Here is a 49,138-nt window from a genome sequence, read left to right on the forward strand (position 1 = left end):
GTCGCTTGCCTCGATATCGCGTGACTGGCGTCACGCAAGACAAGCGCCCACATCAATTACCTGATCGATTGTTAAAGAGCGCCCCTACTAGAGAAGTCTTTCGACTTCTGCCTTTCGAACCCAAGTGCTTGTCAGCGCTTGCTTTCTTGGCCGCCGTAAGGAGTGGCGTATTTTAAGGATCCGGGCTTCGATGTCAACGTCTTTTTTGTCGAATCCTGCCGCGAACCCTGGAAGACACCGTGAAGCCCAACCGCTTGCTTCGCTGCCTAACGATGCTTGATTTATTCAATCGAATCAATCGTTTGGCTTGTCTCCCCGCTGCTGTCGAGAGCCTGTCTCGTCGCCAGCGGATGCGTACTTTACGGACCCCGGCCCAACTTGGCAAGCCCTGGCGACAAAAAAAGTGAGATCGATAACAAACGCCTGTCAGGATGTACCCAAAGCTTGCTGCTGGCAGCCCTGCCAGCAGCGCTTCAGTCCTGACGCAACAGCACAACGAGCTGTCTTGGCCCATGCACTCCATAGACCAGCGTCTGCTCGATATCGGCAGTCTTGCTCGGCCCCGATACCAATAGTGCATTGGTAGGCATGCCGTCGGACCAGCGCTCGGCGCGCAGCATATCGAAGAAGGTGTCGTGGATGCTGCCGGCATCCAGTACGGCAATATGGATCGGCGGCACCAGGCTCAACCGCCGAGGCTCATCCGGTGTCGGCCAGAGAAACAGGCTGCCGGTCTCGGCGATCGCGCCCAGCGTCGAGGTCAGTCCGGCATCCACCGTTTCGAACTGTTCACGGCTCCAGTCCTCGATGTCGCGGTCGGCATCCACCAGTTCGATCTCGGCACCGTCAAGCGTGGCGCGAGCTTCGACCGCGACATCGTGCGCTTTCCCGAGCGCCAGCGTGCGGATACCTTTCTCCCGCAGCACTTGCCCCAGCGCCACCGTCCACGCCTGGCGAGAAGTGTGTATGACCTCGCCATGGACCGCAGAAATCATATGTTCGAAACGCTGCAGCCGCTCCGATTGGCTCCAGCCGCGTCCGGTCATCACCGAGAAGTCACTCTCCGGGACCGGCAATTCACCATCCAGACGCTGACGCAAGCGGTTGAGAATATCGTCGCGTGCACTCATACACTCGGCTCCTGCTTGCGGCGCGCCTTGATCATGGCGTGCAGAGTCCTGCCGGCCGGCTTGGGGGCGGCCCTATAGTCGGTCCAGGGCGGTAGCCGATCGGGCGACAATGCCTTGAAGCGCCCGGCGATCCCCGTGCCCGCCCGCCAGGCGGCCGGGTGGGTCGCCAGCCACTGCCAACCCTTCCAGGCAGCCACCTCCTTGGCGTCGCGCTTGACCCCGGCGCCAGGCACGTTGCCGCGCCCTTCGCCGACCGCCTCCTTGCGTAGGCGCACCAGCAAGTCCGGAATCGGAATCTTGACCGGGCAGGCTTCACCGCAGGCGCCGCAGAGACTGGAAGCGCTGGGCAGATCACGGGTCGCATCGAGCCCCAGCAGATGCGGCATCAGAATCTTGCCGATCGGCCCCGGATATGTCGTGCCGTAGGTGTGGCCGCCAACGCGGGTATAGACCGGGCAGTGATTCATGCAGGCGCCGCAGCGGATACAGCGCAGCGTGTCGAGCAATTCATCGTCCTGGTAGATACGCGAACGGCCGTTATCGACCAACACCAGATGCACCTCACGCGGACCGTCATGTTCGTCCGGCTTGCGCGGCCCCGAGATCATGTTGAAGTAGGTGGTGACCGGCTGCCCGGTGGCGGAGCGCGTCAACAGAGCATAGAGCGGCGCCACGTCCTGCAGATGCTCGACCACTTTCTCGATCCCGGTGACGGCAATGTGCATCGGCGGCACCGTCGTGGTGAGCCGACCGTTGCCCTCGTTCTCGACTAGACACAAAGTGCCGGTTTCGGCGACAGCAAAATTGACCCCCGACAGGCCGACATCGGCCGCCATGAAACGCTCGCGCAATTGCGCCCTCGCCGCGGCAGTCAACGCATCGGCATCCAGCGTGCGCTCGATCCCCGTCTTGTCGTGCATCAATTCGGCGATCTCGCCGGTGTTCTTGTGGATCGCCGGCATGATGATGTGCGACGGCGTCTCCTGGGCCATCTGCACCAGGTACTCACCCAGGTCCGACTCCAGCGCCTCGATGCCGGCCTCTTCCAGATGCGCGTTCAGATGCATCTCTTCGGAGACCATCGACTTGCCCTTGATCATGCGCTTGGCGCCGCGAGCCTCGCACAGCTCGCGAATGATCCGGCATGCCTGCTCGCCATCCTCCGCCCAGTGAACCTGAATGCCATTGGCCTGGCAGTTGCGCTCCAGCCGTTCCAGCAAATCCGGTAACTTGGCCAATGCCCGCAGGCGCACGTTGGCACCCAGTTGTCGCAGTGTCTCGAGATCCCATTCGGCAAAAGCATCCCGGCGCTTGGTCATCAGACCATCCATGGCCGTGCGGAAGTTGTTCCGAATCTGTGGATTGGTCAGCGCATCGTGGGCCTGGGCATGAAAGTGGCGCGGGTCGAAGGTCTGCACAGCGGGCGCCGCCGAGCCGCCCTGAGCGCTGTCGGCCGGCCGTTGCGGCTGGGTGAGCTGATTCATGCCGTTCGCCTCCACAGATAGCTGGCGATGTGCTCGCCGCGCAATTGGCGATGCTCATGCTGCTGATAGCCGTCGATGTTCATCAGACAACCACAGTCGGAGGTGACGAAGTGTTCCGCCTCGGCGGCTTCCAGCGCCTGCGCCTTGTCCGCCACCATCGCCCCGGAGATCTCCGGGTGGCGTACCGCGAAGGTACCGCCGAAGCCACAGCATTCGGCGGCGCGCGCCTGCTCGACCAAGGTCACGTTGGCCAGTTGACCGAGCAGCTTCGGCCCGGTTTCCGCCAGCCCCATCTCGCGCCGTGCGCTGCACGACGTATGCATGGCGACGCGTTGCGGCTCGCCTTTGTCCGCCAGCCGCACGTGACAGACATGGATCAGGAACTCCGTCAGCTCGAACACCCGCGAGGCCACATCCCTTGCCTGAGCCTCCCGGTTACAACCGGCGAACAGCTGCGGATAGTGCGTGCGCATCATGCCGCCACACGAGCCGGAAGGGACGACGATCGGCCACGGGCCGGGAAACAGATCGAGCTGGGCGCCGGCCACCGTACGCGCCTCATCGTGATAACCGGAAGTATAGGCGGGCTGGCCGCAGCAGGTCTGGTTCTCGGGAAAAAGGACTTCGATGCCTTCACGTTCCAACAAATGCAGCGCGTCCATCCCCGCATCGGGAAAGAACACGTCGATCAGGCAGGTGCCGAAGAGGTAGACCTTCTCCGGCTTGGCGGGATAGAGCTTCACGGCTGTCATGTCACGGTTCCATGGTCGCTGGCGCCTCGGGGCGATCGGATTACATACCGACCGCTAAATTGGTTTTACCAATTGACAATTCATTGTTCAGCCATTATTGCCATTACGTTCCGGCGGTCAAATCGAAAGGCCCCAAATGGCTCTCTTTTGCCTTGAACTTTAGTTGCACTCATAGACTGCCCTGAGTTGATGAAGCAGAGACTGGCAACACACGTTCCCGCACGGCATTATTGGTAAAACCAATTTCATGCCGAGCCCCAGGAGCAGAGCCTTGGTTTACTCTTCCGTTCGCCAGCCCCGACTGGCCGATGTCCTTACCGAACGCCTGGAAGCGATGATCCTCGAAGGCAGCCTCAAGCCCGGCCATAAACTGCCGGCCGAGCGCGAGTTGGCGGAACGCTTCGGTGTCTCGCGCCCTTCCCTGCGCGAAGCGATCCAGAAACTCTCCGCCAGGGGACTGCTGACCAGCCGTCAGGGAGGCGGCACTTATGTCAGCGCACGGCTCAACGACAGTTACAACGACCCGATGCTGGAAATGCTGTCGCGCCACGACGAGTTTCACCTCGACGTGCTCGAATTTCGCGATGCGATGGAAGGAATCACCGCCTATCACGCGGCGATGCGAGCCACGCCGGCGGACAAGGAGATGCTGCAGCGTCGTTTCCGGGAGCTGGATGCCAGCTACAACGATCCCGCATTGCAGAGCGACCCGCTGCGCGAGGCCAAGGCAGATGCCGCCTTCCATCTGGCGATTGCCGAGGCAGCCCACAACGTACTCATGCTGCACACCATACGCGGCTTGTTTCATCTACTGGAGAAGAGCATCGTCGCCAGCCTGGCGCATCTGTTCGAGCGCCCCAATGCGAGAGCGCTATTGATGGCGCAACATCGCGCCATGCTGGAAGCGATCCTCGAAGGGCGCGCCGAAGAGGCCCGGTCAATGGCGCATGAACATCTCGATTACGTCAAGGCGGGATTGATGGAAATGCAGCGCGCCGAATCACGTGCCCAGCGCGCCGAACGGCGCTCGCAGCTGCTGGCCGACAGCAGCCGCAAGAGCTGATCACTCCCCGCTCATGTGCCGATCCTTCAACTTGACGTAGTTGGCTGCCGAGTAGGCGAAAAACTCGCGCTCCGCGGGTTTCAGCTCGCGTAATGCCTTGGCCGGGTTACCGGCATAGACATAGCCGCTGGCAAGCGCCTTGCCCGGCGGCACCAGCGTGCCGGCGGCGATGATCACCTCGCGCTCGACCACCGCGCCATCCAGCACCACGGCGCCCATGCCGATCAGCACTCGATCGCCGATCGTGCAGCCATGCAGCGTCGCCTGATGGCCGATGGTGACCTCGTCGCCGACCACCAGCGGAAAGCCGCCTGGATTGTAGTCGCTGGCATGGGTGCAATGGAGCACGCAGCCGTCCTGCACGCTGGTACGTGCGCCGATACGGATGCGGTGAACGTCGCCGCGAATCACCGCCATCGGCCATACCGAACAGTCATCGCCGAGGGCGACATCGCCTAGCACCACGCTGGTGTCGTCGATGAACACCCGTTCACCGAGGCTGGGACTGATGCCCTGAAAAGCCCGAATCGTCACGTTTCATTCCTCCGTTGATGATTCGCTCACAACAGCCCCGACAATAGCACGACGGCCGTCAGCGGAATCGACACAAAGCGCACCAATATCTGCCACAGACGAAACCCCGCAGGCGAACCGCCGAACGCCGACGCCGCGGCTTCGACAGGCATTCGCCAGGCGGCGAATATCGCGATCAATAGCCCGCCGACAGGCAGAAAGATATCCGGCGGAATCGTGGACACCAGCGCAAAGAAGTTCATCTCGCCGATCCAGTGCACCTCCGCCAGGGTCGAGAAAGACAACACCGAGAGCAGGCCGACGCCCCACACCAGCGCGCCGACCAAGGCCGCCGCACGTCCCCGCCGCCAGCCGGCAGCGACCAGCATCGCCACCATCGGTTCGGCCAGATTGATCGACGAAGTCCAGGTCGCCACCAGCAGCAACAAGAAAAAGGCCCCAAGCCAGACCTGGCCGCCCGGCAGTTCGCTGAAGGCGATGGGCAGCGTCACGAACATCAGGCCAGGCCCCTCGGTCGGGTCCATGCCATGGGTGAAGACGACCGAGAAGATGGCGATACCGGAGAGCAGCGCCACCGCGATGTCGAGCAACGCCACCGCGAACACTGCCCGCGGCAGGCTCTGATCGTCGGGCATGTAGGCGCCATAGGCCATCAACGCACAGGCGCCCACCGCCAGCGTGAAGAAAGCATGCCCCATGGCGTTGAGCACGACACTCCAATCGATCGCCGCCAGATTGGGCGTGAACAGCCAGCGCATCGCCTCGCCGAAACCCGCGGTGGTGACGGCGTAACCGCCCAGTACCAACAGGATCAGGTAGAGCAATGGCATCATCACGTTGTTGAGCTTTTCCAGCCCGTTGGCGACGCCCGCGGCCACCACCGACATGGTCAGCAGCATGAACAGCGTGTGGTTGAAGGTCATGCGCAGCGGGTCGGCGAGGAAAGCATCGAAACTGGCGCCGATCTGTTGTGGCGAGCGGTCGACGAAACTGCCGTTGACGGCGTCGACCAGATATTCGATCGACCACCCGGAGACGACGGAATAGAACGACAGAATGAAGAACACCGTGACGGCACCGAACAGCCCGACCCAGCGCCAGCGGGGGCTGACGCTGGCTTCGGCCGCCAGATAGGCCAATGCCTGCATCGGACTGCGCCGCCCCGCGCGCCCGATCATGATTTCGGCCATCATCATCGGCAGCCCCAGCAACAATACGAAGACGATGTAGAGCAGCAGAAAAGCCGAGCCGCCGTTCTCTCCGGTCATGTAGGGGAAGCGCCAGATGTTGCCCAGCCCGACCGCCGCCCCGGTCACCGCCAGTATGAAGGCACGCCGGGACTGCCAGCGCTCCAGGGTTTCGTTCATCGTCTCGGGGCCTCTGTTCGAACGGGCATCGCCATGGGATGGCAAAACGCGCAGAGCCTATCAGGGCGTCGGCGAGTCGCCAATCCTGACGGGCGTGGCACATTGAAAGCAGCGCCGTCCCACCCCATGTAGAATGGCATCGATTATCCGTCCGAGGTGACCATGCCGAACAATCCGCTGCTAGAACACCATGTCCTGCCGCCGTTCGAGGCGATTCGCCCCGAACACGTCGTGCCGGCCATCGAAAAGATCATCGCCGACAATCGGCAAGCCATCGAAGCCTTGGCGCAGCAGCAGGACGTCACCTGGGAAACGTTGGCGGCGCCGCTGGAAGCGCTCGACGACCGCCTATCCCAAGCCTGGTCGCCGGTCTCGCATCTCAACTCGACGATGAACAACGAGGCGCTGCGCGAGGCGTATCAACGCTGCCTGGCGCTGCTCTCCGAATACAGCACCTGGGTCGGCCAGAACACCGCACTGTTCGAGGCGTTCGAACGGCTCCAGCGGAGCGAGGCGTTCGCCACGCTCGACGAATCTCAACGCAAGGCGATCGACAATACCTTGCGCGACTTCCGCCTGGCGGGCGTCGATCTGCCGGCCGACAAGAAGCAACGCTATGGCGAGATCCAGGCGCGGCTTTCCGAACTCGGCAACACCTTTTCCAATCAATTGCTCGACGCCACCCAGGCCTGGCACAAGTCGATCGACGATGCCGAACGCCTCGCCGGATTGCCCGATAGCGCGCTGGAAACGCTGCAAGCCTACGCCGAAGCCAAGGGCGAAACCGGTTATCGCATCACCCTGGACGTACCGAGTTTCCTGCCGGTGATGACCTTCGCCGAAGACCGCGAGCTGCGTCGCGAGGTCTATACCGCCTACGTCACCCGCGCCTCCGACCAAGGGCCCAACGCCGGGCAGCACGACAACGCGCCGATCATCGAAGAGACCCTCGCACTGCGTCACGAACTCGCCCAGTTGCTCGGCTTCGACACCTATGCCGACTACTCGCTGGCGACCAAGATGGCCGAATCGCCGCAGCAGGTACTCGGTTTCCTCGACGACCTGGCCAAGCGTGCGCACCCCCAGGCGCAGCGCGACTTCAACGAACTTCAGGCCTACGCCCGCGAAACGCTGGGACTCGAAACGCTCCAGCCCTGGGATATCGGTTTCGCCAGCGAGAAACTGCGCCAGGCCCGCTACGACATCTCCCAGGAGCAATTGCGCCCCTACTTCCCCGCGCCGCGCGCCGTCGACGGCCTGTTCCGCGTCACCCAGAAACTCTACGGCGTGACCATGGCGGAGAATCCGGAAGCGCCGCGCTATCACCCGGACGTGCGTTACTTCGACGTGCTCGATGGCGACCGGCCGATCGCCGGCTTCTATCTCGACCTGTATGCCCGCGAAGGCAAGCGTGGCGGTGCCTGGATGGACGTCTGCCGCACGCGTCGCCAGCGCGAGGACGGCGAGCTGCAGTTGCCGGTGGCCTATCTGACCTGCAACTTCACCCCGCCGGTGGGCGGCAAGCCGGCGCTGCTGACCCACGACGAAGTGCTGACACTGTTCCACGAATTCGGCCACGGCCTGCACCACATGTTAACCCGGCAGACCGTTGCCGACGTCTCCGGCATCAGCGGCGTGGCCTGGGACGCGGTGGAGCTGCCGAGCCAGTTCATGGAGAACTTCTGCTGGGAGCGCGAGGGCCTCGACCTGATCGCCGGCCACGTCGATACCGGCGACAAGTTGCCCGACGAACTGCTGGAGAAGCTGCAGGCGGCGCGCAATTTCCAGTCGGCGATGCAGATGGTGCGCCAGCTGGAATTCTCGCTGTTCGATTTCCGCCTGCACTACGAATACAGCACACCTTCGGCCAGCGACGTCCAGGCACTGCTCGATGACGTCCGGGCCCAGGTGTCGGTGGTGCCGACGGCCGGCTTCAACCGCTTCCAGAACGGCTTCGCGCACATCTTCGCCGGTGGCTACGCGGCGGGTTACTACAGCTACAAGTGGGCCGAGGTGCTCTCCGCCGATGCCTACAGCGCGTTCGAGGAAGCCGGTATCTTCGACCCGGCGACCGGTCGACGCTTCCGCGAGGAAATTCTCGAACGTGGCGGCTCACGCGACGCCGCCGAGCTGTTCCAAGCGTTCCGCGGTCGCGAACCCAGCATCGAGCCGCTGCTGCGTCACTCGGGCATCGAACCCCAGAGCATCGAAACCCAGAATGCCATCTAAGTAGATGCGGCCCGTACAGTCGAGCGAGCGTTGGGGACCCAGCGCCCGCTCGCCAACGATTTTTGAGGTACCTCATGAACCAAACGCCGAAACGTTTCATTGCCGGCGCAATCTGCCCACGCTGCGCGGCCATGGACCGTATTCGTACCTGGGAGCAGAACGGTATCCGTTATCGCGACTGCGTCAGCTGCGATTTCTTCGAGCAGTTGCCGGTGGAGGATGAACCCCCACGCGAACTGCCGACCCGCGTCAACCAGCCCCGCGACAATCAGCAGCCCGCCAGCCAGGAGATCACGCCAGTACGCATTCTCGATCCCGGCCGCCGTCATTGAGCGGCCGGCACTTGAAATCCGTTCAAGCCGCCGCGTCGGCAATACGCGTCACCAGACGCACCAGGTCATCGTCGTGCCAATCCGGCACGCTCCCGAGCTTAGGATCCATCGCCTTGCCCGGCCGCGCGATGAATGCGGTACGCAGCCCGGCGGCATGGGCGCCGATCAGATCCCAACCATGGGCGGCGATCATCACCAGCTCGCCGGCCGGCACACCCCAGTGGTCTGCCACTTGCCGGTATGGCTCGGCGGACGGCTTGTAACGCGCGACACTCTCCACGCTCAAGATGACATCGAAATAACCGTCCAGCCCTGCGTGCCCCAGCTGCTGATGGGCCGCCTTGAGAGCGCTATTGGTCAATGCCGTCAGCCGGTGTCCCGCCTCGCGCAACCGGGCCAGCGCCGCTGCGGCATCGGCGTGTGCGGGCATGGTGAGCATGCCTTCGACCAGCGTCTGTTCGTCGTCCGGCGAGATGTCGACGCCATGCTTGGCGCCGAGCTGGCGCAGTGCGCTCTGGGCGAGTGCCGCGAAGGGTTCGAAACGCTCGATCAGGTTGGCCGTCATCCAGCCTTCCTGCAGCGTGAGAAACCACTCCGAACGCAGCGCCTCGCTGCCGAACAACCGCCGGAACAGCGGATTCAGGGAGCCTGTGTCGAGCAGCGTTTCGTTGACGTCGAATACCAGATGCATCGCGACCTCCGTGGCCGATGGGTAGGCCATTCAGTATAGAAAGCGCACCCTGCCTCGCGCGTCCATCGTCACGCTAACGCCAGAGCGACAGGCTCTGATCCAGCAACTGGCGCAGTACCGCCAGCGACGGCAGCCAGCTCAGCAGATGCGTCGAGGCCAGCAGCAGCATCAATGATCCGCCGGGGGCGTGCCAGTCGATCGGCTTGAGTGCGGTACCGAACGAGCGCTTGAGACGCGCCCCGGTGAGGTCGACGCTGTACAGTTCGTCCAGCGTCAAGTGGATGAGAAATCCCAGCGTCAGCGCCAGGCCATGTATCCACGCCAGCCGCTCCGGCTGATCCAGCAAGGTGAAGCTGATGGCGGTCGTCGACAGCCCACTGATGGCCGCGGCCAACAGGGAATGCCAGAGTCCCCGATGAACGGTAAAACGGGCAAACAGCGCACTGGCGACATAGCGGACGCCAAGATAGAGGCCACCACAAACGGCGAACAGACCGGCCGGCGTCAAACGCTGCTGAAGAATCAGAACGGCCAGCACGATGGCCGCCACTGCCAGGATATGAAAGATCAAACGCACCGCCTGGGAGTGGTCGGCATCGATATCCGGCAGGATGCCGCCGAACGCCACCAGAGCGGCCACCGCCAGCGCCTGCCACCCGCTCCACAGCGACACCTGCCAACCGGCTTGCGCGGCCAGCCCTCCGCCGAGACTCGCTACGCCAAAGTGCGTTCGGAAATTAGCCATCGACGCGGGCGCCCCATAACTGGATAAATCATCAGATTATGGCGTGTCTGGCGCTGCGTAAACAATAGCTTACGGCAATCAAATTTCCGTTCTGGCCATATCGAGAACGCCGACAACGATGGACGAGGCAGAAAAACGGCCCTGCCAATGGCAGAGCCGCGATAGGCGAACATCCGGGGGAGCGTCAGCTGGCACTGCCACTCTCGATGACGCCGCAGGCGACTCGGCCACCGCCTCCACCCAGATCGGGCTCGTCGGAGTAATTGTCGCCGCCTTCATGCACCATCAGCGCATGTCCCGCCAGATCGTCTTCCGACAACCGCGGCGCCAGTACCGGCGTGGTGGCATTGCCGTCGGCATCCACCATCAGCGCCGGCAGATCGCCGAGGTGCCCCTCGTCGCTGTACGGGCCCTGGTGAGTCCCCGTCTCTTCCGGGTCGAAATGGCCACCTGCCGCACCGGCCGGCGTCACCTCGCCATCGCTTTCGCTGGGCTCGCAGCTGGCGTTGACGTGCAGGTGAAAGCCATGGATGCCGGCATTCAGGCCCGAGAGGTCCGGGGTCAGCAGCAGCCCGTAGTCGGTATCCTCGGCCGTGACGCTGCCGATGCTCTCGCCGACGCCGTCGGCGGAAACGCTGTGCATCTCTACCGTGGTGTCCGCCTGTGCCAATCCCGTCATGGCCAGCGCCATACCCGCGCCAAGCCCCAGTAAATCGTTGCGTCGCATCTCACCCTCCTTGCGTGAATACTCCTTACGTGAAGGTCATGCCTTCAACGTAGACAAAGAGCACGACAGACGCGAGCCTGGCTCAGAATCTGTTTACGACCTCGCGAGCTAGAGCCAAACGAGGCGAAAACGCTTGAGAAAAGGACCGGGCTCGCGTACGAGTTTACATGGGGTTAAATGAGCATTCCGAAAGCGTTTTCAACGACGTTTGGCCGACGCGCAGCAGATCGTAAACGGGTTCTCAGCGCAAGTTGTCGAGAATACGCAGCACCGGTATGGACTGGTTGAGCGTGTAGAAGTGCAACCCCGGCGCGCCGCCATCGAGCAGGCGCTGACACAGGCGCGAGACGACCTCGGTGCCGAACGCCTGGATGCTCTCGCTATCGTCGCCGAAGGCCTCGAGCTGCTTGCGGATCCAGCGCGGGATGTCGGCACCGCAAGCGTCGGAAAAGCGCGCCAGCTTGGTGTAGTTGGTGATGGGCATGATGCCGGGCACGATCGGCGTATCGACGCCCATGGCCCGGACCCGCTCGACGAAATGGAAGTAGGCGTCGGCATTGAAGAAGTATTGGGTGATGGCGAGATCGGCTCCGGCCTTGACCTTGCGCACGAAATTTTCCAGGTCGCGCTCGAAGCTCGGCGCCTGGGGATGCGCCTCGGGATAGGCCGCCACCGCGATTTCGAAGTGATCGCCGGTCTCGGCACGGATGAACTCGACCAATTCGTTGGCATGGCGCAACTCGCCAGCACCGCCCATGCCCGAAGGCAGGTCGCCGCGCAGCGCGACCAGGCTGTCGATCCCCTTGTCGCGGTAGGTGTGCAGCAGCTCACGCAACGAGGCCTTGTCGCTACCGATACAGGAGAGATGCGGCGCGGTGGTCGTGCCGCTGCGGCGCACGGCTTCGACCGTGTCGAAGGTGCGCGCCTGGGTCGAACCACCGGCACCATAGGTCACCGAAAAGAATCGCGGCTGGCGCGCCGCCAGGGCATCACGCACCGCTCCGAGCTTCTCCCGCCCGAGGTCGGTATTGGGAGGAAAGAATTCGAAGCTGATGCCCAGTGGTGGCTGCGTGTTCATTGGCGCGCTCTTCTAACGGTAGAGATTAAACGGACAGGGGATTTTGCCTTTCGGTGCCAGCAACAGCCAATGAAACTTTCCGTCCACCCTCATGAGACACCTTCATGTATCTTCGAACTTTCCGTGAATGATGACTCAGGGATGCAGGGCCGCCGCGTGGCAATCGCCGCCGGTGAGACAGTCCTGCGTCTCCACCTGCAGGGTCGCGTGTTGGATGTCGAAGCGCTCCTGCAACAGGCGATAGGCGCGTTCGATCACCTTGTCGTGAAGATCCGGACGCTCGATCACCAGATGCGCGCTCAACAGCGGGTCCTGTGGCGTCAGCCCCCAGACATGCATGTCATGCAGGCTCTTGACTCCCTCGACCTCGCTCAACGTCTGACGGATCTGGGCCACGTCGATGCCTTCCGGCGTTCCTTCGAGCAGGGTGTGGGCCGAACGTCGCAGGATCTTCCAGGCCGCGCGCAGGATCAAGGCGGCGGCCAGCATCGACAGCAGTGGATCGATCGGCGTCCAGCCGCTGAGCATGATCACCACCGAAGCCGCGATGGCCGCGACCGAACCCAGCAGATCCCCCATGACATGCATGAGCGCCCCGCGCAGGTTGAGGTTCTCCCGGTCGCCGCCGTGCAGGATCTTGAACACCATCAGGTTGACCAACAGACCCAGCACCGCAATGATCATCATCGGCCCGGCGAGCACCGCCACCGGCTGGGCGAAGCGCTGGATGGCGGCGATGAATATCCATACCGCGATGCCCAGCAGCGTCAACCCGTTGATGAACGCCGCCAGTACCTGGAAGCGTTGATAGCCGAAGGTGCGCAGCTTGTCCGGCGCCTTGTCTCCCATGACGAAGGCGCACAATGCCAGCCCCAGCGAGAAGCTGTCGCTGAACATATGTCCGGCATCCGCCAGCAGCGCCAATGATCCGGAGAGCCAGCCACCGACCGCCTCCGCCAACATGAACCCGGCGGTCAGAAACATCGCCAGCTTGACCCGCCTGGCACTGTCAGCCGTTACCGTCGGCACGTGATCGTGATCATGACGATGCGCATGGTCATGCGGGTGATCGTGGTGAACGTGATCGTGTGAGGCCATGAGACCCATCCTGACGAGAACGTGAGACTGCATGATAGCGCACACCCTTGGCGCTATTGTATTACACGCCAGCGGCGGACATCCGCGTCATTGAACGGTCTCCCTTTGGCGTGGCAAAGGCCAGGCCTACGGCAATCCGCGACTTCAATCGCCCCGTCCCGGCCGCTGTCGCCAGAGGTCCCATGCGATGCCCGTGGCGATGCCGCCCCCAATGCCCCAACCCCATTCACCCGTCGTCATCCAGACGACGAGACCGACGACGATACCGATCAGTGAACCTTGCATAAGACGATCATCACTTCCATTGCGCAGATGCCACATAAGAGTGGACCATCCTAACGCATGGGCAGGATGAACAAAGGGATGGACATCGAATGGCGGGTTAGAAAGGAGTGCTCACTTCCGCGGTCCTTCGCGATAAATGCCACCTGGCTAAGTGAGCGCCTTCAACAGTGAACCGAGAGCTCCTTATATCCAAGATAAAAATGGTTATCGTTGCATCATTTTTACTGATAGAGTTAACTATATTTTATTAATCAATCACTTACAATGAGATAACGATCCAAGAGACGCGTGTAATTTTTTGCAATGAAAAATAGATATCGAGAATCGCGACAAGGAAGCGAGCAGGTCACGCCTCAAGGCCTAACCAGCCAAGTAAACTGACCACAAACACGAGCTTGGAAAGAGGAAATGGCGGAAGAGAGTGGGAGTCGAACCCACCAGGGACCGCTGGCAGCCCCTACAGGAGTTGAAGTCCTGGCGTCCCACCGGGGAACGATTCTCTTCCATAATCAATGACAAATGGTCGCTATCGACAACCAACGTCGCAATCACTCAAATAGCATATCCTCTCGGAGCACCTTGTGGCTATCGCCGACCCGTCGAGTAAAACCTATGCGGTCGAAAAACTCTAGGATGGCAACGGCCAGCTTGCGGCCGCAGCCAACCCGGTCGCGGAATGCCGCAGCCGTGACGCCCTCCGCCGCCAGGGCATCCAGCTCGCGAATCCACGCGGCCAATTGCGCTACGGCAGGCGTGAGAAAGAAGTGATCGTGACGCAGTTGATAGACCTTACCCAGCAGTGCGCAGTTACGCAGCAGCTCGCGCACTTCTGCCTCCGGCCATGCGAGCATGTGGGCAATGTCACGCACTCGCGGCGGCTCAAAGGGTGAGGCCGCGAGCAACGGCCGCACCTGCTGCCAGCGAGCGGTCTCCTCGTTGGAAAGCGTCGCATGATGTGAAGCTAGTGCCACGAAAGGGCCGCGTTGGACGATCTCGCCATTGCGCTTCCAGCGCTCCAGCAACGGCCGGAACAGCTCCGGAGGCAGGCTCGGCGCACTCATGCGTCGTAGCCGGTCGATCTCCGCTCCACGCATGCTCGGTTCGGACGCGTGAATCTCCGCTAATCGAGCGAGGACGTACCGATAGCGCGCCTGCAGATAGTCGTCGGGGAAAGCATGGCGCACACTGCTGCCAGCCACCACCTGCCAGCCGGCACGCTCGGCGGATGCCGCGACCTCATCCGGGGCGAGATCGAGATTGGCGGCGAGTGCGTCGAGATCGACGCCGCGATCCGCGCCCAGTGCCGGCCAGAGTCGATCCGGTGAGGTCGGCGCCGCCGAGTCCGGCAGTATCCCTTGCAGCGCGCGCAGCCAGACGAGCCGCTCCGCTCGCCGCGCGCCACGCCGGGGCGGCGTGACGTCGAGCACCCTAGCACCGGCCAGCGTGCGGCTGGCGCCGTGATCGCGCACGACGATGGCGTCACCATGCGCCGGCTGCAACGGCGACTCGAGCACCAATTGGGCCAGCATGGTTTCGCCAGGGCGCAGCGATTCTCCTTCCAGTAACGAGACCCGGCCGGTGACATGGGCGCTGGCATGGTGCAGGTGCACCGGGGTCCATTGGGCTAGCGGCGGCGCTTCCGGCAACAGGTGCAGCGATACGTCCAGGCGCTGACGGTCGGCGATCGGTGAATGCTCGCCCACGACCCAGTCGCCACGTGTCACACGGCCGCGCTCGATGTCGCTGCCACTCAGGTTGATGGCACAGCGCTCGCCGTAGCCCGCGCGCTCGGTTTCGCGGTTCTGCGTACGCAAGCCGCGCACACGCGCCGTCAGCAATGACGGCAGTAGCTGCACGCTGTCGCCGAGATGGACCACGCCACCGCGCACGGTACCGGTAACGACCACGCCGGCCCCCGACTTGACGAAGACGCGGTCGACGGCGAGGCGAAAACCACCTGCGTCCGCCCGTGTTGGTTGATTCGCTGCTGCCGTCCAGAGCGTCCGCTGCAGCGGCGCGATGCCTTCGCCGCTGACACTGGAGAGTGGGAAGATCGGCGCACCGGCGAACGGCGTCTCGCCGAGCCAGGCGTCGACCTCGGCACGCACTGCGTCGGCTCGCGACGGCTCGACCCGGTCGATCTTGGTCAGGGCGACCCAGGCACGGGTCACGCCGAGCAGCTCGAGAATACGTGTGTGTTCCCGGGTCTGCGGCATGATGCCATCGTCCGCCGCCACCACCAGCAGCATCGCCTCGATACCGGCGGCACCGGAGAGCATGTTGGCAATGAAGCGCTCGTGGCCCGGCACATCGATGAATCCGAGTGTGGCGTCGGGAAAATCTGCTGGTGGATCGGGATACGCATAGCCGGCCTCGATGGTCAGGCCACGCGCCTGCTCCTCCTTCAAGCGATCGGTCGCCACGCCGGTCAGGGCCTGGATCAAAGCCGTCTTGCCGTGGTCGACGTGGCCGGCGGTGCCGACGATCATGCAGCCTCCCGCCAGTACGTCGGCAACTGCTCGAGCTGATCCAGAAAAGCCTGCTCCTCGGCCGTCGTGTCAAGACAGCGCAGGTCGAGCCAGAGCGCGCCTTCGTGAACGCGCCCGATCATCGGCCGAGGCAGGCGGCGCAGCGCGCGTTCCAGACGCGCCAGCTCGCGACCACGAGAAACCGTCAGCACCATTGCCTCGCTGTCCAACCGATCCACCGGCAGCGAACCGCTGCCCAACTGACTGCGACAGGGCCGAACGTCGACCTCGGCGATGCCATCGAGCGTACGACGCACGATGGGCAGCAGGCGCTCGGCCTGGGCGGCAATCTCCATCACGGGCCGGGTCAGCATGGAAAGCGTCGGCAGGTCGCGCTCAGGGGTCTCGCTGTCACGGTAGGTCCTGAGTGTCGCTTCCAGCGCAGCGAGCGTGAGCTTGTCACAGCGTAGCGCGCGTTTCAGCGGGTGCGACTTGAGCTTGGCGATCAGCTCGCGCCGGCCGACCACGATACCCGCCTGGGGCCCACCGAGCAGTTTGTCGCCACTGAAGGTGACCAGATCGGCACCGGCGGCGATCGCCTCTGCCGGACGCGCTTCGTGCGGCAGCCCGAGCGCGCGAAAGTCGGTCAGCGCGCCGCTGCCCAGATCGATCATGAAGGGAATGCCGTGGGCGTGGGCGATATCGGCCAGCTCGGCCTCGGGCACGCTGCTGGTGAAGCCTTCGACGTGATAGTTCGAGGCATGCGCCTTGACGATCAGCCCGCTTTCCTCGCCCAGCGCCTGTTGGAAATCCCGCGCGTGGGTGCGGTTGGTGGCGCCGACCTCGATCAGTCGGCAACCGGCGGTGGTCATCACGTCCGGCATGCGAAAAGCGCCACCGATCTCGATCATCTCGCCCCGCGAGATAATCGCCTCGCGCCCGGCTCCCAGTGCCGTCAGCGCCAGCAGCACGGCGGCGGCGTTGTTGTTGACCACCGTCGCCGCCTCGGCGCCGGTCAGCTCGACGAGCAGACCCTCTACCAGCCGGTCGCGATCGCCGCGGCGCCCGGCGGCGAGATCGTACTCCAGCGCGACCGGATGGCGCGCGGCCTCGACGACCGCCTCGATCGCGCTCTCGCTCAGTGGTGAACGCCCCAGGTTGGTGTGGATCACCGTCCCTGTCAGATTGAAGACTGGGCGAGTATTGAGCCGCCGGCGGGCTTCGACGACCCCGCGGATCGCGGCGACCAGCGTCTCCTCATTCGGTCGTTCAGTCGCACCGGCGCCGAGCCGGGCGCGCCACGTGGCCAGCGTCTCGCGAATCGCACGAGTCAACGCGCGTTCGCCGACGCGCTGGCGCAGGTCGTCGAGGTGGGGGTGATCGAGCAACGTGGCGACCGCCGGAAGCTGGCGGCGCAGGTCATCGGGTATGGCAGTGATTTCCGACATCAGCAGTTTGCAGGGCTACGGGTGAAGTCTCGATTTAATCGTCGCCGGCGTGCCGAGGCAAGCCCGGTAGCTCTTTTCCGGACGCCCCGACCTCGGCACCTGTCCTTATGCATGCTTCGGTCCAACACCCAGACACGCGGCGTCGGCCGGGTCGCCTTTCACGACCCAGATGCCGTTCGTCAGGCCGGGCTGCCCAGCACCAGCAACGGATTGAAGGTGCGCCGCGCCAGTTCGCGGTCGGCGATCATCATGTCCAGTGCCAGACTGGCGAGATCGTCGGCTAGTGGATCGGCGCCCTGCTCCCACTCGCGCTGTGCCACCTTGAGATAGCTCGAGCAGTGACCACAGGTTTCGGCCTGCACCGGCAGCACCCGTTTGCCGGCCTCGTCTTCCAGCGTGATGTAGTCCAGCGTCTGGCTGTCGCCGCACTGCGGACAACGCGCACGTTCGGCGTACCATTCGGTGGCACAGAGTCCGCAGTGCAGATAGCGCACCCGGGAGCGCGCCATGCCGATCTGGATCACGCTGGCAACCGGCGGCGCTCCGCAGCAGGGACAGAGCGCACGCACGGCTTCCTTCGGCCGCCCTGGAGCGTGAGTCAGGGTGCGCGCCTGTCGTGTCCAGGCCACCTGCAGTGCAGCACCGACCAGCGGCGCCATCGCGGTTGCCTCGGCCGTCAGTGCCTCGCCGCTCAGCAGGGCGGCAGCGATCTTCGCCCGCTCTTCGTATGCCGCCGCCTTAAGTGACTCGAACCATTCCCGCTGCGTGTCCGGCACGTCGTCGTCGAGATCGGCGACCAGGACATCGAGATCCTGTGGCCACGACATGTCGCGCCACAGCCCGTCGACCGAGAGCGGCGGGATATCGTGGGCGATCGCTAGATCCGCGGTATCGGTCAGGCTCGGCCGCGCCTGCTGCAGCACGCGATGCTGAGCCTCGACCACCCGCGCCATGAAGTGGAGGTAGCCCCCCAGCGCCGGCACCCGCTCGGCGAGCCGATACAGTCGCTGCGCACGTTCGGCGAACAGCTTGCGCCCCGGCAACACCACCATCGGCGGCGCTCCGGGCGATTGCGGCGCCTGGCCGAAGGCGTGCCCGGCGGAAGTAGTGGTGTCACGGCTGCTCACGACGCTGCGCCTCCTCTTGTTCGCGTGCCCAGAGACTATGATGGTGTCGCGCCCAGGCCCGCGTCACCCAGCCGCGCGTCATCGAGCGAATCGAGCCCTTGACCCAGATCGCGGCATAGACGTGGACAATGATGGTGACGATGGCAACGAACGCCGCCACCGCATGAAGCAAGCTGGCGAAGCGGATCAACGGAATCGGAAAGTAGCCGGCGAACCACGGCCGCCACATGATCACGCCGCTGATCAACAGCAGGGCGATCGAGGCGATCAACGCCCAGTAGACCAGTTTCTGCCCGGGATTGTACTTGCCGATCTTGGGCAGTTTCTCGTCGCGATTGTTGAGTACGTCATCGATCTGGCGCATCCACTGCACGTCATTGCGATCGAACAGGTTACGGCGCACATGACGCGCCGCCATGGCATAGAACAGAAGCACCAGCACCACGCCGAGAAACGGGTGCAGGATACGCGCCCATACCGGCCCACCGAGCGTATGGCTGAAAAAGAAGAACGCCGGGTGGAAGAATGCCAGTCCGGAAAGGGCCAGCAACACGAACATCAACGCCATGCTCCAGTGATTGGCGCGATCCAGCGGCGAGTAGCGGATCAATCGGTTGCGTGACACCTTCATCGCTCATCTCCTCGCGGACGCTCGCCCGCGCTATCGCCTGCGTCGTGCCCACGCTCGTTGCGCTGCGTGGCGTCGTAGCCGAGCGCATGCGGTGGTGTTTCCTCATGCGCGTCCGGTTGTTCCTCGGGTTCCTCCTTCGGCCCCTTGGTCATGTAGTGAATTACGCCGGCAAACGCCGTGATACCGATGATTGCCGACATGATCGGCTTGGTCGCGCCTTTCCATGCATCGACCAGCGGCGATATGCGCGGATCCTTGGGCAGCCCGCTGTAGCGGTTGGGATCGTCGGCATGGTGCAGCACGTACATCACGTGTGTGCCGCCGACCCCCGCCGGATCGTAGATGCCCGCATCGCGAAAACCGAGTTCCTTGAGATCGCCGACCCGCTTCTCCGCTCGCGCCAGCATGTCCGCCTTGGTGCCGAATTCGATGCAGTTGGTCGGGCAGGTCTTGACGCAGGCGGGTTCGAGCCCGGCATTGACCCGATCGGAACAGAGCGTGCACTTGTAGGATTTCTGGTCCTTGGGCGAAATCCGCGGAATGTCGAACGGGCAGCCGGTGATGCAATAGCCGCAGCCGATGCAGTGGTTGGAGTCGAAATCGACGATGCCGTTGGCGTACTGCACGATCGCTCCCGGCGCCGGGCACGCCTCCAGACAGCCGGGTTCGGCACAGTGCATGCAGCCGTCCTTGCGAATCAGCCACTCCAGCCCGCCGTTGGTGTCTTCATACTCGCTGAAGCGCATCACGGTCCACGATTCGGGGGTCAGATCGGTAGGATTGTCATAGGTGCCGTGGCACTCACCGACCTCGTCGCGCAGATCGTTCCACTCCATGCACGCCACCTGGCATGCCTTGCAGCCGATGCACTTGGAGACATCGATCAGCTTGGCCACTTCATCGACGTGGCTGCGCACCTGCGGCGGCGCCGTCGTGGTCGCGGAGCGGGCGATGATGTTCTGGGAATTGTCCATATTCGAACTCTCCTACGCCTTCTCGACGCGCACGGTGAACGACTTGTACTCCGGTGTCTGGGTGTTGGCGTCGCCGACGAAGGGCGTCAGCGCATTGATTAGATATCCCTTCCTGGCCGCGCCGGTAAAACCCCAGTGCAACGGAATCCCTACGTGGTGAACCTGGCGATCACCGATCCGCATCGGTCGCATGCGCTTGGTCACCACCGCCACTGCACGGATCGAACCGCGATTGGACGACACCTTGACCCAGTCCCCGGCGGCCACGCCGATCTCCTCGGCCAGTGCCTCACCAATTTCGACAAACTGCTGTGGCTGCACGATGGCGTTGAGTTCGGCGTGCTTGGTCCAGAAGTGAAAATGCTCGGTCAGCCGATAGGTCGTCGCCGCGTGAGGAAAATCCTCTGGCTTGCCCAACGCCTCGCGATCGGCATCGAAGATGCGCGCAGCCGGGTTGTTGCGCGCCTGCTCCTTGCCCGGATGCAGCAAGTTCTGTGGCACCGGTGACTCGAACGGCTCGTAGTGCTCAGGGAACGGACCGTCGACCATGCTTTGCCCGGCGAATAGATGGCCGACGCCCTCCGGCTGCATGATGAACGGCATCTGCCCCTGAGATGGCGGCGAGTTGGTCGGGAAGTCGGGCACGTCGGCGCCGACCCAGGCACCTTGCTCGCCGTCCCACCAGATGAACGCCTTGTTCGTCCCCCAGGGTCGCCCCTGCAGGTCGGCGCTGGCTCGGTTGTAGAGGATGCGCCGATTCATTGGCCATGCCCAAGCCCAGCCGAGCGTATTACCGGTGCCGTAGGGGTCGGCGTTGTCGCGGCGCGCCATCATGTTGCCGTCTTCGGTCCAGCAGCCGGTGAAGATCCAGCAACCCGCCGCCGTCTTGCCGTCGGCGGTAAGCTCGGCGAAACCGGCGAGTTGCTCGCCGGCACGACGGGTCACGTTGCCGTCGGCATCGACGAGATCCTCGAGTGCCCGGCCATTGTACTCACGCGCCAATTCCTGAGGCGACGGCTCGGCGGGAATCTTGTAGTCCCAGGTCAGGTTAAGAATCGGCGCCGGAAAGACACCACCCTCCTGTTGATAGAGCTGCTTCAACTTGAGAAACAGTTCCCCCATGATGGCCGTATCAGGGCGGGAATCTCCCGGCGGCGGCGCCGCAGCCCAGTGCCACTGCAGCCAGCGCGCACTATTGACGATGGAGCCCTCGTCCTCGGCAAAGCAGCAGGTTGGCAGACGGAACACTTCGGTGTCGATCTGACTCGGGTCGACATCGTTGTATTCGCCGTAGTTCTTCCAGAACTCGCTGGTCTCGGTATTGAGCGGATCCATCACCACGAGATACTTGAGCGATGACAGCGCTCGAGTCACCTTGGCCCGGTCGGGGAACGAGGCCAGCGGATTGAATCCCTGGCAGAAGTAGCCGGTCAGTTCGCCACGTGACATGCGATCGAAGGTATCGAGCACGTCATAGAGCGGTCGCTCCAGCTTGGGCAGCCAGTCGAAGCACCAGTCGTTCTGCTGCGTGGCCGCGTTACCAAACCAGGATTTCATCAGGCTGACGTGGAAATTCTCGTAGTTCTTCCAGTAGGAAACCTGCCCCTCGATGGTCGGCTGCTTGACACGCTTGTCGATGTAGGCGCGATACTCCTGCTCCGTGGCATTGGCCAGGGTCATGTAACCTGGCAGCAACTGGGACAGTAGCCCGAGATCGGTCAGCCCCTGGATATTGGAGTGACCGCGCAGTGCATTGACGCCACCGCCGGGCATGCCCATGTTGCCGAGCAGCAACTGCACCATGGCTGCAGTACGAATGATCTGCGAGCCGATCGAATGCTGGGTCCAGCCGAGCGCGTAGAGGATCGTCATGGTGCGATCCGGCACTGCCGTGGCAGCGATCTTTTTCCAGATACGCTGGATGTTGTCCACCTGAATCCCGGTGATGCTCGACACCATGTCCGGCGTGTAGCGCGAATAGTGTGCGCGCAGCAGCTGATAGACGCAGCGCGGATCCTGCAAGGATTCGTCACGACGCACGAAGCCATCGTCGCCCATCGCGTACATCCAAGACCGCTTGTCGTAGCTGCGGGTAGAGGCGTCGTAACCAGAGAACAGACCGTCCTCGAAACCGTAATCATCGCGCACGATCAAGGCGGCGTCGGTGTAGTTGAGCACGTACTCGCGCTGAATCTGGTCGGTCTCGATCAGATAGCTGATCAGCCCGCCCAGGAACGCGATATCGGTGCCGGTGCGAATGAACGCCTTGTCCTGAGCGACAGCGCCGGTCCGCGTGAAACGCGGATCGATCGTGATCAACTCGGCCTTGTTGTGTTCAATGGCTTCGGTCACCCAGCGGAAGCCCACGGGATGCGCCTCGGCGGAGTTGCCGCCCATCGAAAGAATCAGATTGGCATTGCGGATGTCGACCCAGTGATTGGTCATGGCACCGCGACCGAATGTTGGGGCAAGACCTGCCACCGTCGGTCCGTGTCAGACGCGTGCCTGGTTGTCGAATGCCACCATGCCGAGGCTTCTCACCACCTTGTGCGTGATATAGCCCGCTTCGTTGGATGAGCCGGACGCCGCCAGAAAGCCCGTGGTCGTCCAGTGGTTGACCGTCTGCCCTTGGGCATTGCGCTGGACGAAGTTGGCGTCGCGATCCTCTTTCATGTGACGCGCGATACGATTCAACGCCTCATCCCAACTGATGCGCTGCCATTCGTCACTGCCCGCTTCACGTACCTGGGGATACTCGAGGCGCCCCTTGCTGTGAACGAAATCCAGAAGCCCGGCTCCCTTTGGACAGAGCGAACCTCGAGAAACCGGATGATCCGGATCGCCCTCGATATGGAAGACGTTCTGTTCGACGTTCTTTGCCCCATCACCCTTGCTGTAGATCAGGATGCCGCAGCCCACCGAACAATAGGTGCAAGTGTTGCGAGTCTCTTTGGCGTGGGTCAGCTTGAATTGGCGAATCGAAGCCTCGGCGGGTTCGGGCGCGAAGCCCATCATCGCCAGACTCGAACTCGCCAATCCCGCCCCGCCCAGTTTGAAAAACTGGCGCCGCGTGACATTGATGGCCATATGTCGTCCTCATCGGTCTTGATTGGCACCTCTGTTCCCACTGGGTGCTTGCTATTCCTTATAGCAAACGCAAGCCGATACTGTCATCGTTACCGACTAGACAAATCATCACATACGACCAAAGTCGTAGCACTAAAAACGCAAGAAGCCCATTCGCCGATCTCGGCGAATGGGCATCGACTATGCAGCCAGATACCGACCGGTATCACGTCACCTTGGCGGGCGTCGCCTCCGACTTCGTCTTGGCCAGCAGGAACAGCACCACGGTAATGACCGCGCCGACGATGTCGCTGACCAAGCCCGGGAAGATCAGCGCCAGCGCCCCGACGGCCGCCAGCAGGCGCCAGAACGGATTGAGCGGTCGGCGCAGATAGCCTTCCACCGCTACCGCCAGCAGCAGCACACCGATCACACCGGTGACGATCACCCACAGCGTGCCCCACAGCGTCGCGTCGATCATCAGCATGCTGTGGGCGAACACGAACATGTAGGGCACCACGAAGCCGGCGATGGCAAGTTTCATCGCCTGGAAGCCGGTCGCATTGGGCGAGCCGCCGCTGATGCCCGCACCGGCATAGGCGGCCAGCGCCACCGGCGGCGTCAGGTTGGCGAACAGACCGAAGTAGAACACGAACATGTGGGCGACGAAGATCGCGGTGTCGTTGCTGCCCGCCAGTTCGCGGAACATCGGCAGGTTGAGCAGAATCGGCGCCGCCATGGTGCTGGTGATGATGTAGGTCGGAATGCTCGGCAACCCCATTCCCAGCACGATCGACGCGATCATGGTCAATACCAGCGTGACCAGCAGTTGGATCATCGGGATCGGGACCTGCTGACCCAGCGTCACCACGGCGTCTGCCGCCTCCAGCGCGATACCGGTGAGCGTGGCGATGCCGACGATGATGCCCACCGCACCGCACGCCACCGCCACCGGAATGGCGTTGCGCACACCGTCGTGCATGGCGTCGCGACAGTCGGCGATATCCATCTTCTCGGCCACCATGCCGAGCCTGGCGCGGATCGCATTGATCACCACCGGTATGGCAATGATCAAGAACAGCATCCAGCGGCTGGCCGGGAAATTGGGCAGCGCATTACCGTGGAACAGCGCCCGCAGTTGTGGCTCGAAGATCAGCAGTACGAGGATCACGCTGAGCCCGACGGTGACCCGGCGGGTACCGCAGATCAGCACGGTAGCGGCGATCGACCAGAAGGCAGCGAAAAACGGGGCGCGGCCATCGAACAGCAGCCACAGCAGCACCGCCATCGGCACCAGCAAATGGCCGCGCTTGAGCATGACTTCCTTGAATGGCGTCAGTTGCGAGCGTGGGATGCCTTCCAGGCCATTGCGCATGGCACGCAGATGCACCTGAAACAGCACCCCGAGATAGTAGAGCAGGGCCGGAATGATGCCGGCCAGGATCACCTGGGTGTAGGGTACCGACAGCACCTCGGCCATGATGAACGCCGCCGCACCCATGATCGGCGGCAGAATCTGCCCACCGACACTGGCCGAGGCTTCGACCGCGCCAGCGAAGTTGGCCTTGTAACCGGTCTTTTTCATCAGCGGGATGGTAAAGGCGCCGGTGGTCACCACGTTGGCGATGGCCGAGCCGTTGATCGAGCCCAGGAAACCGCTGGCGATGACCGCCACCTTGGCCGGACCGCCCCGAGTGTGGCCGGCGATCGACAGCGCCAGATCGTTGAACAGCTGGCCGAGGCCGGACTTGCCGAGAAAGGCACCGAACAGGATGAACAGAATGATGTAGCTGGCCGAGACACCGATCGCCGTGCCCAGCAGTCCTTCGGTGATGAATACCAGGTGCGAGACGATCTGGCGGCAGGTGGCGAGGATGATGGTCTCGTTCAGCTGCGGATAGAACGACAGCTTGGCGTAGAAACCGTAGATCAAGAACAGCGCCGCGAGGATCGTCAGCCCCCAGCCGGTGACACGTCGCGTCGCGTCCAGCACGAGCAGGATGGCAATGAAGCCGACGATCATGTCGGTCTGGTTGATCCGTCCGGCGGAGGCGATCACCCGGTCCGAGACCACCAGCATGTAGACACCGATGCCGAATGCCACCAAGGCAACCAGCGCATCGCCCCATGGCACCCGGTCCCGCGCGCCCTTGCGGGTCAGCGGATAGAGAATGAAGGCCAATCCCAGCAGGGTGTAGAGGTGGATGCTGCGCTGGGCGACATCCACCAGCGGTCCGGAGAAAGAAGTGTAAAGATGAAACAACGCCAGCAGCACGCTGACGAGGGTGACGAACTTGACCACCGCGGCGGGCAGTGAATCCCGCACCAGACTTTCGCGGTCGAATTTTTCCAGCGCTTCCTTGACCGACGGATCCTCGGGAGCATCGGCGGAAAGTGTCACTTTTGGTTCGGACATACTAGTTTCCTACATTCAGCGAAACGCCAAGAACCCGTTTACGATATGCTGCGCGTCGGCCAAACGTCGTTAAAAACGCTTTCGGAACACTCATTTAACCCTATGTAAACTCGTACGCGAGCCCGGTCCTTTCCTTTCCTTAAGCGTTTTCGCCTAGTTTGGTTCTAGCTCGCGAGATCGTAAACAGATTCTAAGACAACCAAGGTCTGATCAGTGCCGGCAACGCTCGCCACAGCGGCGCCTTTTCCACGGCAAATTCCAGTATCGGTGGTGGATCACCGTGGGAGAGCACAGTGACATGGCCGGCGAAGATCATGCGGTAGTGCTCTTCCACTGCCGCCTGTACCGCGAGCGGATCGACGATACGATCGATACCGGTCATCACCACCCAGCCGTTGTCGAGATGGGTCTCCTTGCCGGCATGGGAAGGCACGCCCGCCCCGAAGGTCTTGAAGCGGGTGCCGGTGATCTCGATCGCGCCGGTGTCGGTGACCTTGAACCACTCTTCCCAGTCTTCCTTCTCGACTGAATGCATCCAGCGCAGGGTGAACGTCGTTCCCTCCCAGCCCGGAAACGCGAACCGCCACTGCTCCCCGTCGCGCACCACCAGCCAGGGTAGCGGATACGCAACGGTGGCGATCCCAAGGATCGCCACCGTTGCCGCTATCAACCAGGTTTTACGTGTCATGACGGACTAGGCCTAGACACGCCGCCCATCCACTCGAAACCGAGGGAGTTCAGTGCTGGGATTCGCTACTGCCGCTGGTACCGCTATCCCCGGTGGCTTCGACATTATCTTCCGGCGTTTCGGCGCTGGTCTGCTTGGCCCGATCGGCCTCGGCGCCGTCCGACTCGGTGGTCGCTGCCTGTTCGTTGGAAGCCTTGGAAGCCGTAGCCTCGCTGACGTCGGCCTCGTCGCCCGCGTTGCCTGCATTGGACGACAGCGTCTCATAGTAGGCCTTGGCTCCGGGATGCAGCGGCACCACCAGGTTCTGGTCCATGCTATCGGGGTCGAACTGCTTGAGCGCGCCGACGGAAACATTGCCGGATTCCAGATAGTCGTGGAAGCGCTTGGCCAGATCCTCGGCGACATCGTCGCGCATGTCGCTGCCGACGATCATGATGTTGCGGATCGCCACGGTATCGACGGCATCGCCCAGATTGTAACGCTCGGGCGCGCCGGCCGGGATCTCGTAGTTTTCGTAGTACGGATACTTCTCGAGCAGCGTGGAGGCGACATCGCCATCCACCGGGACGAAGGTCACGTCGGTGCTCTGCATCAGGCCGGTGATACTGGAGTTGGGCACGCCGGAGGTGAAGAAGGCCGCATCCAGGTTGCCGTTGCCCATCTCGGTCACGCTATCGGCGTAGCCGGTATGACTGACCTGGGCCAGATCGTCGTAACTCAGGCCGGCGGACTCCAGTACCTTGGCCGCGCTCTGCTCGACCCCGGAACCGACCTTGCCGACGCCAACGCGCTTGCCGGCCAGGTCGGCAATGCTGTGGATGCCGCTGTCGGCCGTGGCGACGACCTGGACCACGTTGGGGTACATGCCGGCGATGGTCCTGATGTCGGCGGGCTGGCCGTCGAACTGGTTCTGCCCTTTGACCGCATCGTAGCCCACGTCGCTCATCACGATGGCGACCTGATTGAGGCCGTCGGTAATGTTGTTGATGTTCTGCACGGACGCACCGGTAGAGACCACCTGCACACCGTCGACCAGATCGCTTTGCTCGAAGACGCTCTTCAGCGCGCCGCCGATCGGGTAGTAGCTGCCACCGGTACCGCCGGTACCAAAGATCAGATTGACCGGCTCGCCATTGGCGGCGCTATCGTCATCACCGCTGTTGCCGGAGGACGCAGTGCTCTGAGTATCGCTTGCGGCTCCGCCGGACGAGGACTCCGTCTGCGTGGGGGCGCTCTCACTCTGCTGGGACGATGACTGCGACTGACTGTCGTTACTGGCCTGGTCGTCGCCGTCGTCTCCGCATCCCACCAATAGCGCACCGGAAAGCCCCAAGGCGGCGAACAACATCCCTATACGTAGCCTCATGTATCACCCCGTCGGTTGAACAAGTAATAAGAACTGGTCATAGAGTAAGTAACGGTCGTCCCCGATACCATGCCGAAGCCAGCAACTATAACTAAAGTCTAAGCATTTTCATCTATCTATCCGCGACAGGCTACTGTCTCTGCTGCCCCAACGGCCATTGCATTGCAGGCGAGTTCGAGCTGGCGCAGCTTCACTCGTGCTGCGAGCGTGGTTCGCTCTCGTTGTCCGCTGAATTGCCCACGAGGGCCGTGATTACCCTGCCGATCGTCAGGCCCTGCGCCAGGATCGAGAACAGCACGATGATATAGGTGATCATCACCAACGCGTTGCGGTATTCGCTTTCCGGCAGCCCCAACGCCAGCGCCACCGAGATGCCGCCGCGCAGCCCGCCCCAGGTCAGCACCCGGGTCGTGCCGCGGCGATAGTCGATCCAGTGCTTGAGTGCCAGCAGCGGCAGGCCGATGGTCGCCAGGCGCGCCACCAGGATGACGACGATCAGCGGCACCGCGACGACCAGATACGACCACTCGAAGGGAATCAGCAGCAGTTCGAGGCCGATCAGCACGAACAGCACCGCGTTGAGAATCTCGTCGATCAGTTCCCAGAAGCCGTCGACGTAGCGCCGCGTCGTCTCCGACATGGCATGTTCGCGGCCGCGGTTGCCGATGAACAGCCCAGCAATCACCATCGCGATCGGCCCCGAGACGTGGAGATGGGTCGCCAGGGTATAACCGCCCAGCACCAGCGCCAGGCTGACCAGCACTTCGATCTGGTACTGGTCGATGCTCTTCATCATCAGGTAGGCGACGTAGCCGGTGACCAGGCCGAGCAGGATGCCGCCGCCCGCCTCCTCGAGAAACAGCATGCCCGAGTGGGCGAAGGTCAGTTGCTCGCCGGCGGTGGCCGCGCCCAGCAGCAGCGTGAACACCACCACCGCCACGCCGTCGTTGAACAGCGACTCGCCGACGATCTTGATCTCCATGTCCTCCGGCGCGCCGGCGCTGCGCATGATGCCGAGCACGGCGATCGGGTCGGTCGGCGAGATCAGCGCGCCGAATACCAGACAGTAGAGATAGGGGGTCTCGAGATGGAAGGTGGCAAACAGCCACCAGGCGGCGCTACCGATTGCCAGGGTCGAGACAACCACGCCGACGGTGGCAAGGAAGCTGATCGAATAGCGATAGTACCTGAGCTTGGCGAAATCGACGTGCAGCGCACCGGCAAAAAGCAGAAACGACAGCATGCCATCCATCAGCAGCGCATTGAAATTGATCTGCCCAAGCCACGCCTCGGCCCAGTCGGTGATCATGTCGAAGCCAATGTGGTTGAGCGCGATCAGCGCCAGCGACAGTAGCAGCGCGATGAACATCACGCCGATGGTTGCCGGCAGTTTGACGAAACGGTAGTTGAGCCACGCCAGCAGCGCGGTAACGGTGATGAATATGGCTGCGATTTCCAGCATGGCGTCCCTTCCTATCGGAGTTGTTCCTACGAATGGCGCCACCGTCAGGCCCGATTCAAACCCGCTGACGGCTGATGGCGCGGCGTCCTGCGTGCGCTATTTACGATAGCGCATGGCGAAGCCATCCTTCCGTACTGTCGCCATGACATGGCTAGAGCGTGCTGAGCACAGACGTAAAAAAGCGGGCCCGGTAAACCGGACCCGCCGTCTCATTTCTGCAAGCCTATCCTCACTGTCCAGCAGCGGACCTGAGCGCCTCGGCCTTGTCGGTCTTCTCCCACGGGAAAGCGGTAAAGGTCTCGGTCTGCTGTTCGCCGCTGACATCGGTCCAGGCGTAGCTGTGCTCGAACGGCTCGCGACCGAAGTGACCGTAGGCCGCGGTGAGCTGATACATGGGGTGGAGCAGGTCGAGCATGCGCGTGATCGCGTAGGGGCGCAGGTCGAAGTGCTCGCGCACCAGTTCGATGATCTTGTCGTCCGACACCTTGCCGGTGCCGAAGGTGTTGATCGACACCGAGGTCGGCTCGGCGACGCCGATCGCGTAGGAGACCTGGATCTCGCACATGTCGGCCAGCCCGGCGGCGACGATGTTCTTGGCCACGTAGCGGCCGGCGTAGGCGGCGCTGCGGTCGACCTTGGACGGGTCCTTGCCGGAGAAGGCGCCGCCGCCGTGGCGGGCCATGCCGCCGTAGGTGTCGACGATGATCTTGCGCCCGGTCAGGCCGCAGTCGCCGACCGGACCGCCGATCAAGAACTTGCCGGTCGGATTGATGTGGAACCTGGTCGATTCGGTGATCCACTCGGCCGGCAGCACGTCACGGATGACCAGTTCCTCGACGGCGTGACGCAGCTCCTCCTGGGAGATGCTCTCGTCGTGCTGGGTCGACAGCACCACCGCATCGACGGCGACGGGCTTGCCGTCGTCGCCGTAGCGGAAGGTGACCTGGCTCTTGGCATCCGGACGCAGCCAGGAGAGCGTGCCGTTCTTGCGCAGCTCGGACTGGCGCTCGACCAGGCGATGGGCATAGTGAATCGGCGCCGGCATGTAGGACGGCGTCTCGTTAGTGGCGTAGCCGAACATCAGGCCCTGGTCGCCGGCGCCCTGGTCCTCGGGCTTGCTGCGATCGACGCCCTGGGCGATATCGACGCTCTGCTTGCCGATCAGGTTGATCACCCCGCAGGTCTCGCCATCGAAGCCGACATCGGAAGAGGTGTAGCCAATCTCCAGAATCACCTTGCGCACCAGCTCTTCCAGATCCACCCAGGCGGTGGTCGAAATCTCGCCGGCAACGATCGCCACGCCGGTCTTGACCAGCGTTTCGCAGGCCACGCGCGCCTGCTTGTCGCGGGCGATGATGGCGTCAAGAACGGCATCGGAGATTTGATCGGCGATCTTGTCCGGATGGCCTTCGGAGACGGATTCGGAGGTAAACAGAGAGTATTCGCTCATGGCGTACGGAGATCCCTTCGTTCACTGGTTGCGGCTCGCAGTCACGACCCGCCTTGGCTGGACATTCAGCGCCGTCGGACGGCAGCAAACGGCGCATGACGTCCCCAGGGCCTAGTCCCGAGCGCACCGGGACAGGGGTCAAAAGTCTACACACTGAATCGCTAGCTGCCTATGCTTTGCCACCTAAGCCGTCGATTGACCAGCGCTATCGTGGGCCGTCGCGCCATGCACCATCTCGATCAGTCGTTCGATACCCGCCGTGGCATGCTCCCGCTGCCAGGCGTTGCGACCGAAGATCACGCCGCGGGCACCGTTGTCGATCGCGCCACGGGTAAAGCGTGCCAGTGCCTCGTCGTCGTTCATCGCCGCTCCGCCCAGCACCAGCACGGGAACCGGGCAGCTCTCCACCAGCATGCGCATGTCCTCGGCCTCGCCGGTGAACTGCGCCTTGATCAGATCGGCGCCCAGTTCGGCGGCGATTCGCGATACCCGGGCGATGCGTGCGGCATCGAGCCGATCGCCCTCGCGGCTGCCCCACACCACCGCCTCGACGATCAACGGCAATCCGATCACCTCGCACTGGCGCGCGGTCTCGGCAACGACACGCAGGTTGTCCGCCTCGCGCCGGGGGTCGTCGTAACCCGAGATCAGGCACATCACCACGGCGTCGGCACCCAGCGCCTGCGCCTCGGCGGGCGTGGCGATCATGCGATGATGCTCCTCGCCGGCCAAGGCGAAATCCCCGACCATGGGATAATCGATGCGCAGCACCGCCCTCGGCGCTTCGCTGTGGGCGAACAGCTCCCGGTACTGCTTGAGCAGGCCGGGCGACAGCAGCACCGCTTCCGGCCCGGCTTCGATGATCGCCGCCACGGTTCGCCGCGCATCGATGGCATGCTCGACCGGCCCCGCCAACAGGGTGCGATCGAAGGCGACCATGCAACTCAAGCCGGTATCGCGGCGAAACAGACGTCCAGTGCGCAAATGGCTCGAGGTCAGGGCGTGCGTCATGAGGCGGCCTCCGCATCGGTGGTTTGAGCCTGGGTCGCTGGCGCCAGCGAGACGCCGTGTCGCGTGGCAATCTGTCGCGTCGCCGCGACCTCCTGGCGGCGGCGCGCTTCCGTCCATCCCAGGGCCCCTGCGCAAAGGCTCGCGACCTCGTCTATCACCGCCGCATCGAGGCGCGCGGAGAGTGCGATCGGCAAGCGCCGGAAGAGCACGTCGGCCAGATGTTCGACGCGCTCGTGGCGACAGACGAAGTCGATCTCGCCGACCCGATAGTCGTCGAGGGACTTCAGCCGCCGCTGGCCTTCGGCGGCTTCCTCGCAGTGACGCGCCACCATCTCGCCACGGCTGCCGTAGCGCTCCAGCAAGGCGATCGCACGCCGGCGGTCACCCAGGCACAGCACCGTCACCCGCTCAAGCCACGCCTCGCGCGCGGCCATGTCGCGGGGATAGTCGCGCCCCCCGCCGATCGCCAGTTGCCGGGTATCGATCGCGCGCCGACGCCCGAGCCGGGCCAGCAGTTCGTCGCTCACCTCTTCGGCGAAGCCGCGGAAAGTGGTCCACTTGCCGCCGACCAGCGACAACACCGGCCAGCCGTGGATGCGATCCTCGACGATGGCGTGATCGCGGCTGATCTGGCCGGGATCGGTGACATCACTGCACGGCAACGGACGCACGCCGCTGTAGCGATAGCGCACCTGCCCGGGCTCGATCGGTACCTCGGGGAACAGGTAGCGCACTGCTTCGAGCATGTAGTCGCGCTCGTCATCGTCGCATACCGCCTGATCCGGATCGGTACAGCGAATGTCCGTCGCCCCGACCAGTACGTGATCCATGAACGGATAGATCAGACAGATGCGCCCGTCCGGGGTGCCGAAGTAGATCATGCGGCCGTCGAGCTGGCGCCGCAGTGCGGGCGCATCGACGATCAAATGTCCGCCCTTGGTACCGCCGATATGCTGCGTCCCGAGCCCCAACAGCCGGTTGATCCCGTCGATCCAGGCTCCGCCGGCATTGACGATGACCTGCGGGCGCACGTTGAAACACCGCCCGCTCTCGTCCTCGAAGCTCACGCTATCGCCGTCGGCCCCGGTCAATGTCACGTGGTTGAGCGCCATCGCCCCGCGATGGGCACGGCAGCCGTCGTCGATCAGCTCGTAGCCGAGGCGTTCGGCCTGAGTGATGGCGGCATCGTAATAGGTATGCAGCGCGCGCACGTCGCGGCGAATGCCCGGCAGCGACCGGTGCACCTTGCGTCCGAACATCACCGAATGGCGCGGCATGCTGCGAAACTGGCGGCCGAAGAAGTCGTAGAGCGTCAGCCCCAGCTCGCTGATCAGAATGCCGCGGTCGTCGAGCTTGGCCGGGCGACCGAAGAAACGCTGGATCGACGGCCAGATCCCGCCCAACCAGCTATGGGTCGGCATCGCCGTGCGCAGTGGATGGACCACGTGAGGGGCGTTGCGCAGCAGCAGATTGCGTTCGCGGGTCGACTGCGCCACCAGACGGAACTCGCCGCTTTCCAGATACTTGAGCCCGCCATGGATCAGTCGCGACGGCGCGGCGCTGGCGCCGGCGCAGAAGTCCTGCTTGTCGACGATCAACACGTCGACGCCCTGTAGCGCCAGATCCCGGAACAGCCCGGCACCATTGATGCCGGCGCCGACGATCAGCACCGAAACCGCCGGATCGGCGGACAGCCGTTCCAGCGTCTGCGAGCGGTTCAAAGGCGGCATGGTGCTCATCGCGCGGCTCCCGTCGAAGCGGCGACAGCGGGCGCCGAGGACAACGCCGCGTCAGCCGCGGGCTCGTCGGCATCCAGCTCCGACCACAATGGACGCAGGCATTCGACCAGCCGCTGATAGCGTGCGAAGCCTTGCTGACATGCGGCCTGACGCCCGGGGTCCGGCACATAACGGTGATCGACCTCGCACAGCCCCGTCGTCGCCTCGATCGTGGGGAAGACGCCGGCCGCCACGCCGGCGCAGATGGCCGCGCCCCAGGCGGCGGCTTCCCGGATTCGCGACGTCTCCAGCGGCAGCCCCAGAGCGTCGGCGAACAGTTGGGCCAGGCGCGGCGAATGGCTGCCGCCACCGGTGATCCGCACCCGCTCGATGGCAAACGCCGAGGCCAGCGCGTCGACATGCACCCGGTGGTTGAAGACCACCCCTTCGAGGATCGCCCGCAGCACATGGCCGCGGCCGTGCCAGCCCTGCAGGCCGAACAGCCCGGCACTGGCCGGCTCGTCGTAGGGCGAACCGTAGAGAAACGGATGGTAGACCAGCCGCGACGGGCTGGCGAAAGCCTCCGCCAGCGCCGCCTCCATCTCGGCGAGAAAAGCGCCGGTACCGCCATCGTCCGCCCTGCCCCATTGGCGGTGGAACCATTCGAGATTGCTCGACGACGCCGGGGAGATCGCCATGTTGAGCCATTGCCCGGGGCGCAGCCCGTTGCGGGTGGCCCAGCGCGGATCGGGATGCGGAGCGTTCGAGAACACTTCGTTGATGCTGAATGTCCCGGCGGCGATGGTCAGGCTGTCGGCACCGACATTGCCCAGTCCCACCGCGCTGGCGGTGACATCGTGCAGCCCGGTGGCCACCGGAGTGCCGGCCGTCAATCCGGTTTCCCGCGCGGCCTCTTGCGTGACCTGGCCGGCAATCTGGTCAGGCATGCGCACTTCCGGCAGCGCCGCGAAGGCAGCTTCTATGCCGAGCATCGCCAGTCCCTCGCGACTGTAGCGCTGCGTGCGCACGTCGGTATAGCCGGTGCTGGCCTCGGTGAAGTCGGTGGCGACCGCCCCCGTCAGCTTGAGACGCAGCCAGTCCTTGCAGGTCAACACATGACCGAGAGCACTGAAACGCTCGGGCTGGCACGCCTGCAGCCACGCCAGCAGGGCCACCGGCGAGAAGGCGAACGGCACCTGGCCGATCCGCTCGAGCGCCTGTTCGCGCACACCTTCCCGGCACCAGCGCTCGACGATGCCGGCGGCGCGGCTGTCCAACGAGGTGATTGCCGCTCCCAACGGCTCGCCGTGTCGATCGACCGGATAGAGCCCGTCGCCATGGCCGGTGACGCCGACCGCCAGGATATCGCCGCCGTCGAGCCCGGCTGCGTCCAGGGCGCCGCGGATCGCCCTGGCGGCGCTGGCCCAGGCGGCATTCATGTCGCGCTCGACCCAATGCGCCCGAGGGTGTTCGAGCCTGGATGAATCACGCGCGACCCCGGCCACGCGCCCCCAGGTATCGAAGATCACTGCCTTGGTGGCGCTGGAACCGCCATCGAGCCCCAGCAGAAAACCGCGTGACATGGCTGCCTCCCATTGGCGGCGTCCGCCCGCTGTGGCAGACGCCTTCACAGCCATTTCTAACACCATGTTGTTATATTTCCGCGTTAGACATTGGTTTTAACTTCTCAATAACTTTTATTTAATTTATTTATTTTCAAAAACTTAAAAAGAAGAAATCTATCAGTCTCTTTCTCGCGACCAAAGTCATACGGAAAATTATCACGCCAGGGTGTTATGAATAGGAAAACTTCATATCGTCGGAGTTACCATGTCGACCCAGCCCTCCTCCACTCTCACTCTAGCCTTGCCTCACGACATGCAGGCAGTGGTCTGTCGCGGCCCCGGCGACTACCGCCTCGAGCGCGTGCCGACGCCCCGCCCCGGGCCACGGGAGCTGATTCTCAGAATCCAGGCCTGCGGTATCTGTTCGAGCGATCTCAAGTGCCGCGACGGCGCCGCCATGTACTGGGGTGACGGCGAGCGCTTCCCTCCCTGGGTCAAGCCACCGATGATCGTCGGCCATGAATTCGCCGGCGAAGTCGTCACCCTCGGCGAAGGCGCGGACGCGCATTTCGGCGTGTCGCTCGGCGACCGCGTGGTACCGGAGCAGATTCTGCCCTGCCAGCAGTGCTTCTACTGCAAGCGCGGTCACTACTGGATGTGCGAGGTCCACAACATCTTCGGCTTCCAGGGCGGCGTTGCCGATGGCGGCATGGCGGAGTATCTGCGGGTGCCGGCGAATGCCGTGCTGCACCCGGTCGATCCGCGCCTCTCCGTCGAGGACGCCGCCTTCCTCGAGCCGCTGGCCTGCGGCATCCATGCCGTCAACCGCGCCGACATCCAGTTCGACGACAGCGTGGTGATCGCCGGTGGCGGGCCGATCGGTCTGGCGATGGTCCAGCTCGCCAGACTCAAGACACCCAAACAGCTGATCCTGGTCGACACCCACGACGACCGTCTGGCCCTGGCCCGTGACTACGGCGCCGATCATGGCTTCAATCCGCATCGCGACGATATCGCCAAGGAGATCCGTGCGCTCACCGGCGGCTACGGCTGCGACGTCTACATCGACGCCACCGGCTCGTCGAGTGGCGTGATTCAGGGACTGGAAGCCCTGCGCAAGCTGGGTCGCTTCGTCGAGTTCAGCGTATTCAAGGAACCCACCACCGTCGACTGGTCGACCATCGGCGATCGCAAGGAGCTGGACGTGCGCGGCTCGCATCTCTCGCCGCACACCTATCCGGTGGCGATCGACCTGCTGGCCCGCGGCCTGGTGACGACACGCGGCATCGTCACCCACCACGTGCCGCTTCACGAGTTCGAACGCGGCTTCGAGATCGCCGCCCGGCGGGATTCGATCAAGGTCGTGCTGACCACCAGCGAGGCCTGAGGGAGAGCGCAGCCGAGTCGTCGCGTCGAGGTAGACTACGCGCCTCATCTTTCTCACACGTCACGGGAGAGCCATGACCTCGCTCGAGATCACCACGCCCCGCATCAAGGGCGCGCCGGCGCGTCGCCAGGCGATGCTGGACCATATCATTCAGGCCGGCTCGGCCCAGGTCGATGAATTGGCCGCACGCTTCGGCGTCAGCCGCATGACCGTGCACCGCGATCTCGATGCCCTCGCCGACCAGGGCATGGTCAACAAGCAGCATGGCGGCGTCACTACCCGCTCCTCCAGCGTGTTCGAGAGCAATTTCGCGCTGCGCTCACATATCGCCACGCGCGAGAAACAGGCCCTGGCCCGTGCCGCGCTGGAACGGATCTCCCCCGGCGAGGCGGTGATGCTCGACGACTCCACCACCGCAGCCCAGCTAGCCTCGCTGCTGCCGACCCGCGAGCCGCTGACGGTGATCACCAACGGCCTGGAAAGCATCGATCGCCTCAAGTCCGCCAGCGGCGTCAAGCTGATCACCCTCGGCGGCGATTACCAGCCCCGCTTCAATGCCACCTTCGGCCTGCTGTGCGAGCAGACCATCGCCAGCCTGCGCGCCAATGTGGCGATTCTCTCCGCCTCGGCGATCCTCGGCACCACCGCCTACGTCCAGGACCCGGCGGTGACCCAGATCAAGCGCGCCCTGATGGCGGCGGTGGAGCGGCGGATTCTGCTGGTGCATAGCGCCAAGTTCGGCAGCGGCGCGCTGCACCGGCTGGCCGATTTGAGCGAATTCGAGCTGATCCTGGTCGATACCGGGCTCGACGCGGTACATCGCCGGGCGCTGGACGAGGCCGGGATCGACTATCTGCTGGTCAAGGTCTAGCGGCGATGTCGTCCATTCGCAAATCCACGGACAAAGCGGGGCGGCATCGCGGCCGATGCCGAATCACCGCTCCCCGGAGCGCTCAAGCCACCAGGAATAGAGCATGCCCGCGAGTATCAAGGCGATGGCAAACACGTAGATGCCTATCGAGATGCCGCTGCCGAACAGGATGCTCCAGTCGCCACCGGAAATGGCCATGGCGCGCCGCAGGTTGAACTCCATCTGCCCACCCAGAAGCAGCCCCAGCACCACCGGTACCGTGGGAATCTCCAGTTTGCGCAGGACATAGCCCAGGACACCGAATGCCAGCATGACGTACAAGTCGAACGCGCTGTTGTTGAGCGAGTAAACGCCCACGAACGCCACCAGCATCACCACCGGCATCAACAGCCATGTCGGCGCCCGCAACACGCGCGCGAACAGGCCGACCAACGGCACATTCAGTATCAGCAGCATGATGTTGCCGATGAACAGTGCCGCCACCAGCCCCCATACCATGTCGGGTTGTTGATCGAACAGCAGCGGCCCCGGCGTGATGTTCATCGACAATAGCAGTGCCAGCAGAATGGCCGTGGTGCCGCTGCCCGGAATGCCCAGCGACAGCATGGGAATCAGCGCACCGCCGGCGGCGGCGTTGTTGCCGGCCTCGGGAGCCGCCACGCCACGCGGATCGCCGTTGCCGAAATCGCCTTTGCGTCCCAGCCAGCGTTTCTCCAGCGTATAGGCCAGGAAGCTCCCCAAGGAGGCGCCGGCCCCCGGCAGGACACCGGCGATGAAACCGATCAGCGAGCCCCGCGCGATGGTCGGCGCGCATTGCCGGGCGCGTTTCATGCCGGGCACGGCCGATCCCAGCTGCTGTCCGACCGGATTGCTCCGGCGGGTATCCTCGAGAAATACCAGGCATTCCGAGATGGCGAACAGTCCGACCAGGGCCGCGATGAAGTCGACGCCGTCATAGAGCTCGTACCAGCCAAACGTATAACGCGAGATGCCGCTTGCCGGATCGAGCCCCACCGTTCCCAGCAGCAACCCCAGGCAGGCGGCGATGAAGCTCTTGGTATAGCTGCCACTGGTCACGCCGCCGATGGTGGCGAATGCCAGCATGAACAGCGCGAAATACTCGGCGGGGCCAAAACGGATGGCGAATCCCACCAGCAGGGGGGCAAACAGCGTCAGGCCGATCGTGGCGATGGTCGCACCGACGAACGATGCCACGGCTGACAGCCCCAGCGCCTCTCCGCCACGCCCCTTGAGCGCCATCGGGTAGCCGTCGAGCGTGGTCATCATCGCCGGCTCGTCACCGGGGATGTTGAGCACGATCGAACTGATGCGGCCACCGTACATGGTGCCGTAATAGACGCTGACCAGCAGGATCAGCGCTGCCGTGGGCGACAGGCCGAAGTTGAAGGCGAGCGGGATCAGCAGCGCCACGCCATTGACCGGCCCCAGCCCCGGCAAGGCGCCGATCAGGGTGCCGATGGTGCAACCGACGAGCGCCAGGAACAGATTCTGGGGCTCGATGGCCACTGCGAACCCCTGGATGAGAAAGGCGAGGATATCCATGGAGGCCGCTCCTCAGTCGCTGAGCATGGGGATGTCGGGCAGTGGAATGCCCAGGGCGAACTCGAACAGCAGGTAGAGAACGATCGTCAATACCGCCCCGCTGATCAACGCCTGTCGCCATGAGGCATCGAACAACCGGATCAACAGCACGCTGCAAAGCAGCGTCGACGGCAAAAAGCCCCATGGCTCGAGGAACCCGGCATAGCCACCCAGCAGCACCAACAGGCCCAATTGACGCAGCAGGACCGCGCCCTTGGGCCAGCGCTGGTTGATGCCGGGCCGGCACAACAGATAGATCGACAACACGCCCAGCGGCACGCATACCAGGCGGGGAAACACCCCCGGCCCCACCGGTTGCAGAAAACCGGTGACGAACGTATGCGAATACCACCAGGCCGCCAGTGCCAGCACAGCCAGCACGGCACCGGCGATGCGATCGCCCAGTGCCGGAGGCTGCGACGGTTTCTCGGATTCCTGGGATATCACTGGATAACCCCGATCTCCCGGGAAATGCTTTCGACCTGCTCGGCCGTGTCACGCACGAATCCGGTGAACTCATCGCCACCGCGCCACAGCGGCACCAGCCCGTTGTGTTCGGCGACCTGTTTCCATTCCGGCGAGTCGTAGAGCGACTTCAGCGTATCGACCATCGACTGATAGTCGGCATCCGATACCTCGCCGCCGGTATAGAAGCCACGCCAGTTGTAGCCGGTCACGTCGTAGCCCTGGGAAACCGCCGTCGGCAGATCGTCGAAGGGCGGCGCCAGCGGCTCGTCGGCCAGCACGGCGAGCACCCGCACGTCTCCCGACTGAATGAAGCCGGCGATCTCGCCCAGATCGGTGGACACGGCGTCCACGTGGCCACCCATCATCTGGGTCACGGCGGGGCCGCCGCCATCGAACTGCACCCAGCGCACGCCGCCGATCTGATCGCTCGACAAGCCGGCGGCCTTGGCCAGCATCAAGGCACGAATATGGTCCCAACCGCCGATACCGCTGGAACCGGCCATGACCACCGAGGAAGGATCGTCGACCAGCGCTTCGAGCAAGTCGTCGAGGGTCTGGTATGGGCTGTCGTCGTCCACCAGTACCACGCCCACGTCGGTGCCCAGCATGCCCAGCCAGCGCATGGTGTCGACATCGCCCGGATAGCGCCCCTGCGCGATCTGGGTGATCCCCACGGTGCTGGTCGCCACGATCAGATCGCTATCGTCGGCGCGTTTGCCGGCAACGTTGGAGAATGCCACCGCCCCGACACCGCCAGGCATGTTGACGACCTGCACGGGGCTGTCGACCAGGCCGAGATCATGCAGCAGCTTGCCTACCGAGCGGCAGGTGAAGTCCCAGCCGCCACCGGGGTCCGCCGGCGCGAGGCAGGAACTGATGGGCAATGCCTGGCTCGGCAGGCTGACGGTCAGGCCGAGCCCCAGCAGGGCCGCGGCGGCAAGGGTGTTCAGGGGACGTTGCAAGATGGCCATGTCGTGTTCCTTGTATCGTTGTCGTGTCGTTATCGCTGGCATGTCGAGAGATCAAATGACGCCCTCGTCGTGAAGTACCTGTATTTCCGCCTCGCCGACGCCCAATTGGGTCAGTATCTCGCGGGTGTGCTCGCCCAGGCCCGGCACATGGCGGTAGACCGCCGCCGGCGCTTCGCTCATCTTCACCGGGAAACCGGTCGTCGGAATCCGGCCGTGCGCGCCCTGGTCGAGTTCCAGCCGCATCTGCTGGGCCCGGACCTGCGGGTCGTCGAAGGTCTCGCGCAGATCGTGGACCCGCCCGCACGGCACCCCCGCGCGGTTCAAGTGTTCGATCCACTCCGCGACGCTGCGCTGGCCGATCACGGCGTCGAGACAGTCGCGCAACGCTTCGCGGTGGATCATGCGCTGGCGGTTGGTGGCGAAGCGCGCGTCCGCCAGAAGATCCAGCCGATCCAGCGCTCGCAGCAGGCGCTCGACCATGGCGTCGTTGCTGGGCGCGATCGCCACATCGCCGTCGCTGGCCTTGAACAAGCCATAGGGATAGAGCATGGGATGGTCGTTGCCGGTACGCTCGGGAATCCGCCCCGTGGCGAAATATTCCGCCGCGAGGTAGCCCATCATGCCGATCAAGCCATTGGTCAAGGAGGTTTCGACGATCTCGCCCCGCCCGGTACGTTCGCGACGCACCAATGCCGCGCATAGGCCAAAGGCCAGGTTCTGGCTGGCGATCATGTCGCTGAGCGGGGGCGCGGCACGCATGGGTTCGCCATCGGCCGTACCGTTGACGCTCATGAAGCCGCTCATGGCCTGGGCGATGAAGTCGTAGGCCGGACGGTCGCGATAGGGCCCCTGGGAGCCGAAGCCGTTGATCCGGCCGACCACGAGTCCGGGAAAGCGTTCGCGCAATGTGGCGTCGTCCAGGCCCATCTTGGCCAGCACGCCGGGACGGAAGTTCTCCACCAGCACGTCGGCGTCTTCCAATAGCCGCCACAGGATCGCCTTGCCGCGCTCGCTGCGCAGATCCAGCGCCAACGACCGCTTGTTGCGATTGAACTGGGCGAAGTACCAGCTGAACCCTTCGATGATGTTGCCTTGGGTGCGCACCACGTCGCCGCGGCGTGGCGGCTCGATCTTGATGACGTCGGCGCCGTGGTCGCCCAGCATCTGGGTACAGAAGGGGCCGGAGATCACGCGTGTCAGGTCGATCACGCGAATGCCGTCGAGCGATCCGGCGGCAGGAAAGTTCAACTCCGCCATGCTCATCCTCTGGCCGTGGCGACGGCGGCATGGTCGCTGAGCGTCAGCCGGGGCCCGGCCTTGGAGACCTGAGCCGGCAGCGACCGCCCCATCAGCTGCGTGGCGAGTTGGGCAGCCTCAATCAGCCTGGCCAGGTCGATACCGGTATCGATGCCCATTTCCGTGAGCAGATACACCAGATCCTCGCTGGCGACGTTGCCCGTGGCCCCCGGCGCGAAGGGGCACCCTCCCAGGCCACCGATGGAACTCTCGTAGCGGGCGACACCCAGCGACAGCCCCTGCATCACGTTGACCAGGCCGATACCGCGGGTATTGTGAAAATGCAGCGTCGGCGACAGCGTGGGCGCGACTTCGCGCAGATGGAGGATACGCTCGCTCACCAGCGGCGGCGTCGCCATCCCGGTCGTATCGCCGAGCGACACGTGACGCGCGCCGAGATCGACGAAGGCCCGAGCGATATCCCCGACCACGCGAACGTCGACATCGCCTTCGAAAGGACAGCCGAAGGCCGTGGCGATGGCTCCCCGCAACTCGATGCCGCTGCCTTCCAGCAAGCGCGCGATATCCGCGAACCCCGCCAGTGACGTGGCGATGTCGCGATTGACGTTCTTGGCGTTGTGGGTCTGCGATGCCGACACGAACAGCACCACCGCATCCACGCCCGCTTCCAGCGCACGCTGGGCACCGCGAAGGTTGGGCACCAGCGCCGTCCAACGCACGCCCTGGATGTCACGCAGGGCCGCCACCAGCTCTGCGGCGTCGGCCAGCGCGGGAACCGCCCGCGGGCTGACGAACGACGTCAGCTCGAACTCCCGGACACCCGCTGCCACCAGGGCGCGCACCAGGGCAGCCTTATCCTGCGTGCCCAGCAGTGTCGGCTCATTCTGCAGACCGTCGCGGAGGCCGACTTCGGTAACGAGCACCCGTTCGGGCATGGTCTGTTGCGGATTCATGGCGGGGCAACCTCGTAAGGCCGTGTAACGGTTGGTCGCCCGAGCCTACTCTCGACACACCGCACCGCAAAACGCGACTTTGGTCGCCATGCCCGGTACAGCGCGCACGCGAAGGCAAGCCGCCCGCTACGCTGCCGGGGGCTTGCGTCATCGTTCACTGCTGCAATACGAACGCCGAAGTGTACTTGTCGACGTTGTCCGAGGTGATCAGCATGCAGTCGAACAGATGCTTTTCACCTTGCAGGCCGGTCTCCCCGGTAGTGATGAACTTGTCGGCCATCTGCACCGCGGCCTTGGAGAAGATCGCCACCGGCTGCAGCACGGTGTAGGCCAGTTCGCCGGACTTGACCGCATCGACCGCATCGGGTGAGCCGTCGAAGCCGCCAACCACCACGTCATCGAGCTTGCCGGCTTCCTTCAGCGCGGCGATCGCCCCCAGCGCCATCTCGTCGTTGCCGCTGATCACGCCCTGGATATCGGGGTGGGCCTGCAGCAGGCTCTGCATCTTGTTGTAGCCCTGGGTACGATCCCAGTTGGCGACGTCTTCGCCGACCTTGTTGAGATCCGGATACTGGCTCAGCACGGTCTCGAAACCGTTGGAGCGCGTCGCGGCGTTGTTGTCCGACGGAGCGCCCTTGAGTTCGACGTAGTTGGCCGAATCCCCCACCGCCTGAACCCACTGTTGCGCACCCAGCGCGGCGCCTTGAGCGTTGTTGGAAACCAGTTGCGCCTTGGCCAGCCCCTGCTGATTGATCTCGGCATTGACCAGGAATACCGGAATACCGGCATCGACCGCCTTGCGCACCGCGCCTACCGAGCCGTCGGCGTTGGCCGGGTCGAGAATGATCGCCTTGGCCTGGTTGGTGATCGCGGTGTCGATCTGGCGACTCTCGGCATTGGTGTCGCCCTTGTGGGCGCTGACGTTGGCCTCGTAGCCCAGCTCCTCGGCGGTCTCGCGGGCGATCTTGCCCTCGGTGAACCAGTAGGGATTGGAGGTATCGTTGACGATGATCGAGATCAGCCCCTTGTCCTGCGCCATGGCACTCCCGGCGAGTAGCGGCGCGCTCACGGCGAGGGCTGCGATCAGCAGGCGTTTTCCTGTCTTGAACATGATGGACCACCCTTCTTTTGCGATTGTAAGGATTAAGATTGTGTTGCCGGCTTGCCGGCTGGGCTTTTCCCGCCGACCGTGGCGTGCTCCACAGAAGTGGTGGTCGACGATGGAGAAGAGGGAGTCGCGGGTGCCTTGGCCGCGCGTTTCTTGCGTCCGCCGTACTGGATGCTGTTGAGCAGCACCGCCAGCACGATCACCGCACCGGTGAAGACGGTCTGCCAGTAGGAGGAGACGCCGATGATCACCAGGCCATCGGAGAGGAAACCGATCACGAAGGCGCCCAACAGCGTGCCGCGCACGGTGCCACGTCCGCCGGTCAGCGCCGCGCCGCCGATCACCACCCCGGCGATCGCGGTCAGTTCGTAGGTGTTGCCGGCGGTCGGCCCGGCCGAGGTGAGCTGGGAAGAGAGCACCAACCCGGCGATGGCGGCGCAGATGCCGGAGAGCACGTAGACCGAAACCTGCACGCGCTTGACCGGCACCCCGGAGAGTTCGGCCGCCCGCGCGTTGCCGCCGGTGGAATAGACCCAGCGCCCGAACGGCGTGCGCGACAGCGCGAGAATCGCGAGGATCGCCACGGCGGCGAGAATCAGCACCCCGACCGGCACCCCGAACAGGCGATTGAAGCCGAGCCAGTCGAAGCCGGTGTTGCCGAGTTCCGGGCGGCCGCCGAGGTTGTTGTAAGTCAGGCCGTCGGTCATCAGCAGCGCGACGCCACGGGCGACATACAAAAGCCCCAGGGTGGCGACGAAGGCCGGCACCTTGAAATAGGCGATCAGCACGCCGTTGATGGCACCGACGAAGGCCCCCAGCGCGCAGGTCAGGACCACCACCACCCATACCGGCGGGTAGAGCGTGACGCCGAACATGTCGAAGGTGACGCCCTGCATCAGGAACCCGGCGACCACGCCGGCCAGCCCCAGGGTCGAACCGACCGAGAGATCGATGCCACCGGTGAGGATCACCAGCAGCATGCCGATCGACAGCAGTCCGAAGATCGCCACGTGGGAGGACATGGTCAAAAAGTTGTTGGTCGTGAAATAGACCGGCGACAGCGTCGAGAAGATCACGATGATCGCGATCAGCGCGAAGAAGGCACGACCTTCGAGCAGGATGCGCGCGAGGTCGAAGCCGCCGCCGCGGCGCACTGGCGCTTGGCTATGCTTGGACATGCTGAGGACTCCTGTGGCGCAAGACAAAAAACGGGCGCAAGACGAAAGCGGCTCAAGCGACCACGGCTTCGCCCGAGGCCGCCATGATCTGTTCCTTGGAAACATCGGCGCCGAACTCCGCGGCGATGCGCCCACGGCTCATCACCACGATGCGATGGGCGATGCTCAGGCACTCGCCGACCTCGGAAGTGGAGAAGATCACCGCCAGCCCCTGGCTGGCCGCGCCTTCCGCCAACAACCGGAACACTTCGGCCTTGGCGCCGATGTCGATGCCGCGACTCGGCTCGTCGAGCAGCACCACGCGCGGGTGGGTGGCCAGCATCTTGCCGATCACCACCTTCTGCTGGTTGCCGCCGGAGAGCGAACCGATCTCGGCCCTGGCGCCATCGGTCTTGATGTGCACGTTGGCGATCGACTCCTCGACGACGCCGCGCTCGCGCCGGCCGGAGGTGAGCAGGCCCCTGGTGAACGCCTTGATGCTGGCCAGCGACAGGTTCTCGCCCACCGACAGGGTCTGCACCAGACCGTCGCGCTGACGGTCCTCCGGCACCAGCACCAACCCCTTGTCGATACGCTCGGCGATGCTCAACTGCGAGATATCCTCGCCCTCCAGCATCACCCGGCCGCCGCTCAGCGGCACGCGCCCGGCGACGCACTCCAGCAGTTCGGTACGCCCCGCGCCCATCAGCCCGTAGATGCAGACGATCTCGCCGGCCCGCACCTCGAGCGACAGATGATCGACCACCGAGCGCTCCGGCACCGAGACATCGGCCACGCTGACGTCATCGAGCGCCAGCGCCACCTCGCCCATGGCGTGACCTGTCGGCGGCGAGCCGAGATCGAAGTTCTCCCCCACCATGTTGCGCACGATCCACTCGAGATCGATCTCCGCACGCTTGGCGTAGGCGGTCATCACGCCGTCTCGCAGCACCACGGCATGGTCGGTGATGGTCAGCGCCTCTTCGAGATGGTGAGAGATGTAGACGATCGAGACACCGCGACTCTTCAAGTCACGGATCACACGGAACAGCACCTCCACTTCGGAAGCGGAGAGCGCCGAGGTCGGCTCGTCCATGATCAGGATGCGCGAATTGACCGACAGCGCGCGGGCGATCTCGACGATCTGCTGCTGGCCGAGGCGCAGATCCTCCACCAAGGTGAGCGGATCGATCGACTCGTCGAGCTCCGCCATCAGCGCGCGGGTCTGACGCGCCTCTTCGGCATAGTCGATACCGGTCATCCCTTTCAGCTCACGGCCCATGAAGATGTTGTCGCGGACGCTGAGGTTGGGCGCCAGGCTCAGCTCCTGGTGAATGATCGAAATCCCCAGGCGCTGGGCATCGGTGGTCGAGGCGAAGCGTACCGGCTCGCCCTCGAGCAGGATCTCGCCGGAGGTCGGCTGAATGACGCCGGAGAGGATCTTCATCAGCGTCGACTTGCCGGCGCCGTTCTCGCCGAACAGCGTGGTCACCTGGCCCCGATAGACATCGAAGTTGACCGTCTTCAGTGCATGCACGTTACCGAACGACTTGGCGACATCCCGCGCCGACAGCACGATATCGTCATCCTGGCAAGCGTCCGGCAGCGGCGTCTCGATGGTGGAAAGCGAGGGCGATGGGCTCATTGCACTTCCATCCTCACCGGCGTCACCAGCCAGTTCTTGGGATTGATCAGCTTGAATACGCCGGTCACCGTAACGGTCTTGCCGCTCAGGTCGGCGGTATCGATGTCCGCCAGCACAGCGGCCTTCATCGCATCGTTGATCGAGGCGCCGGCGTTCTGGTATTCGATCTGGTTGGTGAACTCACCGAACGAAATCTCGCCGGTGGCATCACGCAGGTCGGTGCCGTTGATTGCCGGACCGGTCTGCAGGCGCACGCTGATCTCGTCCGGCACACCCTCGACAGCGATGGTGTAGATCCCGGCACGGGCCTCGCCGGCGACGCCGGTGAAGGTCACCGGCACCACCGGCCCGAAGCTATCGCCGACACCGTATTTCTGGCCTGCCGCCATCGAATCCTCCAGCACGGCCGGCGCCAGTTCACTGGCATCCACCGCGCGTTTCTCGACGCTGGCCTGAATGTCCGGGAAATGCTCGGCGCCATAGGTATCGGCCGAAAAGCCACCGGCGAGCTCCGCCTCGGTACCGATCTCGACCACCGTGGTATCCCAGGCCATGGCACCCAGCAGCACGACGACACAAGCGCCGATGATCAGGCGCCCCTTGAGCTTGCTGGACACTGCCGGCCGGCTGGCGACGGTTGCACTCATGAAATGGCCCTCTGTGACAGACTTGCCAGCACCCCGCCGCCTAATGGCATGACGGGGCACACCGGATCAGGGAATCAGCACGATCTTCAGCGACTTGGAGCCGCTCTTCATCAGCTCGAAGCCTTTCTCGTACTTCTCCAGCGGCAGCTTGTGGGTCACCACGCCCTCGGTCGGGAAATCGCCGTTGCGGATGCCCTCGATCACCAGCGGATAGCAGTACGGCCCCAGGTGCGAGCCGAGCACGTCCAGCTCCTTGCGGTCGGAGATGATGCTCCAGTCGACGCTGACCGGATCCTTGAACACGCTGAACTCGACGAAGCGGCCCAGCTTGCGGATCATCGACAGCCCCTGCTCCACCGACTTCGGATGCCCTGTGGCCTCGATGTAGACATCGCAGCCGTAACCGCCGGTCATCTCCTTGATGATCGAGACCACGTCGTCGCGCTGGGGATTGAGCGTCATGTCAGCGCCGAACTTCCTGGCCAGTTCCAGGCGGTCGTCGAACAGGTCGAGCACGATCAGTTTCTCGGCGCCCGCCTTCTTGGCCGCGCCGACCATGCCCAGGCCCAGGGTGCCGGCGCCGGAGAGCACCACCACGTCGCCAAGCTCGATCTGCGCCCGCTGAACCGCATGCAGCGAGCAGGCATACGGCTCGATCAGGATCGCCTTCTCCAGCGGCAACTCCTCGGGAACGTGGTAGTTGATCGCCTCCTTGGTGAACTTCATGTACTCGGCCATGCCGCCGTTGACGTTGTTCTGGAAGCCGTAGAGGTCGTGCTTCTCGCACATCCAGTACTGACCGCGGTTGCAGAAGCGGCACTGCCAGCACGGCACGATCTGCTCGGAGATCACGCGATCGCCGACGGCGAAGCCTTCGACCTCGGCGCCAACCTTGACCACCCGGCCGATGAACTCGTGCCCCGGAATCATCGGTGCCTTGATGTAGGCGGGCTGGAACTCGTCGCCCCAGAAACTCGGCGCGCCGTCGTAGGACTTGATATCCCCGGCGCAGATGCCGCACCCCTCGACCTTGACCAGGATTTCCTTGTCGTCGATCTCGGGGACCGGCACCTCTTCGAAACGATAGTCACCGGGTGCATAGGCGACCACGGCCTTCATGGTCTTGGGAATGTCACCGCTGGCGGCGGCGGTTTGGGCAGTTGTTGCGGTGGACTCGGCCATGATGATCTCCCGTGCACAAACACATGATCAATATTCGGTCATATGTTTTTAGCTCAGGCAGTAAAACAACATCAATACATACGGAGCCACAGCCCCCTAAGACTTTAGACAAACTTCTTTTTAACCCGTTGATTTTTATTGGCTTAAAAAACCATTCAACGAGTGTATACGACTAAAGTTATTAGGTTGTCCGCTCAAATTCGTAACGTTAAAGCCACGCCATAAGCATAACAAAATGAGCGAACAAAGATCATATGTTCAAAAGCACTTTCTCGCGCACGCACCCGATTCATGGAAACAAACGACGACGGCGCGGCTCTGGGCCGCGCCGTCGATATCTCGAAGGCTTTTACGGTTTCATCGAAAATCGTTCAGATTATCGCGCGTGATGAGATCGACGCCGGTATCCATGTAATCCGGCGCAGCAACACCCAGCGCCTGCTGCCATAGCGCTTGAACGGTCCAATACCCCTGCGCCTCGGGCCGATTGGCCACGGTCGAGTCGGCAACCCCCTCATCGACCAGTTGCAGCATCTCCGGCAGTCGCTCAAGACCGACCAATTTGACCTCGCCCACCAAACCATTCTCCTTCAGCGCCTGACCGATACCGATCGGCCCCGAGGCTTCCGAAACCACCCAGCCATCCAGATCGGGATGCGCCTGCATGATGGTTGCCGCCTGGTTCTGCGCCTGGACGATACTGTCGTTATTGATCCCGGTGGCGACGACTTCGATGCCGGGATACGCGTCGAACACTTCCCGGTGGCAACGCACGCGAATGGCATGGTTGGGCGCCGTTGGCGTGCCCATCATGATCGCGACCTGCCCCTTTTCATCGAGCAGTTCCACCAACCGTCGCGAGGCGATCTGTGCCTGTTCGCAGAAATCATTGCCGACACTGCCGACGGCCAATCCCTCCGGTGCCGGCGAGTCGAAGATCACCACCTTGATTCCCTGATCCAGCGCCTCTTGGGAATCGCTGATC

The 49,138-nt window shown here is 63.7% G+C and carries 40 protein-coding genes and 1 tRNA gene; 5 read left to right on the top strand and 36 right to left on the bottom strand.

Going from position 1 to position 49,138, the window contains the following annotated elements; all coding sequences use genetic code 11:
- Positions 1-473: 473 nt before the first annotated feature.
- Genes DOM57_RS18115 through DOM57_RS18125 form a run of 3 tightly spaced genes read right to left on the bottom strand, consistent with a single transcriptional unit; the run spans position 474 to position 3,366 of the window.
- A complete protein-coding gene (locus DOM57_RS18115) occupies positions 474-1,130 on the bottom strand; it encodes a LutC/YkgG family protein (protein ID WP_110650591.1) in 657 nt (218 codons plus the stop codon).
- Positions 1,127-2,614 carry a LutB/LldF family L-lactate oxidation iron-sulfur protein gene (locus DOM57_RS18120; RefSeq protein WP_110650592.1) on the bottom strand — a complete coding sequence of 496 codons (1,488 nt, stop codon included), beginning with the start codon at positions 2,612-2,614 and terminating at the stop codon, positions 1,127-1,129. Before DOM57_RS18120 ends, DOM57_RS18115 begins: the two co-directional genes overlap by 4 nt.
- Positions 2,611-3,366: a (Fe-S)-binding protein gene (locus DOM57_RS18125; RefSeq protein WP_110650593.1), complete on the bottom strand. Its 756-nt coding sequence runs from the start codon at positions 3,364-3,366 to the stop codon at positions 2,611-2,613. The genes DOM57_RS18120 and DOM57_RS18125 overlap by 4 nt, the downstream gene beginning before the upstream one ends.
- A gap of 271 nt (positions 3,367-3,637) precedes the next feature.
- On the opposite strand from DOM57_RS18125, the gene DOM57_RS18130 reads away from it, so the two are divergent.
- Positions 3,638-4,429: a GntR family transcriptional regulator gene (locus DOM57_RS18130; RefSeq protein WP_110650594.1), complete on the top strand. Its 792-nt coding sequence runs from the start codon at positions 3,638-3,640 to the stop codon at positions 4,427-4,429.
- On the opposite strand, the gene DOM57_RS18135 is transcribed toward DOM57_RS18130, so the two are convergent.
- On the bottom strand, positions 4,430-4,963 hold the full coding sequence (locus tag DOM57_RS18135) for a gamma carbonic anhydrase family protein (protein ID WP_110650595.1): 534 nt from the start codon (positions 4,961-4,963) through the stop codon (positions 4,430-4,432).
- Between the two features lie 26 nt (positions 4,964-4,989).
- Entirely contained in the window at positions 4,990-6,330 is a 1,341-nt protein-coding gene (locus tag DOM57_RS18140) for a sodium-dependent transporter (RefSeq protein ID WP_110650596.1), read from the bottom strand.
- Positions 6,331-6,492: 162 nt separating this feature from the next.
- Between DOM57_RS18140 and prlC the strand changes: the two genes are divergently transcribed.
- Positions 6,493-8,559, top strand: coding sequence for an oligopeptidase A (prlC, locus tag DOM57_RS18145; protein WP_110650597.1), 2,067 nt, complete (start codon positions 6,493-6,495; stop codon positions 8,557-8,559).
- A 74-nt stretch (positions 8,560-8,633) separates the two neighbouring features.
- The gene (locus tag DOM57_RS18150; RefSeq protein WP_110650598.1) at positions 8,634-8,891 is read left to right on the top strand and encodes a YheV family putative zinc ribbon protein; all 258 of its coding nucleotides are present in this window, start codon (positions 8,634-8,636) and stop codon (positions 8,889-8,891) included.
- 22 nt (positions 8,892-8,913) lie between these two features.
- Here the strand turns inward: DOM57_RS18150 and DOM57_RS18155 are convergent, their stop codons facing one another.
- The 20 genes from DOM57_RS18155 to DOM57_RS18250 all read right to left on the bottom strand — a co-directional run bounded on the left by DOM57_RS18155 (position 8,914) and on the right by DOM57_RS18250 (position 34,923).
- On the bottom strand, positions 8,914-9,582 hold the full coding sequence (locus DOM57_RS18155; protein ID WP_162619592.1) for a haloacid dehalogenase type II: 669 nt from the start codon (positions 9,580-9,582) through the stop codon (positions 8,914-8,916).
- Between the two features lie 73 nt (positions 9,583-9,655).
- The gene (locus tag DOM57_RS18160) at positions 9,656-10,327 is read right to left on the bottom strand and encodes a metal-dependent hydrolase (protein WP_110650600.1); all 672 of its coding nucleotides are present in this window, start codon (positions 10,325-10,327) and stop codon (positions 9,656-9,658) included.
- Between the two features lie 184 nt (positions 10,328-10,511).
- Positions 10,512-11,054, bottom strand: a complete 543-nt coding sequence (gene sodC / locus DOM57_RS18165) for a superoxide dismutase family protein (RefSeq protein ID WP_110650601.1) — start codon at positions 11,052-11,054, stop codon at positions 10,512-10,514.
- A gap of 241 nt (positions 11,055-11,295) precedes the next feature.
- Entirely contained in the window at positions 11,296-12,132 is an 837-nt protein-coding gene (gene metF, locus DOM57_RS18170) for a methylenetetrahydrofolate reductase [NAD(P)H] (RefSeq protein ID WP_110650602.1), read from the bottom strand.
- Positions 12,133-12,267: 135 nt separating this feature from the next.
- Complete coding sequence (locus DOM57_RS18175) at positions 12,268-13,230, bottom strand: cation diffusion facilitator family transporter (protein ID WP_239496312.1); 963 nt, start codon at positions 13,228-13,230, stop codon at positions 12,268-12,270.
- Positions 13,231-13,924: 694 nt separating this feature from the next.
- Positions 13,925-14,020, bottom strand: a tRNA-Sec gene (locus DOM57_RS21870).
- Between the two features lie 43 nt (positions 14,021-14,063).
- Positions 14,064-16,004, bottom strand: a complete 1,941-nt coding sequence (gene selB, locus DOM57_RS18180; RefSeq protein WP_110650604.1) for a selenocysteine-specific translation elongation factor — start codon at positions 16,002-16,004, stop codon at positions 14,064-14,066.
- The gene (selA, locus tag DOM57_RS18185) at positions 16,001-17,431 is read right to left on the bottom strand and encodes an L-seryl-tRNA(Sec) selenium transferase (protein WP_110650605.1); all 1,431 of its coding nucleotides are present in this window, start codon (positions 17,429-17,431) and stop codon (positions 16,001-16,003) included. The genes selB and selA overlap by 4 nt, the downstream gene beginning before the upstream one ends.
- Before the next feature lie 179 nt (positions 17,432-17,610).
- A complete protein-coding gene (gene fdhE / locus DOM57_RS18190) occupies positions 17,611-18,558 on the bottom strand; it encodes a formate dehydrogenase accessory protein FdhE (protein WP_204353029.1) in 948 nt (315 codons plus the stop codon).
- A complete protein-coding gene (locus tag DOM57_RS18195) occupies positions 18,545-19,189 on the bottom strand; it encodes a formate dehydrogenase subunit gamma (protein ID WP_110650606.1) in 645 nt (214 codons plus the stop codon). Before DOM57_RS18195 ends, fdhE begins: the two co-directional genes overlap by 14 nt.
- The gene (gene fdxH, locus DOM57_RS18200) at positions 19,186-20,163 is read right to left on the bottom strand and encodes a formate dehydrogenase subunit beta (RefSeq protein ID WP_110650607.1); all 978 of its coding nucleotides are present in this window, start codon (positions 20,161-20,163) and stop codon (positions 19,186-19,188) included. Before fdxH ends, DOM57_RS18195 begins: the two co-directional genes overlap by 4 nt.
- Positions 20,164-20,175: 12 nt before the next feature.
- Positions 20,176-23,250: a formate dehydrogenase-N subunit alpha gene (fdnG, locus tag DOM57_RS18205; RefSeq protein ID WP_476707495.1), complete on the bottom strand. Its 3,075-nt coding sequence runs from the start codon at positions 23,248-23,250 to the stop codon at positions 20,176-20,178.
- 205 nt (positions 23,251-23,455) lie between these two features.
- Complete coding sequence (locus DOM57_RS18215; RefSeq protein WP_110650609.1) at positions 23,456-25,645, bottom strand: TRAP transporter permease; 2,190 nt, start codon at positions 25,643-25,645, stop codon at positions 23,456-23,458.
- A gap of 190 nt (positions 25,646-25,835) precedes the next feature.
- Positions 25,836-26,333, bottom strand: a complete 498-nt coding sequence (locus DOM57_RS18220; protein ID WP_110650610.1) for a DUF1850 domain-containing protein — start codon at positions 26,331-26,333, stop codon at positions 25,836-25,838.
- A 49-nt stretch (positions 26,334-26,382) separates the two neighbouring features.
- Positions 26,383-27,699, bottom strand: coding sequence for a TAXI family TRAP transporter solute-binding subunit (locus DOM57_RS18225; protein ID WP_110650611.1), 1,317 nt, complete (start codon positions 27,697-27,699; stop codon positions 26,383-26,385).
- 190 nt (positions 27,700-27,889) lie between these two features.
- A complete protein-coding gene (locus DOM57_RS18230) occupies positions 27,890-29,161 on the bottom strand; it encodes a cation:proton antiporter (protein ID WP_110650612.1) in 1,272 nt (423 codons plus the stop codon).
- A 229-nt stretch (positions 29,162-29,390) separates the two neighbouring features.
- A complete protein-coding gene (gene metK / locus DOM57_RS18235) occupies positions 29,391-30,611 on the bottom strand; it encodes a methionine adenosyltransferase (protein WP_110650613.1) in 1,221 nt (406 codons plus the stop codon).
- Positions 30,612-30,794: 183 nt separating this feature from the next.
- Positions 30,795-31,622 carry a class I fructose-bisphosphate aldolase gene (locus DOM57_RS18240; protein WP_162619593.1) on the bottom strand — a complete coding sequence of 276 codons (828 nt, stop codon included), beginning with the start codon at positions 31,620-31,622 and terminating at the stop codon, positions 30,795-30,797.
- Positions 31,619-33,361, bottom strand: a complete 1,743-nt coding sequence (locus DOM57_RS18245; protein WP_204353031.1) for a glycerol-3-phosphate dehydrogenase/oxidase — start codon at positions 33,359-33,361, stop codon at positions 31,619-31,621. The genes DOM57_RS18240 and DOM57_RS18245 overlap by 4 nt, the downstream gene beginning before the upstream one ends.
- On the bottom strand, positions 33,358-34,923 hold the full coding sequence (locus DOM57_RS18250; RefSeq protein WP_110650615.1) for an FGGY-family carbohydrate kinase: 1,566 nt from the start codon (positions 34,921-34,923) through the stop codon (positions 33,358-33,360). Before DOM57_RS18250 ends, DOM57_RS18245 begins: the two co-directional genes overlap by 4 nt.
- Positions 34,924-35,170: 247 nt before the next feature.
- Between DOM57_RS18250 and DOM57_RS18255 the strand changes: the two genes are divergently transcribed.
- Positions 35,171-36,292 carry an alcohol dehydrogenase catalytic domain-containing protein gene (locus DOM57_RS18255; RefSeq protein ID WP_204353032.1) on the top strand — a complete coding sequence of 374 codons (1,122 nt, stop codon included), beginning with the start codon at positions 35,171-35,173 and terminating at the stop codon, positions 36,290-36,292.
- Between the two features lie 73 nt (positions 36,293-36,365).
- Positions 36,366-37,163 carry a DeoR/GlpR family DNA-binding transcription regulator gene (locus DOM57_RS18260; RefSeq protein ID WP_110650617.1) on the top strand — a complete coding sequence of 266 codons (798 nt, stop codon included), beginning with the start codon at positions 36,366-36,368 and terminating at the stop codon, positions 37,161-37,163.
- A gap of 63 nt (positions 37,164-37,226) precedes the next feature.
- On the opposite strand, the gene DOM57_RS18265 is transcribed toward DOM57_RS18260, so the two are convergent.
- The 11 genes from DOM57_RS18265 to DOM57_RS18315 form a co-directional block, all read right to left on the bottom strand.
- Complete coding sequence (locus DOM57_RS18265) at positions 37,227-38,726, bottom strand: tripartite tricarboxylate transporter permease (RefSeq protein WP_110650618.1); 1,500 nt, start codon at positions 38,724-38,726, stop codon at positions 37,227-37,229.
- A 12-nt stretch (positions 38,727-38,738) separates the two neighbouring features.
- Positions 38,739-39,212, bottom strand: coding sequence for a tripartite tricarboxylate transporter TctB family protein (locus tag DOM57_RS18270; RefSeq protein WP_110650619.1), 474 nt, complete (start codon positions 39,210-39,212; stop codon positions 38,739-38,741).
- Entirely contained in the window at positions 39,209-40,204 is a 996-nt protein-coding gene (locus DOM57_RS18275) for a Bug family tripartite tricarboxylate transporter substrate binding protein (protein ID WP_110650620.1), read from the bottom strand. Before DOM57_RS18275 ends, DOM57_RS18270 begins: the two co-directional genes overlap by 4 nt.
- A 51-nt stretch (positions 40,205-40,255) precedes the next feature.
- The gene (locus tag DOM57_RS18280; protein ID WP_110650621.1) at positions 40,256-41,461 is read right to left on the bottom strand and encodes a CaiB/BaiF CoA transferase family protein; all 1,206 of its coding nucleotides are present in this window, start codon (positions 41,459-41,461) and stop codon (positions 40,256-40,258) included.
- A gap of 2 nt (positions 41,462-41,463) precedes the next feature.
- The gene (locus DOM57_RS18285; RefSeq protein WP_110650622.1) at positions 41,464-42,414 is read right to left on the bottom strand and encodes a hydroxymethylglutaryl-CoA lyase; all 951 of its coding nucleotides are present in this window, start codon (positions 42,412-42,414) and stop codon (positions 41,464-41,466) included.
- 154 nt (positions 42,415-42,568) lie between these two features.
- Positions 42,569-43,525, bottom strand: coding sequence for a D-ribose ABC transporter substrate-binding protein (locus DOM57_RS18290; protein ID WP_110650623.1), 957 nt, complete (start codon positions 43,523-43,525; stop codon positions 42,569-42,571).
- Between the two features lie 32 nt (positions 43,526-43,557).
- Entirely contained in the window at positions 43,558-44,700 is a 1,143-nt protein-coding gene (locus DOM57_RS18295; protein ID WP_239496313.1) for an ABC transporter permease, read from the bottom strand.
- Positions 44,701-44,752: 52 nt separating this feature from the next.
- Entirely contained in the window at positions 44,753-46,324 is a 1,572-nt protein-coding gene (locus tag DOM57_RS18300) for a sugar ABC transporter ATP-binding protein (RefSeq protein ID WP_110650624.1), read from the bottom strand.
- A complete protein-coding gene (locus tag DOM57_RS18305) occupies positions 46,321-46,971 on the bottom strand; it encodes a DUF2291 family protein (protein ID WP_110650625.1) in 651 nt (216 codons plus the stop codon). The genes DOM57_RS18300 and DOM57_RS18305 overlap by 4 nt, the downstream gene beginning before the upstream one ends.
- A gap of 66 nt (positions 46,972-47,037) precedes the next feature.
- Complete coding sequence (locus DOM57_RS18310) at positions 47,038-48,153, bottom strand: MDR/zinc-dependent alcohol dehydrogenase-like family protein (protein WP_110650626.1); 1,116 nt, start codon at positions 48,151-48,153, stop codon at positions 47,038-47,040.
- Positions 48,154-48,510: 357 nt separating this feature from the next.
- Positions 48,511-49,138, bottom strand: a 628-nt coding sequence (locus DOM57_RS18315) for a substrate-binding domain-containing protein (RefSeq protein ID WP_162619594.1), incomplete at its 5' end; no start/stop codon positions are given.

The sequence above is a fragment of the Salinicola peritrichatus genome, assembly GCF_003206715.1.
Lineage (GTDB): Bacteria > Pseudomonadota > Gammaproteobacteria > Pseudomonadales > Halomonadaceae > Salinicola > Salinicola peritrichatus.

Bases quoted from the DNA above. Each gene is read 5' to 3' on its own strand.
- DOM57_RS18115 (WP_110650591.1), bottom strand. From the start codon at position 1,130: ATGAGTGCACGCGACGATATTCTCAACCGCTTGCGTCAGCGTCTGGAT.
- DOM57_RS18120 (WP_110650592.1), bottom strand. From the start codon at position 2,614: ATGAATCAGCTCACCCAGCCGCAACGGCCGGCCGACAGCGCTCAGGGC.
- DOM57_RS18125 (WP_110650593.1), bottom strand. From the start codon at position 3,366: ATGACAGCCGTGAAGCTCTATCCCGCCAAGCCGGAGAAGGTCTACCTC.
- DOM57_RS18140 (WP_110650596.1), bottom strand. From the start codon at position 6,330: ATGAACGAAACCCTGGAGCGCTGGCAGTCCCGGCGTGCCTTCATACTG.
- prlC (WP_110650597.1), top strand. From the start codon at position 6,493: ATGCCGAACAATCCGCTGCTAGAACACCATGTCCTGCCGCCGTTCGAG.
- DOM57_RS18150 (WP_110650598.1), top strand. From the start codon at position 8,634: ATGAACCAAACGCCGAAACGTTTCATTGCCGGCGCAATCTGCCCACGC.
- DOM57_RS18155 (WP_162619592.1), bottom strand. From the start codon at position 9,582: ATGCATCTGGTATTCGACGTCAACGAAACGCTGCTCGACACAGGCTCC.
- DOM57_RS18160 (WP_110650600.1), bottom strand. From the start codon at position 10,327: ATGGCTAATTTCCGAACGCACTTTGGCGTAGCGAGTCTCGGCGGAGGG.
- sodC (WP_110650601.1), bottom strand. From the start codon at position 11,054: ATGCGACGCAACGATTTACTGGGGCTTGGCGCGGGTATGGCGCTGGCC.
- metF (WP_110650602.1), bottom strand. From the start codon at position 12,132: ATGAACACGCAGCCACCACTGGGCATCAGCTTCGAATTCTTTCCTCCC.
- DOM57_RS18175 (WP_239496312.1), bottom strand. From the start codon at position 13,230: ATGGCCTCACACGATCACGTTCACCACGATCACCCGCATGACCATGCG.
- selB (WP_110650604.1), bottom strand. From the start codon at position 16,004: ATGATCGTCGGCACCGCCGGCCACGTCGACCACGGCAAGACGGCTTTG.
- selA (WP_110650605.1), bottom strand. From the start codon at position 17,431: ATGTCGGAAATCACTGCCATACCCGATGACCTGCGCCGCCAGCTTCCG.
- DOM57_RS18195 (WP_110650606.1), bottom strand. From the start codon at position 19,189: ATGAAGGTGTCACGCAACCGATTGATCCGCTACTCGCCGCTGGATCGC.
- fdxH (WP_110650607.1), bottom strand. From the start codon at position 20,163: ATGGACAATTCCCAGAACATCATCGCCCGCTCCGCGACCACGACGGCG.
- DOM57_RS18215 (WP_110650609.1), bottom strand. From the start codon at position 25,645: ATGTCCGAACCAAAAGTGACACTTTCCGCCGATGCTCCCGAGGATCCG.
- DOM57_RS18220 (WP_110650610.1), bottom strand. From the start codon at position 26,333: ATGACACGTAAAACCTGGTTGATAGCGGCAACGGTGGCGATCCTTGGG.
- DOM57_RS18225 (WP_110650611.1), bottom strand. From the start codon at position 27,699: ATGAGGCTACGTATAGGGATGTTGTTCGCCGCCTTGGGGCTTTCCGGT.
- DOM57_RS18230 (WP_110650612.1), bottom strand. From the start codon at position 29,161: ATGCTGGAAATCGCAGCCATATTCATCACCGTTACCGCGCTGCTGGCG.
- metK (WP_110650613.1), bottom strand. From the start codon at position 30,611: ATGAGCGAATACTCTCTGTTTACCTCCGAATCCGTCTCCGAAGGCCAT.
- DOM57_RS18240 (WP_162619593.1), bottom strand. From the start codon at position 31,622: ATGACGCACGCCCTGACCTCGAGCCATTTGCGCACTGGACGTCTGTTT.
- DOM57_RS18245 (WP_204353031.1), bottom strand. From the start codon at position 33,361: ATGAGCACCATGCCGCCTTTGAACCGCTCGCAGACGCTGGAACGGCTG.
- DOM57_RS18250 (WP_110650615.1), bottom strand. From the start codon at position 34,923: ATGTCACGCGGTTTTCTGCTGGGGCTCGATGGCGGTTCCAGCGCCACC.
- DOM57_RS18255 (WP_204353032.1), top strand. From the start codon at position 35,171: ATGTCGACCCAGCCCTCCTCCACTCTCACTCTAGCCTTGCCTCACGAC.
- DOM57_RS18260 (WP_110650617.1), top strand. From the start codon at position 36,366: ATGACCTCGCTCGAGATCACCACGCCCCGCATCAAGGGCGCGCCGGCG.
- DOM57_RS18265 (WP_110650618.1), bottom strand. From the start codon at position 38,726: ATGGATATCCTCGCCTTTCTCATCCAGGGGTTCGCAGTGGCCATCGAG.
- DOM57_RS18275 (WP_110650620.1), bottom strand. From the start codon at position 40,204: ATGGCCATCTTGCAACGTCCCCTGAACACCCTTGCCGCCGCGGCCCTG.
- DOM57_RS18280 (WP_110650621.1), bottom strand. From the start codon at position 41,461: ATGGCGGAGTTGAACTTTCCTGCCGCCGGATCGCTCGACGGCATTCGC.
- DOM57_RS18285 (WP_110650622.1), bottom strand. From the start codon at position 42,414: ATGAATCCGCAACAGACCATGCCCGAACGGGTGCTCGTTACCGAAGTC.
- DOM57_RS18290 (WP_110650623.1), bottom strand. From the start codon at position 43,525: ATGTTCAAGACAGGAAAACGCCTGCTGATCGCAGCCCTCGCCGTGAGC.
- DOM57_RS18295 (WP_239496313.1), bottom strand. From the start codon at position 44,700: ATGTCCAAGCATAGCCAAGCGCCAGTGCGCCGCGGCGGCGGCTTCGAC.
- DOM57_RS18300 (WP_110650624.1), bottom strand. From the start codon at position 46,324: ATGAGCCCATCGCCCTCGCTTTCCACCATCGAGACGCCGCTGCCGGAC.
- DOM57_RS18305 (WP_110650625.1), bottom strand. From the start codon at position 46,971: ATGAGTGCAACCGTCGCCAGCCGGCCGGCAGTGTCCAGCAAGCTCAAG.
- DOM57_RS18310 (WP_110650626.1), bottom strand. From the start codon at position 48,153: ATGGCCGAGTCCACCGCAACAACTGCCCAAACCGCCGCCGCCAGCGGT.